Raw genomic sequence first — 56518 nt, forward strand, 5'->3', positions numbered from 1 at the left:
GAAGCTAAGCCTTTCAGCGCCGATGGTACTGCAGGGGGGACCCTGTGGGAGAGTAGGACACCGCCGAACAAATTGTGAACAGCCGTTCTCCCGGGCCCTGTTGAGGGCCCCGGGAGAACGGCTTTTTGCGTTGCGCGGCTACAGTGGTCAGATGCGATACGAACTGGTCATCTTCGATAACGACGGTGTCCTGGTGGACAGCGAGCCGATATCCAATCAGATCCTCGCTGGCTACCTCACCGAGCTCGGGCACCCGACCTCCTACGAGGAGTCGATCCGCGACTACATGGGTTCCGCCATGCACCGTGTCCACGAGCTCGTCATGGAGCGGTCAGACCAGAAGCTGCCCGCTGACTTCAACGAGACCTTTCACAGCAGGGTTTTCGATGCCTTTCGGCGGACCCTGCAGCCGGTGGCCGGGATCGGTTCCGTACTGGATGACATTGTGTCGCGCTCCATCCCGTACTGCCTCGCCTCGTCAGGAAGCCATGAACGCATCCGGGTCGCCCTGCGGACGACCGGGCTCTACTCGTACTTTGACGAGGAGCGGATCTTCAGCTCGCAGGACGTCGGCCGTGGCAAGCCCGAGCCGGATCTCTTCCTGTACGCGGCGAAGTCGATGGGTGTTCGCCCCGAGCGTTGCGCCGTGATCGAGGACAGTCCGGCGGGTGTCCAGGCCGCGGTGGCGGCCGGGATGGACGTGTACGGGTTTACGGCGATGACGCCGCCCGCCGAACTCGCTGGTGCCACCGCCCTGTTCGCCGACATGTCGGAGCTTTCGCGGCTGCTGGGCTGAGTGCCGCTGCCCAAGGGATACCAATCAGTAGTTCCGGGCCGTACGCTCCACCCCCATGGACGCACGTTTGCGGCACGGCCGGGCCTCGCTCGCCGTCAGCTTCTTCGTGCAGGGGGTGGTCTTCGCACTTCTGGTGACCAGGATCCCTGCTTTGCAGGATCGTTACGGCATCTCGGATGCCCTGTTGCCGGTCTTCCTCGCTGCGGTGCCGGTGCTGGCCGGGGTCGGAAGCGTGTGCACCGAGCAGGTGGTCAAACGCGTACGGCCGACGCTGGTGCTGCGCTGTGTGCAACCGTTGGTCTGCCTGGCGCTGGTCGGTGCGGGCTCGGGTAGCGCGCTGTGGCAGTGCGCGGTCGCCCTGGCGCTGTTCGGGATCACGGTCGGTGGGCTGGACGCGTCCATGAACATGCTCGGGGTCAGCCTCCAGCATGCGTATGGGCGGAGCATCATGCTCGGCTTCCATGCCGCGTACAGCCTGGGCGGGATCGCCGGGGCGTCGCTCGCCTGGGTGGGGGCGCACTGGCATTTGTCCCTTGCCGTGCTGTACGGGCCGACGGTTGTCGTATTGATCCCGGTCGCCGTCGTCGCCGGGCGGTGGTTCGTCGACCAGGAGGCGGTCAGCGGTGCGGAGGCCGCCGGCGGGGGTGCGGGCGGCTCGGTCGGGTTCCGGTCCCTGCTGCCGTTCTGTCTGGTGATGGCGTTCGCGTATATAGGGGACTCGACGGTCTCCAACTGGAGTGCCAAGTATCTGCAGGACACCCTGCACGGCTCCGAGCAGCTGGCCACCCTTCCTTACAACGTATATATGGTGACGACCCTGCTCGGTAGGGCCGTTGGTGACCTGGGGGTGCGTAGGTTCGGGGCGGTCGCGGTCGTGCGGTTCGGGTCGGTGGTCGCGGCGAGTGGGTTCGTGGTGGTGGCCACTGCGCCCGGGGCCTGGGTCGGGATGGTGGGCTTCACGGTTCTCGGCCTGGGGCTCTGTGTGATCGTGCCGCAGACCTTCGCGGCTGCCGGACGGCATGCCTATGACGAGCGCGGTGCGAATGTTTCCGATGCGGCCATCGCGCGCCTCAATGTCTTCAACTACGTGGGTTTCCTTGTCGGTTCACCCTTGGTGGGGGCGATCGGGGACGCGTGGAACTACCGCGCGGCGATGCTGGTGCCGATGGCGCTGGTTCTGGCGACACTGCTGTATGCCCGTTCGTTCGGGGCCAAACCCGACCGATACGGTGTTGGCCATGAGCGGCCGCGGGCAGTTGATGTGGGATGACGCAGTAACCGGCTATGACTTCGGTCCTGGACATCCGATGGACCCGGTGCGGCTCTCGCTGACCAGATCGCTGGTCGAGGCCTTCGGGCTGACCAAGCGCATGCCGGTGGTCGCGGCCCCCGCGGCCGGTGAGTCGACGCTGCGGTTGGTGCACCGGCCGGACTACATCGAGGCGGTCCGCCGTGCCTCGGCCGACCCGGCAAGCGCGAACGGCGACTTCGGGCTCGGCACTCCGGACGATCCCGCCTTCGCCGGGATGCACGAGGTGTCCGCGCTGATCGCGGGCCAGTCGGTGGGCGCGGCGGAGGCCGTCTGGCACGGCGGTGTCGATCACGCGGTGAACTTCGCGGGCGGCCTGCACCACGCGATGCCCGGCTCGGCCTCGGGGTTCTGCATCTACAACGACGCGGCACTGGCCGTGGCCCGGTTGCTGGAGTTGGGCGCGGAGCGGATCGCTTACGTGGATGTGGACGTGCACCACGGGGACGGGGTGCAGACGGCGTTCTGGGACGACCCCAGGGTGTTGACGATCTCGCTCCACGAGCATCCGCGCACCCTCTTCCCGCAGACCGGCTTTCCCGAGGAGACCGGCGGTGAAGGCGCCGAGGGCAGCGCGGTCAATGTCGCGCTGCCGGCCGGGACGGGGGACGAGGGATGGCTGCGGGCGTTCCACGCGGTGGTGCCGGATCTGATCGCGGCGTTCCGGCCGCAGGTGCTGGTCACCCAGCATGGCGCCGACACGCACTTCGAGGATCCGCTGGCGCACTTGGCGGTGAGCCTGGACGCGCAGCGGGCGGTGGCCGAGGCCTGTCACGAGCTGGCGCACGAGCACGCCGACGGGCGGTGGGTGGCCCTGGGCGGCGGAGGCTATGCGGTGGTCGACGTCGTACCGCGGTCGTGGACGCACCTGGTCGCGCTGGTGGCGGGTGCACCTATCCCGCCGGAGACGCAGACGCCCGAGGACTGGCGGCACGAGGTCTATCGCCGGACCCGGCAGGGCGGGCCGATGCGGATGACGGACGGGCGCCGGCCGAGCTGGCGCGGGTTCGACGACATGGGGTACGACCCGGCCGATCGGCTGGACCAGGCGGTGCTGGCGACCCGGCGGGCGGTGTTCCCGCTGCACGGGCTGCTGCCGTAGGAGCCTTCCCAGGCGGGGGGATCCGTACCCCCAAGACCCCCCGTACGAGGGGGATTTGGGGTATGTCGCAGTGGTGAGCGGCGCCGCGGGCCACCATCGACAGCGTGTTGAGTGCCGACGAGCTGCGCGCGCATCTGGTGGCCGCTGGACTGGCCGGTACGGTGGCGACGCCGCGGGAGAAGAGCCTGCGCAGCTACCTGATGTTCGCGCAGCGCGATCCGCGGTTTCTCATCGGGCTTGACCCGGAGGGGCGTTGGACGCCGGACGCACTGCTGCGGCTGATGGCGGACCGGTGCGGGGTGTCGCCGGATCCTGGCCGCACGTCAGGTTGGGACATGATCGATCCGGACCGTACGCTTGAGGGGCTGGACGCCTTCGCGGGGCGGCTCGCGGCAGCGGCCAGGGCGCGGGTGCCGGTGTTGCTGGGGACCGGTCATCCGCGTCAACTCCTCGACTTCTACGCCGTGTTGGCGTCAGCGCTTTCGGCGGTGGGGTGCCCTGTGCTCACTCCCGCGTATGGTCGATGTATCGACATCTCGACCCAGTTTGGACTACGTACCCACACCCTCGACTACGTACACGGGGTCGCGGTGGTGCGTCCGGTGGATGGGGATCACAGCGGGGGCGCGTCGGCCGCGCACTGCCACTCCCCGCTGCCGGTTCGGGCCGCGTTGGCGGCCGCGGCGGCGGGGGGCGGTCCGCTGCCGGCGCTCGTGGTCGGGGACCACGGATGGGTCTGCGGGGCAGGTCAGCTGGGTATCGAGGCAATAGGTCTGGCGGATGTGAATGATCCGGCGCTGTTCGTCGGGGAGCGCGAAGGGCGGGTGTCGGTGGTGGTTCCGGTTGATGACGCTGCGCGGTCTGACTACTACTGGCCGCTTACTCGCTATGTACTCAATCGAGCCTGTCTGTCACAGTAGGCAACCGAACGGTACTCCTCTTCCCCACTTGCCTCACCCGCACCTAATCTGGTGGTGAGTGCACGTGCGTGCAGGAGTCGTCGGAGGGGAAGCCGGCGGCCGTCATGTGCGGAAGGTCCAGGTGTTGTCATGGCGTCTGACATGAAGCAGCCTTTGAACGAGGTCGTGTTCTTGACCGTGGCCGAAGTGGCGACGGTGATGCGCGTCTCCAAGATGACCGTGTACCGACTGGTGCACAGCGGTCATCTGCCAGCGATCCGGGTGGGTAGGTCGTTCCGGGTCCCAGAACAGGCCGTCCACGACTACCTCAGGGAGTCCTACGTAGGGGTGGAGTCGGCCTAGCCGACGCCACGGATCAACTTCGGAGCAACCCGGATTACGCCCGCCGCATTTTGGCGGGTAGTCTTGGCCGACGTAGGTCGTGTGGGCTCGGACGCCCCGCACCGAGTGATTCCAATCATGAGCGAGGGTAGTCGTGGGCTCTGTCATCAAGAAGCGCCGCAAGCGCATGGCCAAGAAGAAGCACCGCAAGCTGCTCAAGCGCACGCGAGTGCAGCGCCGTAACAAGAAGTAGGCGGGCCTCGCGTTCGCTCTCCTGCCCTTCGGCCGCCGCCTGTGGCGGTGGCCGAAGGGCAGTGGCATATCCGGCGGCGGTGGCATATCCGGGTGGTACCTGTGCGGGTTTCCGGCGGGGCGCCCGGAGGATCGTGGACGGCCTTCACGTGATCGCCGAGGATGGCCGGAGTTCGACACCGACTGGTGTGGGGGCCGTCACTTCCCGCATTCCGTGGACATCACAGCGCAATATCGAACCGATACGGTGGCCAGAACAGCCGGGTGAGAAGGAAGGCTTCGATCTTGGGCAAGGTCGTGCTCGTCACGGGAGTGGCTCGTCGGCTCGGCGGTCGGTTCGTCCGGCGCGTTCAGCGTGAACCGGGGATCGACCGGGTGATCGGTGTGGACGCGGTGCCACCCGAACATCCACTGGGCGACGCGGACTTCGTACGGGCCGATATCCGCCACCCGATGATCGCCAAGGTTCTCGCCGAGCACGATGTGGACACCGTGGTCCATATGGACGTCAACGGCACGCCGCTCGGCCGTTCCCGTGGTCGAGGCAGTCGTTCGGCGGTCAAGGAGACCAATGTCATCGGCACGATGCAGCTGCTCGGCGCGTGCCAGAAGGCGCCTTCGGTACGACGGCTGGTCGTGAAGTCGACGACGAATGTCTACGGCTCCGCGCCGCGGGATCCCGCCGTTTTCACCGAGACGATGCCGCCCAAGTCATTGCCCAGCGGCGGCTTCGCGAAGGACGCGGTCGAGGTCGAGGGATATGTGCGGGGCTTTGCCCGGCGCCGTCCCGACGTGGCGGTCGCGGTGCTGCGGTTCGCCAATATCCTCGGGCCGAGCGCGGACTCGCCGCTCGCCGAGTATTTCTCGCTTCCGGTGCTGCCGACGGTTTTCGGCTACGACCCGCGGTTGCAGTTCGTACACGAGGACGATGTCATCGGGGTGCTGCTGGTCGCCTCCCAGGAGGCCGGTCGCGGCACGCTCAACTCCGGCACGTTCAACATCGCGGGTGATGGTGTGCTGCTGCTGTCGCAGACCGCCCGGCGACTGGGCAAGCCCACCGTGCCGGTACTGCTGCCGACCGTGACCTGGGTCGGTTCGGCGCTGCGCAGCCTGGGTGTCAGCGATTTCTCGCCCGAGCAGATCCGGCTGCTGACGCACGGTCGGGTGGTGGACACCACGCAGATGCGCGAGACGCTGGGATTCACGCCGAAATTCACCACCGCGGGCACCTTTCACGATTTCGCGGTCGGCCGCGGTCCCGGTCTGCTGCCACCGGAGCGGCTGGCCCAGGCGGTCGACCTGGTCGCCGCGGTGCTCCCCTCGGGTGCTTCGGACGGCATCCTGCGGTGAGCTCCACGAACGATGCGAGTCCTGGCAACGGGCCCAACGCCAACAGCCCTGAACCCCACGAGCCCACGAGGAGGATCGGACCCATGGCGGACGCCAAGGTCATCCCGTTCGACGAGGACACGCGTGCGCGTCGGGGGGCGCGGGCTGGTGATGCGGCGGGCGCGCGCAGCGGCTCCGGCGAGGGCGGTGGAGGGCGACGCGCGGGCAGGAGTTCCGGTGCGCGGCGGAAGGCCAAGCCCGCGGGCCAGCCGGGCCTGGCGGCGGTCACGCCGGAGGAGGACACGGTCCGGCGCGGCGGGGCCCGACAGGGGAAGCAGCCGGTGGGTGTCGAGGCGGCCGGGCCGGACGAGCGCGGGCAGGAAGACGTTTCGGTACCCGATGAGACGGATACCGACGCGCAGGCGGCGGGAGGCGACACCGCCCGCGGGCTGCCCGCGCCGCTCGGTGCGCTGACGGACGCGCTCGGCGGTGCCGCCGACCGGCTGCTGGGCGGTCGCTGGGACCGCAGGGTCGCCGGTGGTCTGGCGTTCCTACGGCGCAGGATCACCGGGGACTACGAGGTCGATGAGTTCGGGTACGACGAGGAACTCACCGACCAGGTGCTGATGTCGTTGCTGCGGCCGTTGTTCGACACGTACTTCCGTATCGAGGTCAAGGGCGTGGAGAACATCCCGTCGCAGGGCGGGGCGCTGGTGGTCGCCAACCACTCCGGCACATTGCCGCTGGACGCGTTGATGGCCCAGGTTGCGGTGCACGACCACCATCCGGCCGGGCGCCATCTGCGGCTGCTGGCCGCGGATCTGGTCTTCGTGCTGCCGGTGGTGAACGAGTTGGCGCGCAAGGCCGGACATACGCTGGCCTGCACCGAGGACGCTCAGCTGCTGTTGGAGCGGGGCGAGGTCGTCGGGGTGATGCCGGAGGGCTTCAAGGGGCTTGGGAAGCCGTTCTCCGACCGGTACAAGCTGCAGCGGTTCGGCCGCGGTGGCTTTGTGTCGACGGCGCTGCGGACCGGGGTGCCGATCGTGCCGTGCTCGATCGTCGGCGCCGAGGAGATCTATCCGATGGTCGGGAACGCGAAGATGCTCGCGCGGCTGCTGGGCTTCCCGTACTTCCCGCTGACGCCGACGTTCCCGTGGCTGGGGCCGCTGGGGATGGTGCCGCTGCCGACCAAGTGGACGATTCAGTTCGGGGAGCCGATCGCCACGGACGGGTTCGCGCCGGAGGCGGCCGATGACCCGATGCTGGTCTTCAACTTGACGGATCAGGTGCGGGAAACCATTCAGCACACCCTGTACAAGTTGCTGGTGCAGCGGCGTTCGGTGTTCTTCTGAGGCATGGCGTCCTTCTGAGACACGGTACTTCTGAGACACGGTGCCAACGGCTGGGGGGCCTTCGCTCCCAGACCCCCCGAGGGCCTGGGAGCGAAAGCCCCCCAGTTTCCTGCTACTTCGGCTTCGCGCTATTTCGGGCCGTGTTCCGCGTCGCCGTTGAGGCCCAGGCCGGGGAGCAGCCCGGGCAGCAGCGGGGGCACGCTGACGTCCGGCTGCGGCTTGTCCGCGGTGCCGCCGTTGACGGTCGAGGACGGCTGGCCGCCGCTCGCGGAGGGCGGGTTGAGCAGCCCGGTGCCGCCGAGCAGACCCTGACCGGGGCTAGCGGGCGCCGACGGAGTGGTGTTGCCCTTGGCACCGTCGTCGCCCTGTGGGACAGAGCCGGATGACGGCGTCGATTCCTGCCGGATGGAGTCGTGACGGGTGCCCCCGGCGGGCTTGCCGGTCTGCCGGTCCCTGGCGCCGCTGCCACCGGAAGCGGGCGGCAACAGGTGCTGCAGCGGCGCGACTTCCTGGTCTATGGCGTCGAAGACCGAACTGACCTGGGTACCGACCTGGTGGAGTTGTGGCGGGAGCTTGCCGCGTAGCTGGCTCCAGGTCGTCCGGTGCGCCTGGGAGAACGCGTTGAGTGCCTCGATGGGGGCGAGCGAACCGTCCCGCTGGTAGGCGCCGCTGAGCAGGTCGTGGCCCTGGGAGGCCTCGTTGTGCATACCGGCAAGTGCGTTGCCGACCTCACGCACCGAGTCGGCGTCGAGCGGGCCGGAACGGCCACGCTCCAGCAGGCGGCGGGCTTCCTGCATACGGGTCGAGGCCATGTCGAGCAGCACCTTGCCGCGTGCCGCGTCATCGCCGGTCATCCCGAGCCGCAGGTCTTCCATACCGCGTTTGAGCCCGTACAGCGTGTCGCCGGGCAGGGCGTCGGTGCTCGCGGCGGCGATTCCGCTGAAGGCGCCCGCCGCGACCCCCACGGTCAGCCCGCCCGCGGCGAGCCGCCGGGACCAGCGTGACCGGGGCCGTAGCCTGCGCAGGTCGACCGGGCCGGCGGGCGCGCGCTGCTCGGGCACCCGGCCCGAGGTATCCAGTGAGCCGTCGGCCAGGGCGGCCTCCATGGCCGCGATGAGCTGAGCCCGCTGGACCATCTTGACCTCTGGGTCCAGCTCCGGTCTTGGTACGTCGGCGAGCGCGTCCGCCATGGCAAGCAGTCGACCCTGGTGCGGATCGGCGTGCCGATCCGCGGCATGGGCCGCGCGTTCCGGGGTGGCTTCACGGGTGTCCGCCGACTCCAGGGCCTGGGCGAAGGCGTTCGCCCGCCGGTGCGCCGTTGCTTGTCCGATCACGGGCGGCACCTCCTCTCGTCATCACCTTCGACTCCCCGAAGTGGCCGAAGGGTTGCGCAGCTTGAGCACATCCACCCGATCGAGTGATCGGGGAACGGTCGTGCGCGACCGTGGGGGGTCTGCATCCCTTGCAACGAGCGCCGCGCCAGCCGGGTTACGCGGCGCGGTCCGAGCGCCCGGGGCGATGCCGCTCCCGGGGAATCGCGGTCATCGTGCGTCGTCCGGCAGCAGCCGGGCGAGCGTCCGTACCGCGCGGTACTGCAGGGTTTTGATCGCGCCTTCGTTCTTGCCCATGATGCGGGCGGTCTCGGCGACCGAAAGGCCCTGCAGGAAGCGGAGCGTCACGCACTCCTGCTGCTGCGGGTTGAGCTTGCGCACCGCCTGCAGCAGGGCCTCGTTGGAGAGCGATTCGAGGACGGAGTCCTCGGGGCTGCGCTCCACCTCGTTGGCGTCCAGCATCTCGCCGGTGGTCACTTCCAGTCGGAAACGGCTCGACTTGAAGTGGTCGGCGACCAGATTGCGTGCGATGGTGACCAGCCAGGCGCCGAAGTCGCGGCCCTGCCAGGTGAAGGTGCCGATCCGGCGCAGCGCCCGCAGAAAGGTCTCGCTGGTGAGGTCCTCGGCGGTGGCCTTACCGCCGACCCGGTAGTAGATGTACCGGTAGACGGTGTCCGAGTAGTGGTCGTACAGCCGCCCGAAGGCCTCGGTCTCACCGGCCTGGGCCCGCTCCACCAGCTCCATCATGCGCAGGCTGTCGCTGTCGGCCGGGGGGCGCCGGGACGACGTGCCGGTGCCCGCGGTGCGGGTGCCGCTGCGCTGGGCGGGGTTGCCGGTGTGGCGGGGGGTCCGTCTGCCGGCCAACGGGCTGCCCGTGCCGGAGGCTACGGGGGTTCCGCCGACCGCCGTGGCGTAGACGGGTGTGTGCGTGGGTACGGGGACGGCGTACGCGGGGACGGCGTACGCGGGGAGGACCAGGCGCAGGCGGTGGGCCACCTGTGCGCGCAGCGCGGCCAGGCCTGAGGCGTCAACCCCGACGAGTGGGTACACGGGACTCCCAGAGGCAGAACTTCCATCACGTGCAGTACGGGACCGTTCACCCGTCGTAGGGACGCGTGGGTACCGGTGTGCGTCTGAGGAGAATAACGCTTCGTGCAGACGACGCTACACCGAGTTGCTGAATTCGTCGGTTCCGCCCACTCTGTAACTAATTGACGATCGATCAATTATTGAATCTGGTATGGAAGTTGACCGATTTCTTTCGTCGTTTGCCCGGTTGGAGGGCGTGTTGTGGCGCGGAGTCAGTTGTGCGACTGGGTTGTGCGACTGGGTTGTGCGACTGGGGGGAGCCGGAAGGGGGTAGGAAGGGGGGAATGCCTACCCGTAGTTGGTTTACGGCCGCTGCTGACACAGAAGGCGACGGTCCGTGACGACCGTCGCCGGGAAACCGGGTACGGAGTTCAGCGACGGCGGCGGTGCAGGGCCACCGCGGCCGCCGCGCCGCCCGCCACCGCGCCGATGCCGGCCGCCGCGGGCAGCCCGATCCTGGCCGCCTTGCGGCCGGTGCGGTAGTCGCGCAGTCGCCACTCGTGCTTGCGGGCGTGCTTGCGCAGCGCGCTGTCCGGGTTGATCGCGTACGGGTGGCCGACCAGCGACAGCATCGGGATGTCGTTGGACGAGTCGCTGTACGCGGCGCAGCGCTGGAGGTCCAGGCCGCGCGCGGTGGCCAGTGCCTTGACGGCCTCGGCCTTCGCCGGGCCGTGCAGGGGTTCGCCGACCAGGCGGCCGGTGTAGACGCCGTTCACCGACTCGGCGACCGTGCCCAGGGCGCCGGTCAGTCCGAGCCTGCGGGCGATGATCGTGGCCGTCTCGACCGGCGCGGCGGTCACCAGCCAGACACGCTGGCCCGCGTCGAGGTGGGCCTGCGCCAGGGCGCGGGTGCCCGGCCAGATCTTCCCGGCCATGTACTCGTCGTAGATCTCCTCGCCGATGGCCATGAGTTCTTCGACACGATGGCCCTTGACGATGGACAGCGCGCTGTTGCGCGCGTCCTCCATGTGCGCGGGGTCCTCGGATCCGGCCATCCGGAACCAGGTCTGCTGCCAGGCGAACCGCAGCAGATCGCGCTTGTGGAAGAACTTGCGCTTGTACAGGCCGCGGCCGAAGTGGAACAGCGCCGCGCCCTGCATCACCGTGTTGTCGAGATCGAAGAAGGCCGCGGCCTTCGGGTCACCCACGACCGGGAAGGCGGCTTCCAGCTCGGCCTGTTGTTCCGTCGGTGGCAGTGTTCCGTCCTTCTCGGGGGCCGCGAGCGCGGCCTCGGCGGCGGCCTCGCCCGCCAGTACGCTGCGCGGGGTCGCCGAACGCCTACGCGATGGGAGCCATCCAAGCAGTGCCGCCATACGGCGAGCATAGCCACTGTGTTCGGAGTGAACTGGACCGGCCGGGTCCGGTCTTATGAACTCTTCGAGTCCGGCGCGTAACGGGGGCACAATGTCATGAATGAGCCCGCTTATCGGCCGTAGTGCCAGCAAGAAGCCACCGCATGAGCGCACCGTCACGCTGATCGGCAAGCCCGGCTGCCATCTGTGCGACGAGGCGCGTGCCGTGATCGAGAAGGTCGCCTCGGAGCTGGGTACCGCGGTGGAGGAACGTGACATCACCCAGGACGAGGAGCTGTACCGCAAGTACTGGGAGCAGATTCCTGTCGTCCTTGTCGACGGGGCGCAGCACGATTTCTGGCGGGTGGACGAGCAGCGGTTGCGCAAGGCCCTCGGCGCGTAGTGCCCTCCCGGCGGGTTCGGGGATCTTCGCGGTGCGGCCGGTTCGGCTGCGCCGGGCTGCGCGGGGCTGCGTCGGGCTCCGCCGGGCTGCGCGGGGCTCCGCCGGGGTGGCTTGTGGATGCTTCGGACCGCCGGTCTACGCCGTTGTGGTTGCTCGCCGTCGCGGCGGGATTCTGTTGCCGCCGCAGCGGCGGGGAGCTCTGCGGCGCGGCCGGTTCGGCCGCGCCGGGTTGCGCCGGTCCGTCCGGTGACGGTGGCACCCCACTTCTTCCTTCGCGACGGTGAGTGACCGCGACGATGCGGACCGGCGGTGGCGGATCCGCCGCACTCCGCCCGGGCCGCAAACGCCCCCGGGCGGGCGTGGTCGTCTGCCCGGTCCGTCTGGTTCCGTCGTGGTCGCGTATTCGATTACCATCTAGTGGTTTTTGGCCGTCGGGGGCATACGTAGGAAGGTGGGCGCGTGCTCCCGAGGGTTCAGGGGGCGACGGTTACCCCTGGCTCTGGACTCGGGGGGTACGCCGTGGTCGACATCGAGGCGACCGGGTCCAGTTCACGCCGCCACCGGATCGTCGAGCTCGCCGTGGTGCAGCTGGATCGCGGGCTGCGGGTGCAGGGCGAGTTCAGCACCCTTGTGGATCCCGAGGGGCCGGTGGGCCCCACCCACATCCACGGCATCGAGCCGGGTGATCTGACGAGCGCGCCGCGCTTCGCCGACATCGCGGCGCGGCTGCTGGGACTGCTGCGCGGCCGGGTGCTGGTGGGGCACAACGTCGGCTGCGACCGGGCGTTCCTGGTGGCGGAGTACGCGCGGCTGGGCGTCGAACTGCCGTCGGTGCCCGAGGCGTGCACGATGCGTCTGGCGGAGCGGTACTTTCGGTCACCGCGCGGCCTGTCGTTGCGGGCCTGCGCCGAGGCCGCCGGGCTGCCCGGCTGGTCCGAGCACACGGCGCTGGGTGATGCCCGCACCTGTGGGCGGCTGTTCGCGCGGTACGCCGCCGAGGACGAGGCGGAACTGGCGGAGGCGGCGGCGGTGGAGTGGCCACGGCTGTCGCATATGACAGAGGCGCAGGCCCCGTGGATCGGGCGCCAGGGCCGCTCCAGGGCCTTGGAAGAGAACGTTCCAGGCCGTCGAATGGTTTCGTTTGCCGGGAACGGGGGCGCGTGATGCCCGTCACTTCCCGCGGACAAAGCGGACACCATCTTTGTGCACGCGTTCACAAAGACATAGCCTGGCGTATACGGGGCGGCCCCACGGACGGCGGTCGTCCGCAGCCCAGCTCTACCCGCAGGAGCATCGTGGCAACTGGCCGAACTCACCGACCGGCGACCCGGAGCCGAGGGATTCCCGAGGCCACCGTCGCCAGGCTTCCGCTGTACCTGCGGGCGCTCACCGCTCTGTCCGAGCGGTCCGTCCCCACGGTGTCCTCGGAGGAACTCGCCACCGCGGCGGGTGTGAACTCCGCGAAGCTGCGCAAGGACTTCAGCTACCTCGGCTCGTACGGCACCCGCGGTGTCGGCTACGACGTCGAGTACCTCGTCTACCAGATCTCCCGCGAACTGGGCCTGACCCAGGACTGGCCGGTCGTCATCGTCGGTATCGGTAACCTCGGCGCCGCGCTCGCCAACTACGGCGGCTTCGCCTCCCGGGGCTTCCGGGTGGCCGCGTTGATAGACGCCGATCCCGCGCAGACCGGGAAGATGGTCGCCGGGCTGCCGGTGCGGCACACCGACGAGCTGGAAGACATCGTCGAGCACAACCAGGTGTCGATCGGTGTGATCGCCACCCCCGCCGGGGCCGCCCAGGAAGTCTGCGACCGGCTGGTCGCCGCGGGCGTCACCTCGATCCTCAACTTCGCGCCCACCGTGCTGTCGGTGCCGGACGGAGTCGACGTGCGCAAGGTCGACCTGTCCATAGAACTGCAGATCCTCGCCTTCCACGAGCAGCGCAAGGCCGGTGAGGACCTGGGCGAGGCAGTGGCCGCGGCGCGCGACACCCTGCCGAAGGCGGTGGCCGAGCCCGTCACCGAGCCGGCCAGACGACCAGGACCCGACGGGGACGTACCCGCCGTGATGCCGGCATGAGCCTTCTTGTCGTGGGCCTGAGTCACCGCAGCGCACCGGTCAGCGTGCTGGAGCGGGCGGCGCTGAGCGCGGACGCCAAGGCCAAGCTGCTGCAGGACACGCTCGCCGCGGAACCGGCCGCCGAGGCCGCGGTGCTGGGCACCTGCAACCGCATCGAGCTGTACGCGGACGTGGACAAGTTCCACGCGGGCGTCGCCGAACTGTCCACGCTGCTCGCGCTGCACAGCGGGCTCGGGCTGGACGAACTCACCCCGCACCTGTACGTGCACTACGAGGACCGGGCGGTCCACCACCTGTTCTCGGTCGCCTGCGGCCTGGACTCGATGGTCGTCGGCGAGGGCCAGATCCTCGGCCAGATCAAGGACGCGCTCGGCATCGGGCAGCAACTGCACACCGCGGGCCGCACCCTGAACGACCTGTTCCAGCAGGCGCTGCGGGTCGGCAAGCGGGCGCACAGCGAGACCGGCATCGACAAGGCGGGCCAGTCCCTGGTCACCTTCGGCCTCGGTCAGCTGACGCGTGACATCGGTGAACTGTCGGCGAAGCGGGCGCTGGTGGTCGGCGCCGGTTCGATGTCCTCGCTGGCCGCCGCCACGCTGGCGCGCGAGGGCGTGGCGGAACTGGTCATCGCCAACCGCACGGTGGACCGCGCCGAGCGGCTGGCCGCCTCGCTCGGCGGGCGCGCCGTACCGTTCGCCGATGTCTTCCGTGAGCTGGCCGCCGCCGACGTGGTCGTCTCGTGTACCGGGTCGACCGGTCTGGTACTGGACCGGGACGCGGTCAGTGCGGCGCTGCGGGCGCGCACCGCGAGCGGCCCCCTGGGGCTGCTCGACCTGGCCATGCCGCGCGACATCGACGGCGCGGTGCACGACCTCGACGGTGTCCACCTGGTCGACATCGAGGACCTCGCGGCGGCCGCCGCCGATGCCCCGATGGCCGCCGACGTGGACGCGGTGCGGCGGATCGTCTCCGCTGAGGTGGCCGCGTTCGGCGCGGCGCAGCGTGCCGAGCGGATCACGCCGACCGTGGTGGCGCTGCGCACCATGGCCGCCGACGTGGTCAGTTCCGAACTCGCCCGGCTGGACGGGCGACTCCCAGACCTGGACGACAAGCAGCGCGCGGAGATCACCCAGACCGTGCGCCGGGTCGTCGACAAGCTCCTGCACGCGCCGACCGTGCGGGTCAAGCAGCTCGCGGGCGAACCCGGCGGCGCCGGGTACGCGGACGCGCTGCGGGAACTGTTCGACCTCGACCCGCAGGCGGTCGCCGCCGTCAGCCGGGCCGACTCTGGCGACCCGAATCGAGACCGGGCATGAACGACAAGCACGTACCCCTGAGGCTGGGCACGCGACGCAGCAAGCTCGCGATGGCCCAGTCCGGCCAGGTCGCCGACCGGGTCAGGCAGTTGACCGGCCGCCCCGTCGAGCTGGTCGAGATCACCACCTACGGCGACACCTCGCGAGAGGCGCTGGCGCAGATCGGCGGCACCGGCGTGTTCGTCTCCGCGCTGCGGGACGCACTGCTGGCGGGCGAGGTGGACTTCGCCGTGCACTCGCTGAAGGACCTGCCCACCGCCGACCCCGAGGGCCTGGTGCTCGCCGCGGTCCCGGTCCGCGAGGACCCGCGCGATGTGCTGGTGGCCCGTGACGGGCGCACCTTCGAGCAGCTGCCCGACGGCGCCCGGGTGGGCACCGGCTCGCCGCGCCGGATGTGCCAACTGAACGCCTGGGCACGGGAGTCGGGCCGCCGTATCGAGACCGTAGCGATCCGCGGGAACATCGACACCCGGGTCGGGTACGTCACCTCCGGTGAGCTCGACGCCGTCGTGCTCGCCGCGGCCGGGCTGAACCGTATCGGCCGAATCGACGTCGTCACCCAGTTCCTGGACACCGACGTGGTACTTCCCGCTCCCGGACAGGGAGCGTTGGCCATCGAGTGTTCCGCCGTGAACACCGCGCTGGCCGAGGCGCTCGCCGAGCTCGACGACCCGGTCACCCGGGCCGCCGTGACGGCCGAGCGATCCCTGCTCGCCGCCCTTGAGGCCGGCTGTTCCGCCCCGGTGGGCGCGCTGGCCGATCCGGGCGAGCATGAGCATGTAACCGAGCTGCGCCTGCGCGGTGTCGTCGGCACGACCGACGGCGCCGAGTTGGTGCAGATGTCCGCCACCGGCACCCTGCCCGCATCCCGCGAGGAGGCCATGGCCCTCGGCCGCGGTCTCGCCGCCGAGATGCTGGCCAAGGGCGCGGCCGGTCTGATGGGGGAGCGAGCACTTTGAGCCCCACCGCCACGCACAAGCCTGCCGCAGGGCACGTCACCTTCCTCGGTGCCGGGCCCGGAGACCCCGGGCTGCTGACACTGCGCGCCGTAGAGGCGCTGTCCGAAGCGGATGTCCTTGTCGCAGACCCGCAGGTGCTCGACGTGGTGCGCCAGCACGCGCGGGCCGCTACGGAGGCACCCGAAATCACGGCGATCGACGGCGCGTTGGGCGCCGCCTCGCACGCGTCCAAGCTTGTCATGGCGTCCGCGAGCAACGGCAAGCGGGTGGTACGAGCCGTCGCGGGCGACCCCGGACTCGACGGCGAGGCGGCCGAGGAGATGCTCGCCTGCGCCCAGGCGGGCATCCCGTTCGAGGTGGTGCCCGGTGTCGCCACGGCGGTCGGCGTGCCCGCCTACGCCGGTGTGCCCATCGGCCATGACGTGCGGTTCATCGACGCGGTCACCGCGGACCAGCGGTGCTGGACCGAGGCCGGGGCGAGCGACTCCACGCTGGTGGTCAGCACCACGCTGGAGACCGTCGCGGGCAATGCCGCCGAGCTGATCGCGAGCGGCCGCAAGCCGGACACCACGCTCACCGTGACCGTCGCCGGAACCACCACCCGGCAGCGCACCTGGACCGCCACGCTCGGCACCATCGCCGCCGAGCTGAAGGCCAGCAAGGCGCTGCCGTCGCCGGAGCCGGGCCAGTCGGCGATAGCCGTGGTGGGCGAGCGCACGGCGGGCGAACGCGGCCAGCTGTCGTGGTTCGAGACCAAGCCGCTGTTCGGCTGGCGGGTCCTGGTGCCGCGCACCAAGGAGCAGGCCGCTTCGCTCTCGGAGCAACTGCGTTCCTACGGCGCCGTGCCGCACGAGGTGCCGACGATCGCCGTCGAACCGCCGCGTACCCCGCAGCAGATGGAACGTGCCGTCAAGGGCCTGGTCACCGGACGCTACGAGTGGATCGCCTTCACCTCGGTGAACGCGGTCAAGGCGGTACGGGAGAAGTTCGAGGAGTACGGGCTCGACGCGCGGGCCTTCGCCGGGATCAAGGTGGCCGCGGTCGGCGAGCAGACCGCCAGGTCGCTGATCGAGTTCGGCGTCAAGCCGGACCTCGTGCCGTCGGGCGAGCAGTCGGCCGCCGGACTGCTGGAGGACTGGCCGCCGTACGACCCGGTCTTCGACCCGATCGACCGGGTGTTCCTGCCGCGCGCCGACATCGCCACCGAGACCCTCGTCGCCGGGCTGATCGAGCTGGGCTGGGAGGTCGACGACGTGACCGCGTACCGCACGGTCCGCGCTTCGCCGCCGCCCGCCGAGACCCGTGAGGCCATCAAGGGCGGTGGATTCGACGCGGTGCTGTTCACCTCTTCGAGTACGGTCCGCAACCTCGTCGGCATCGCGGGCAAGCCGCACAACGTCACCGTGATCGCGTGCATCGGCCCGGCCACCGCCAAGACGGCCGAGGAGCACGGGCTGCGGGTTGACGTGATGGCACCGGAGCCCTCGGTGCACGCGCTCGCCGAGGCGCTGGCAGACTTCGGCCGGGCGCGCCGGGCGGCGGCCGTCGAGGCCGGGGACCCGGTCACCCGCCCGAGTGAGCGGCGCCCTGGATCGCGCAGGAGGGCTCGAGGATGACCACTGATGACTCTGCGGCGCGCAGCGCCTCGTTTGAGGGCGGTGGGCGACGGGCGGGAGAGTTCCCGTTGGTCAGGCCGCGTCGGCTGCGTACCACCGCCGCGATGCGGCGGATGGTCGCCGAGACCCGGCTGCATCCGGCCGACCTGATCCTCCCGGCGTTCGTACGGGAGGGCAGCAGCGAGCCGACGCCGATCAACGCGATGCCGGGCGTGGTCCAGCACACCCGTGACACCCTGCGGAAGGCGGCCGCCGAGGCCGTCGCCGCGGGGGTCGGCGGGATCATGCTGTTCGGCCTGCCGCTGGTCAAGGACGCGGTCGGCAGCCAGGGCACCGATCCGGAGGGCATCCTCCAGCGGGCGATCCGCGATGTGAAGGCCGAGGTCGGCGACGACCTGGTGGTCATGTCCGACCTGTGCCTGGACGAGTACACCGACCACGGCCACTGCGGGGTGCTGGACGCCCGGGGCCGGGTCGACAACGACGCGACGCTGGAGCGCTACGCCGAGATGGCGCGGGTGCAGGCGGACGCGGGCGTGGACGTGGTCGGCGCGAGCGGCATGATGGACGGCCAGGTCCGGGTGATCCGTGAGGCGCTGGACGCGGCGGGCCACCAGGAGGTGTCCGTACTGGCCTACACCGCCAAGTACGCCTCGGCGTTCTACGGTCCGTTCCGCGAGGCGGTCAACTCCTCGCTCAAGGGCGACCGCAAGACGTACCAGCAGGATCCGGCCAATGCGCGTGAGGCCATGCGGGAGTTGGCGCTGGACCTCGCCGAGGGCGCGGACATGGTCATGGTGAAGCCCGCCCTGCCGTATCTGGACATTCTGCGCCAGGTCGCGGACGCGGTGGATGTGCCGGTCGCGGCGTACCAGATCTCCGGCGAGTACGCGATGGTCGAGGCGGCCGCGGCCAACGGTTGGATCGACCGGGACGCCGCGATCATGGAGACACTGCTGGGCGTTCGGCGCGCTGGTGCCGGGATGGTGCTCACGTACTGGGCGACTGAGGTCGCCGTGCGGCTGCGCGGCGCCTGACGGATCGTGCTGGGTGCTCCTTGGCGGGCGGGTGCGGGAAGGCTCTGGCTGAGGCCGGATCTTTCCCCACCCGCCCGCCCTTTTTCGCCGCACCGACCGCTGTTCCGCCCGGACGCCCGGCCTTTTTCCGGGCCTGTCGCCCCGATATCTCAACCGGCCGTCCGGCCCGGGGAGGCCTATATCCGGCCACCCCGTTAACAGCTACCGCCAACTCACCCTTACAGTACGGAAGTTGTAAGGACGTTCGACGGGTGAAGCGCGTGACTGACGTCGAGCGGACCCCGGCTGGAGGTGCGCACCCCGATGACGACGACGGCGAAGCCGCCTGCCCTGGCCGCCGAGGCACCATCCGTCGGCCGCCGGTGCGCTCGGTGCGGATGTCTGCTCAGTTCGTACAACACCGATGAACTGTGCGGCGCTTGCACGCGGGCCGCCCTGCCGCCCGCCGACGACACCCCGCGGGTGCCTGTGCGGGTCTGGGCCGACCCTGAGGTCCGTGAGGCGCTCGCCGCGTGGAACTTCGGGCAGGTCAGCCGACTGGTGCGGCAGCGCGGCTCGATCCGGCAGGAGGACGTGGCCCAACTCACCGGCCTCAGCCAGGGATTCCTGTCCATGCTGGAGTCCGGTGCCCGCCGGCTGACCAGCATCGACCGCATCGTGGACTTCCTCGACGGGCTCGCCGTTCCGGCCGATCTCGTCCGGGTGCCGAGGCGGCGCCCGGTCCCGCGCAGTGCGCCCGCCGCGCCGCAGGGCTCCGCCATCTCGCTGCCCGCACAGGTGCGCAGGCAGGAGCCGGACGCGCCGTGGACCGCGGAGCACGCCGTCGCCGCGCTCGCCGAGGCGACGGCTGCGCTCACCGCGGGCGGTACCGGCAGCGGCCCGGCCGCCTCCCGGCTGCCGGACCTGTCGGCGGTGGCCCAGGCCTGGGCAACCGCCACGCCGTACGGGCTGGCCCGTCCGCACCGCACCGGCGCGGACGTCCCCGCGGATCTGCTCGACCAGCTCCAGGCCACCACCGACCTGCTGCGCGGGATGGACGCCGAGCACGGCGGCGGCAGTCTCGCCCAGGCCGGGGCCGCCCATCTCGGCGTGATCGTCGGCCTGTTGCGCGGTGCCCGCTACGACGAGGCGACCGGTCGGCGGCTTGCCGCGATCGCCGCCGACGCGGCCGGTCAGGCGGCCTGGTACCAACTGGACTCCGGGCGCCCGGCCGCCGCCGCGCAGCGCCTGATGCTCGCCGGGCTGCGCACCGCGCACGCCTCCGGTGACGCCCGGGTCGGCGCGACCCTGCTGGTGCATCTGGCGGTCAGCGCCTACCGGACCGACCGCCCGCAGGTGATGGTCGACGCGGTACGCGCCGGTCAGGAGCGCACCCGCACTCTCGACGCGCCCGCGCTGCACGCCGTGCTGCTGGGCTGGGAGGCGCGCGGGCACGCCAAACTGGGCCGCCGCCGGGAGACGCTGCGCGCGCTGGGGCTCGCCGCCGAACTGTGCATCCGCGGCCGTGGCGACGACGAGCCGCACTGGCTGCCCCGGATCGACGAGGGCGACATCCATGCCCAGGCGGGCAGTTGCCATCTCGACCTCGGTGACCACCACCAGGCGGTCACCTCGTTCGACCTGGCCGCCGAGACGCTGCGCCCCGCGCTGGTGCGCACCCGCGGGCTGGTGCTCGCCAGGACCGCCACCGCGCGGCTGCGGCTCGGTGACCCCAAGGGCGCGTACGAGGCCGGTGAGCGGGCGGTGGAACTGGCCGCGCGGATCCGTTCCGCCTTCCTCGACGAGCAGATCCGCGGCCTGGCCGATGCCCTCCCTGGCCTTTCCCGACGTACGTCCGTAAATCGTCCCGGCGCGTAGACTGGGCCGTCGGTTCGCACGTCGGTGGAGGGGAGGGCGACCGGTGGCCAGAGAAGGCGCGGGTTTCCACGATCCGCCGAGCCGTCTGCCCTCGCCGCCCGCACAGGACGTGCCGCACTCCGCCGATCCGCCGGCCGAGGTGCTCCAGGAGGCCGCCGCGGCGTTCGGACTGCTGGCCTCGCCCGCGCGGCTGCACATCGTCTGGGTGCTGGCGCAGGGCGAGTGTGATGTGAGCGGTCTGGCCGAGCGGGTGGGCGGTGCGCTGCCCGCGGTGAGCCAGCATCTGGCCAAGCTGAAGCTGGCCGGCCTCGTACGGTCCCGGCGCGAGGGGCGCCGCCAGGTGTATCTGGTGGACGACCCGGATGTGGTGACCATCGTGTGCCTGATGGTGGGGCAGTTGGCCGACCGCGGGCCGGGGCGTCGCTCCGGGCGCCCGGAGGGCCTTCGTGGCCTCGGCGCGTAGCGCTGTCCCGGCGGGGGCCAGGGAAGCACCGGACGTCACGCTGACCGGGGTGGCGGGGGCCGGTCTCACACCGTTGGAAGTGCTGCGGCGGCTGGACGCCGGGCCGCGCGGCCTGGTCGAGAGCGAGGCACAGCGGCGGCTGGAGCGGTACGGGGAGAACGCCGTGCTGCCGCAGCGGCCGGCCGCCTGGGCGTGGCGGCTGCTGGGCACGCTGCGCGATCCGTTCACCGCCGTGCTGCTCGGACTCGGGGTGATCTCGGCCGTCGCCACCTCGTGGAACACCGCCTGTGTGATAGCGGTGCTCGTCGCGGTGAGCTGTGTGCTGCGGTCGGCGGGGGAGTACCGCGCCGACCGGTCGGTCGCCACCCTGCGGGAACTCATCGCGACCACCGCGACCGTGCAGCGGCGGGCGGCCGAGGAGTCGGCGCCGCTGGTGCGGGAGATCCCGGTGGAGGAACTCGTCCCCGGTGACGTGGTGCGGCTCGGTCCCGGCGACATGGTCCCAGCCGACGTCCGGCTGCTGCGGGCCGACGGACTCGCCGTCCACCAGGCGGCGCTCACCGGCGAGTCGGCGCCGGTGCCCAAGCGGGTGCCGGACACCCCGGCCGACCTGGCGCGGCCGCTGTTCGACCAGCCGCATCTGTGCTTCGCGGGCAGCAGCGTGACCGCCGGGACGGCCACCGCCGTGGTGACCGCCACCGGACCCGGCACCCACTTCGCCGGCGCCCACCGGGGAGTGGCGCGGCGCCGCACCAGCGCGTTCGACCGGTCGGTGAACGGGATCTCCTGGACGCTGATCCGCTTCATGCTGCTGGCCGCGCCGCTGGTGCTGGTGGTCAACGCGGTGGTGCGCGGCCGCGGCCTGGAGACGCTGCCGTTCGCGGTCGCGGTCGCGGTCGGGCTCACGCCCGAGATGCTGCCGGTCATAGTGACCACCGCACTGGCGCGCGGCGCGGCCGACCTCGCGCGGCGGGTCGGCGTCATCGTCAAGCGGCTGCCCGCGCTGCACGACATGGGCGCGATCGACGTGCTGTGTGTGGACAAGACCGGCACCCTCACCCAGGACCAGTTGGCCGTCGACTGCTACCTGGACGCCGACGGCCGCACCGACCCGGCCGTACTGCACTGGGCGGCCGTCAACAGCCTGTGGACGATCCAGCTGGCCGACGTCCCGGCGCCCGACGCCCTGGACGAGGCGATCCTGCTGGCCGCCGAATCGCTGGGCGACACCGCGGCCGACAGCGCTGATTGGGTCGCTTCTCCGCCCGCGCGGCGAGAGCGCACGGTGTCGGCTGTCCGCGACCCGGCGGCCGCGCGTGCGACGCTCACGGATGTGACCGGTATCGACGTGATCCCGTTCGATCCGGCGCGCCGACTGGTCACCGCGGTCGTCGCCTGTCCGGGGCGGCACGGTGTGCACACCCTGGTGGTCAAGGGCGCGGTCGAGGACGTGGTGGACCGGTGCGCGCTCGACGACGAGACCCGCGCCCGGGTGCTGCGGCTGGCCGAGCGGCGGGCCGCGGACGGCCTGCGGCTGCTTGCGGTCGCGACGGCCGACCGCCCGGCGCGGGCCCGCCCGTACACCCCGGCGGATGAGCGCGGTCTGACGCTGCTGGGCCTCGTCGGGCTACGGGACGAGCTGGCGGTCACCGCCGACGACGCCCTGGCGGCGCTGGCCCGGCGCGGCGTCGACGTCAAGGTGCTCACCGGCGACCATCCGGGCACCGCCGCCCGGGTCTGCGCCGAACTGGGCCTGGAGCCGGGCGAGATCGTCACCGGCGAGCAGATCGACCAGCTGGACGATGCCCGGCTGGCCCAACTCGCCGCCGACCGGGTGGTGTTCGCCCGCTGCACGCCAGCGCACAAGGCGCGCATCGTGCGTGCGCTGCGGCGCGGCGGCCACACCGTGGGGTTCCTCGGCGACGGCGTCAACGACGTACCCGCGATGCACGCCGCCGATGTCGCGCTCTGCCCGCGGGACGCCGTCGACATCACCCGCGAGGCCGCCGATGTGGTGCTGGCCGACAAGGATCTGACCGCGATCGACTCCGCGGTGGCCAGCGGCAGGCGCGGCACCGGCAACATCGCCACCTATCTGCGGATCGCCGTCTCCTCCAACGTCGGCAACGTCATCTCCATGATGGTGGCCGGAGTGCTGCTGCCGTTCCTGCCGATGCTGCCGGCCCAGGTGCTGGTGCAGAACCTCTGCTTCGACGTCTCCCAGCTGGCGTTCGCCTACGACCGGCCCGGTGCGGCCGACGGCGGCCGCCCCTCGGTGCTGCGCCCGTACGCCTTCAGCCGCTACATCACCGTCTTCGGGCTGATCAACGCCGCCGCGGACCTGGCGACCTTCGCCATCCTCGGCCTGGTCAGCGGCGGCCAGACCGCCTTCCACTCGGGCTGGTTCACCGAGAACCTCATCACCCAGGCGCTGGTGATGCTGCTGCTGCGTACCGCCCCCGGCCGGGTGCCCGGCGCGCTGCGCTGGTCAACCGGCGCGCTCGCCGCTGTGGGCCTGCTGCTGCCGCTCTCGCCGCTGGGCGCGGCGTTGGGCCTGCACGCCCTGCCTTATCCGTACTACCCGCTGCTCGCGGTGGTGCTGGTGGCGTACGGGGCGGCGCTGGCGGTCGCCCGCCGGTCCCCGTTGGCCGCGGCCAACGGGGCGTGATCACCGGATGTTCGTGGGTGGCGGTCGGCTCGGCACCGGCGGGCTGTGTCGTCGTGGTTGCTCGCCGTGGCGGCGGCAGGAGATGTCCGCCGCCACGGCGACCAACCCGGTTCACCCGTAGGAGAGGTTGGAGCAGGGGTTGTCGTCGGCCGACCGGGCCTGGCTGGCGTCCTGCGACGGCAGTGCGCTCGGGGCCGGGGAGGAACCCGAGGACGAGCCCGCCGAGGAGCCCGAGGCGTTGGCCGCGTAGTCCTGGCCCAGCACCAGGTTGATGCCGGAGGTCGCGGTCTGCTCCAACTGGGCGCCCGGGAACAGCTTGGCGAGGGTCTGGGCGCCCTGCAGATGCGCGGCGCCGTACTCGATGACGGTGGTCGCGTGGTGCTGCGAGGCGGCGGTGGCGGTACCCGTCACGGTGAAGTTGTCGGAGCGCAGCTTCTGCGCTGCCTTGCTCGCCAGACCCGGATCGGTGGTGCCGTTGTAGACGGCGACGACGATGCCGGTACCGGTGACGTCGGAGGCGGCGGTCGCGGAGGCCGAGGCGGCCGGTGCGGGCTTCTTGCCGCCGCTGGCGTCCTGCCCGTCGAGCGTGCGGTCCGCCTTCAACGAGGCCCACAGGCTGTCGACGTCGGGGTGGACCAGCGCGACCCGGTTGCCCGCGTAGCGCCACGGCGCGGTGATGAACTTGATGTTGTGCAGGTCGATGCCCTTGAGCCCCATGGCGAACGACATCAGCTTGCTGGCGGAGCCGAGGCCGGGGTCGACGGTGAGCGACTTGGTCGCCGCGTCCGCCAGTGGCAGCAGCGTCGTCGGGTTGAACCCCTGTCCCTGGATCTTCTTGATCAGGGCGGACAGGAACGCCTGTTGCCGCTTCATCCGGCCTATGTCCGAGTTGTCACCGATGCCGTGCCGGATGCGTACGTAGTCCAGCGCCTTGTCACCCGAGACGGTCTGCAGGCCCTTCGGCAGGACCATGTTGCCCTTGTGGCCCAGATTGGGGTTCATGTCGCCCTGGTAGACGGCGTTGGGCAGGCAGACCGGGACACCGCCCACGGCGGAGGTCATCGCGGCGAAGCCCTTGAAGTCCACGACCATGGTGTGGTCGACGCGCAGGCCGGTGAGCTTCTCCACGGTGTTCTGCGTGCACGCCGGGTTGCCGACGCTTGAATTGCCCTGGGTGAACGCCGTGTTGAACTGGCCGGTGGGCTGGTCGGCGGTCCACTTGCCGTCGGGCATCAGACAGGGCGGGATGTCGACCATCGAGTCCCGCGGTATGGAGACCCCGACCGCGTGCTTGTTGTCGGAGTAGACGTGCAGCAGGATCGTGGTGTCGGAGTGGGCCACGTCCCCCGCGGCGCCGCCGAGGGCGTCATTGCCGTTGGCCCGCGAGTCCGACCCGATCAGCAGCACGTTCTGGCCCGCGGTGTCCGCCGGGCGGTCCTTGCTCAGGCCGTTGGCGTCGAACGTGGTGATGTTGCCGTTGAGCTTCAGGTACAGCGCGCCGATGCCCGCCACCAGCAGGACCGCGACGGCGATGCTGACCATCGCGAACATCCGCTTGGGGTCGCGCTTGCCCTTGCGGGCTCGGGCCGCCGCGCGGCCCTGGCCCTTGGCCGGTATCTGACCGCGCGCAGCGCGCCGTCCTCCGGTGCCTGCCCCACGGCTGCCAGTCATACTCACACCCTCGTCTGCGCCCCGACGAAAAGAAGACGTTTGATCGGGGGTTTTGGTTGTCCTGTTGCGGAACCCACGCAACTGTGCGGGCGAACCCGGACCCTCGAAGCTACCCGACGATGCACCGCGGGCCTGAGAAAGTCCTGAGAGCCCCCGGTGCGCGGTACGCAGAACCATAGGGCACGTGCGGGAGGTGCGGGCGACGAGGTGGTTGTGCCGTGTTTCCGCCGTGTTCGCCTGCCGATCCGCCGAACATAACGGGTCGAGCGGGCAGTCGGACAGGCCACCTGACGCGAATTCGGCGCGGCTCTTTCACGTTTTTCCAAAAGATCTTCACTCGGCCCGGCGGCCGACGCTCAGGTCGCGGACCGGCGGTCACTCGTCTAGCCTCATACCCCGGGGGAACAAACCGGTCGTAATCGGTAAGGAGCTATGTCATGGCTCAGGACCTGCAACTCTTCACCGACCCCGACATGAACGGCAACGAACGCGACCTCAAGGCCCGCCCGGGCGACCAGCAGCTGAAACCGGCCTTCCACGTCGAGAGCGTACGGAACACCAGCGACCTCGCCGCTGAGCTGTATCCGAGCCCCGCCGCCTCCGGCCCGCCCATCGAGGTGATCCAGCCCCACGACGACATACCGGCGACACAGCCCATGGACATCAGGTCGGTACGGTTCGTCGAGCCGTAACCCCTCGACACCAGGAGCCCGCGCCTTCAGGCGCGGGCTCGCCCCTCACCAGGCGCCTGCGCGGCGGCGAAGGCGGCGAAGGCCGCCCAGGCGGCGGGGGTGAAGGTGAGGGTGGGACCCTGCGGGTCCTTGGAGTCGCGGATGTGGACGGCGGTGGGGTGGCTGGCGATCTCGATGCAGTTGCCGCCCTCGCTTCCGCTGTAGCTGGACTTGCGCCAGGCGTAGGCGACTTCGACGCAGTCGCCGCCTTGCTCGCTGCTGTAGCTGGACTTGAACCACTCCAATGCGTCGTTCATTGCTCTCCTAGCAGCCGGTCCAACAGACCCTTGTTTTCCTCGGGGTTGAGGGCTTGCGTCCGCAGCATCGCATACTTCCGGGCGAGGATGCTGACCTCGTCCGGGTCGGAAATGAGCAGGCTTCCGCGCTGGGTTTCGGCGTAGGCGAGCAGGTTGTGGTCTGGGGTCTCCAGCAGGATGAACGGGCCGGACAGCCCAGCGTGTGTCATGCGGCCTAGCGGCATGACCTGAAGGGACAGGCCTGGCAGGTCGGCGCATTCGCGTAGGTGCCGCAGTTGTTCCACGTACACCTCGTCGCCGCCTAGGCGATCCGTTAGTACGGCCTCGGAGATGATGAAGCTGGCGCTGGGCGGGATCTTGCGGCGCAGGATGGCCTGACGCTCGATGCGCGCCGCGACGCGCTGCTCAAGGTCCACCTCGCTCAGGAGCGGAATCTCATTGCGGAAGACCGCGCGGGCGTAACTCTCGGTCTGGAGCAATCCGGGAACGACCTGGTTCTGGTACGAGGAGAGGGCGATCGCTTTCCGCTCGTAGTCGATGAACTCCGCTGCCCACACAGGAAACTTGGCCCGCTCCGGCAGATTCTCCACCGCCACCACCAGCGCGCCCTTGGTCTCCAGTAGTTCGTCCAGCACCTCGGCGTGGTCAAGCTTCAGTGGTCGTCGCCCCTGCTCAATGGAGGCGATGGTCTCCTCGTGGACGCCCAGCCGTTGCGCCAGCTCCCGCTGCGTCAAGCGGGCCGCCCTGCGGAACAGTGCCACCTGGGCGCCGACAAGTCGTTCAGCGGACGCGTTCTTCTTCGGCTTCGGTGATGAGGCGCGCATGCCTGACCAACTCCCCACCCCCGCCCGTACGTCACCTCGAACAAGCCCGTACGGAGAATCCGTACGGGCTGACGCACTGGTTCCACTTCGATACGCACCGCAACCATCTGTCGCATGAGCGACAGCTTTCAACCGTCGTGCTTCAGCAAGCACTTCTACCCACGCACGCGCCGATCCGTGCCCGCCGCACGGGAGTTCGCGCGGCGGGCGCTGCGGCACTGGAACATCGTGTCCCGCGCGGACGACATCCTGCTCTGCGTAAGCGAGTTGGCCACCAACGCGCTGCTGCACGGCGTCCCGCCGGGGCGTGGTTACCAGGTCTCGCTGGGGCTGTCCGGGGACGGCGTACTGCGCGTGGAGGTGGACGACAGCGGCGACGGCGATCCACGCATCCCCGACACGGCAGCCGAGGACGAATCCGGCCGTGGCCTACGGCTGGTGGCCGCCCTCGCCGACAAGTGGGGTGTGGGGGAGCGAGTGCCCGGAAAGTTCGTGTGGTGTGAGTTCGACCTCTCGCGACGTTCCACATACGGGTACGGGTACGTACCCGTATGATCTCAACGTCGGGAAGGAGCCGCACAGTGGCTGACGCCAACATCCGTATCCCTGAAGCAGCTCGTGATCGCCTCGCCGAGGTCGCCGCAGCCGAAGGCATGTCGCTGCGGGCATATCTCGCCCGCCTCGCCGACACGCTGCTCACGCCGTCCGAACGTGCGGAACGCGCTGCCAGGGCCCGTGAGGTGCTGCGGGAGTGGAACGGATACAACCCCACCGAAGCCGAGGAGCGCCGAATCGACGCGGAGATCGACAGGCGCCTCGCTGAGGCGACGGCCCGATGAGCGATGAGGCGCACGTCGTGTTCGACGACACGGCCATGGTGGCAGCGGGTCGCGGGAATGTGATTGCTTCCAGGCTGATTTACCAGGCACACGCCCAATCGGGGTGGTATCTCTACGCTCCAGCGTGCGCCGTGGTGGAAGCCGACCGCACCCGCCCGGGCACCGCTGAGCACATCGCCGCCCTGCCCGGCATCACCGTGCTTGAGTTGGACCTGCCCGCCGCCCTTGCGGTCGCACGGGAGACCACGTGGGCGGCTGCACATGTTCAGTACGCGGCTGCCCCGACAGCTGAGCGACCTGACGGCGCGATCATCGCCACGGCCGCTCCCAACCGGTGGACGGGACTATCTGTGCGCGTACTCGACGTCAATCCCTGACCATGAAAACGAGCCTCGATCAGACGGCCAGGCTGACAGGTAGCACACCAGGCCCGCGAAGAAGACCAGGCGAAGCGCGAAACGCTGCACGAGGGATATAGCGTTCTGCCGCCCGACTCGGCCGACCGCATCGACCTCTACCGGCTCTATCACGCGCTGGAGCTGTGGGACTGGTTCGCGACCATCGGCCAGACCGCGCCCCTGCCCGGCATCGCCGAGGACATCAGGCGGATGACCGCCTGACTGGGGGTGAGGTCAGGCCAAGAGGAGCGAGTCCACGTCCAACTCGACCTTGGCACCGATGGATTCGGGCAGGACGAAGGTCTGCCCCTTCCCGTACACCGAGCGGGAGCGGTACTCACCGTTGAGGGGATCGCTGAGCACGACGACCTCCTCGTGCTTGCGGTCGCCGATGACGTACACAGGAATTCCGGCCACCGCGTACAGCTCGGGCTTGGTGTAGAGATCCGTGCGCCAGTTGGACGAGGTGACCTCCAGGACGAGGCGGCAGGCCGCGGGTTCCACGCAGTTGTACTGGACCACATGGTCCTGGTGGTCCGCGTCCACGATCGCCAGGTCCGGGATCGCGTAGTCCTCCTCACCCGTCGGCAGCCAGATGCCGATCGCCTGGACGACGCGGGTTTCGCCGCGGTGCAGGTTCGCGGCCAGGAGCGGCATCATCACGTCGGTGAGCGACTCCGCGTGCGGAGTGTCGGCGCGCGGCGTCACGATCAGCTGTCCTCCGAGGATCTCGGGGCGGTAGCCCGGAAGGTTCTGGAACGCCAACTCGGCCACGTCGATGAGGCGTTCCGGGGTAGCCGTCATGTCGCTTCTCCTGCTTGCCTCGTCCTTCTTGGCCACGGGACCTCACCTTTAGGACCTAACGACGAAACGGCTGCCCCGGCAGTAGTAGCCGGGGCAGCCGCAAGGGGGCGCGTGGAAGCATTCAGAGGCGCTCGGGCGTCCGGATCCCCAGCAGGGCCATGCCCTGGCGCAGGGTGCGGGCGGTCAGGTCGCAGAGGAAGAGGCGGTTCTCCACCATCACCTGGCCGCCCTCGGCCTTGAGGACCGGGCAGTGCTCGTAGAACGCGGTGTACGCGGACGACAGGCCGTACAGGTACGAGGCCAGCTTGTGCGGCTCGTAGGTCTCCCGTACCGAGGCCAGCGTGTCGCCGAACTCGTCGAGCGCCAGGCCGAGCTGGCGCTCGGCCGGGGCCAGCGGCAGCTCCGGGTGGGCCACCGGGCCGATGTCGCCCGCCTTGCGGATGATGGAGCGGATCCGCGCGTACGCGTACTGCAGGTACACACTGGTGTCGCCGCTGAGCGAGACCATCCGGTCCAGATCGAAGGTGTAGTCCCGGGTGAGCGAGGTCGACAGGTCCGCGTACTTCACGGCGCCGATGCCGACCTGCTCGGCCCGCTCGTCGATCTCCTGCGGCGTGAGGTCCTTGCTCTTCTCGGCGATCACCGTGCGGGCCCGGTCCACCGCCTCGTCGAGCAGGTCGATCAGCCGGAACGTCTCGCCCTCACGGGTCTTGAACGGCTTGCCGTCCTTGCCCAGCACCGTGCCGAACGGCAGGTGCCTCACGGTGACCTCGTCGGTCAGCCAGCCCGCCCGGCGGGCGGTCTCGAAGACCATCTTGAAGTGCAGCGCCTGGCGAGCGTCGACCACGTACAGCAGCGCGTCCGCGTGCAGGTTGCCGGTACGGTCCCGGATCGCGGACAGGTCGGTGGCCGCGTAGCCGTAACCGCCGTCGGCCTTGCGGACGATCAGCGGGACCGGGGTGCCGTCCTTGGCCTTGATGTCGTCGAAGAAGACGCACAGCGCACCGTTGGACTCGACGGCGACGCCGGACTCCTCCAGCAGCTTGCAGGTCTCCGCCAGCATGTCGTTGTACGCGCTCTCGCCGACGATGTCGGCGTCGTGCATCTCGACGTCCAGCTTGTCGTAGACCGAGTAGAAGTAGATCTTCGACTCGTCGACGATCTTGTGCCAGAGGGCGAGCGTCTGCTCGTCGCCCGCCTGCAGGTCGACCACCCGGCGGCGGGCCCGGTCCTTGAACTCCGGGTCGGAGTCGAACAGCGCCCGCGACGCCTTGTAGAGGCGGTTGAGCCGCGACATCGCGCCTTCGCCGCTGTCCCCGTCGGAAGGGTGGTCCAGCTCGTGCGGGTGCTCGATCAGGTACTGGATGAGCATGCCGAACTGGGTGCCCCAGTCGCCGATGTGGTGGCGCCGGATCACCGTCTCGCCCGCGAACTCCAGGATCTTCACGATCGCGTCGCCGATCACCGTGGAGCGCAGATGGCCGACGTGCATCTCCTTGGCCACGTTCGGCTGCGAGTAGTCGATCACGGTGCGGCCCGGGTCGTCCGCGAGCGGGACACCGAGGCGGTCGTCTTCGGCGCGTGCGGCCAGGGTGCGCACGATGGCGGCGTCCGAGACCGTGATGTTGAGGAAGCCGGGACCCGAGACCTCGACCTCGGCGATCAGCTCGTCGGACGGCAGTGACTCCACGACCTGCGCTGCCAGCTCCCGCGGATTGGCCTTGTTCCGCTTGGCCAGCCCCAGCACCCCGTTGGCCTGGAAGTCCGCCCGGTCGCTACGTCGCAGCAGCGGATCGGCGTCGGCGGCCGACGGCACTGCGGCCGCGAGGGCGGCCGAGACACGCTGCTGGATCGAGGCGGAGAGGGAAGGGACCGAAGCCATGGGATGGATGCCGTTCCTTAGAAGGATGGAGGATTCGAATCCATCCGAGTATCCCATGGCGAAGGGCGGCTCCCCGGGGATGGGACAATCGACTGGGGACGTGTAGCCGTCCAGGCCGCATCCCCCAGCAGGATGGCAGCCGACCAACTGGAAGGAAGCAGAGACAGTGGCTCAGAGCACCGAAGCCGACTGGGTCGCCCGCGCTGCGGACGACATCATCGCGGAAGCCGAGCGGCGGGCTCCGGGCAAAAAGATTGTCTGCGCCTCCGGCATCAGCCCTTCCGGACCGATCCACCTGGGCAACCTGCGCGAGATCATGGTCCCGCACCTGGTCGCCGACGAGATCAAGCGGCGCGGGGTCGACTGTGAGCACATCCTGTCCTGGGACGACTACGACCGGCTGCGCAAGGTACCGGCCGGGCAGCCGGCGTCCTTCGCCGAGCACATCGGCCGTCCGCTGACCGCCGTCCCCGACCCGACCGGCGAGCACGCCAGCTGGTCCGACCACTTCAAGGCGCCGTTCCGGGCCGCGCTGAAGGAACTCGGGGTCGAGGTCCGGGAGATCAGCCAGACCGAGATGTACACCTCCGGTGCCTACCGCCAGCAGATCCTGCACGCCATGCGCGAGCGGCGGCAGATCGACGCCGTGCTCGGCCGGTACCGCACCAAGAAGGCCAAGACCGACGAGGGCTCGGAAGGCGCCGCCGAGGACGACGAGGGCGGCGCGGGCACCGCGTACTACCCGTACAAGCCGTACTGCGGCGCGTGCAACCGCGACCTGACCGCGGTCACCTCGTACGACGACGAGACCACCGAGATCGCCTACACCTGCACCGCCTGCGGGCACTCCGAGTCGTTCCGGCTGGACAGCCACGACCAGGGCAAGCTGGTGTGGAAGGTCGACTGGCCGATGCGCTGGGCGTATGAGGGCGTGACCTTCGAGTCCGGTGGCGTCGACCACTCCTCGCCCGGTTCCTCCTTCACCGTCGGCGGGCAGCTGGTCCGCGAGATCTTCGACGGGCTGCCGCCGGTCTACCTGCCGTACTCCTTCGTCGGGATCAGCGGCATGGCGAAGATGAGCAGTTCCAAGGGCGGTGTGCCGACCGCGGGTGACGCGCTGCGCATCATGGAGCCGCAGTTGCTGCGCTGGCTGTACGCCCGCCGTCAGCCCAAGCAGGCCTTCAACATCTCCTTCGACCAGGAGATCAGCCGCACCTACGACGAGTGGGACGCGCTGGAGCGCAAGATCGAGGCGGGCACCGCCGCGCCGGTCGACATCGCGATCCACTCCCGCGCCGCCCGCACCGCGGCCGGTGAACTGCCCACCACTGAGCGGAAGTTGCCATTCCGTACGCTGGCCTCGGTGGTCGACATCACCACCGGCCACGAGGAGCAGACCCTGCGGATCCTGCGTGACTTCACCATCGAGAACCCGATCTCCTCGCTGGACGAGACGCGTCCGCGGCTGGACAAGGCGGAGAACTGGGTCTCCACGCACGTGGACGAGGACGAGCGCACCCGGGTGCGCACCGAACCGGACCGCGAGACCCTCGCCACCCTCGGCGACGCCGACCGCGAGGCGCTCAAGCTGCTGGTCGACGGCCTGGACGAGCACTGGTCGCTGGACGGGCTGACCACGCTGGTCTACGCGGTGCCGAAGCTGCAGGCCGGCTTGGCTCCGGACGCCAAGCCGACCCCGGAGCTGAAGGTCGCCCAGCGGCAGTTCTTCGCGCTGCTCTACCAGCTGCTCGTCGGCCGCGACACGGGTCCGCGGCTGCCCACCCTGCTGCTCGCCGTGGGCGCCGACCGAGTCCGCGAGCTGCTCGCGGCCAGCTAGCGGCTTTGTTCCGGCGGCGGGTTGGCACGATGGCCGGCCCGCCGCCGGTTCGCCGGGTCCGCTGCGCGGGCTCCGTCGGCGTTTCCCGGCGGGTTGCGGTGGTTCGGCACCGCCGGGCTCCGGCACTGTGCTTGCTCGCCGTCGCGGCGGAGATTTTGTTGTTGCCCGGCAACGGCGGGTGGCCGACGGCACCGTTCGGCGGGGATGTTGTCGCCTCGGTGGCGGCGGGTGGCCGCGATGACGTGGGCTGGTGGTTGCGGACATGGTGCCGTCGCGGCGGATAGCCCTTTCCGCCGCAGTGGTGCGCAACCACGACGTTGTGGACCGGCGGTTTTCGAGCTCACCGCAACCGGCACCAGCGGCGGCCCCTGGGAGCGGCTCACCGCGACCGGGCGAAGAACCGTTACGCCAGGCGCGCTAGCCGATAGGCGCTAGCCGACCTGTTCCACCTCAAGGTGGTAGCGCTCGCGCAGTTCGCGCAGGTACAGGCGGAGGTACTGCTCGCTGAGCGGGCCGCCGTTCTCGGCGGTGATGCCGTAGCCGTCCGTCAAGTACAGCCCGAACTGGCGGGCGTTGGGCGGTTCCCCGTGGTTCGTGACGTATGAGCTGAAGGCAGTGAAGAACGCCTCCTCCACCGTGACGCCATCGGGCAGTACCGGCTGCTCCGGTTCCGGCTGCGGAGGAATGAGCGTCCGGCGCCGACCGGGCCCGACCGGCACGGTCACCGGCGGAGCAGCGGGCTCCGCCGGTGCGGGCTGTGGTGCAGCGGTGTACTCCGCCGGTACGGGTTCGGGTTCGGGCTGCGGTTGCGGGGCCGCCTCGACGGGGGCTGCGGTGACGGGAGTCGCCGCGACCGGGGCGGGCAGCGCCTCGGTGGCCGCCTCTGGAACCGTGATGCCCGCCGCGGCGAGACCGGCCGCCGCGGTCTCGGCGATCGGCACGCCGTACCGTGCCAGCCGCAGCGGCATCAGCGACTCGACCGGTGCTTTGCGCCGCCAGGCGCGCCCGTACTTGGCGCGCAGCCGTGCCCGGTACACCAGCCGGTGCTGCTCCAGCCGGATCACCTCGTCGTAGGAGCGCAGCTCCCACAGCTTCATGCGCCGCCACAGCCGGAACGTGGACGGAAAGGCGAGCAACCAGCGCGCCACCCGCACCGACTCCATATGGCGGTCGGCGGTGATGTCCGCCACCCGCCCGATCGCATGCCGGGCCGCCTCGACGGAGACCACGAACAGCACCGGAATCACCGCGTGCATCCCGACGCCGAGCAGATCGGGCCAGGCCGCCGCGCCGTTGAACGCGATGGTGGCGGCCGTCAGCAGCCAGGCGGTCTGCCGCAGCAGCGGGAACGGGATCCGGAACCAGGTCAGCAGCAGATCGAGCGCCAGCAGTACGACGATCCCGGCATCGACGCCTATCGGAAAGACGTTGGCGAACCAGCCGAACCCCTTGCGCAGCGCCAAGTCCCGTACCGCCGCATAGGAACCGGCGAAGCCGATCGCGGCGATGACCACCGCTCCGGCGACGACGACACCGACCAACAGCCGGTGCGTGCGGCCCATACGTATCGCGGACATCCCGCGGCCCTCCCGCGCTCGGCAACTGGCGCGGCACAGCCTGCCATACGAGCCGGGCGCCGAGGGCGGGAGGATCCGCAGCGGGCCGGGACGTTGGCCCAGTCGTTACTTCAGGGACGCCAGGGCTTCCTTGGCGGCCTGCTGGGTGTCCTTGTCCATTTCGTCGGCCTTGGGCTTGTCATCACCCTGCATACCCGCGCCGTTGAAGTCGACCACCACCACGACGTTGGCGGAGCGGGCCACCACGGTCGCGTTGTGGTAGGCGTCGTCGCCCTTCTTGTCGTCCCAGGTGACGAGGGTGGCGCCGTCGCCGAGGCCGCTCAGCTGGGTGGCCTTGGGGCTGGACGCCTTGCCGGTGGTGCTCGTTACGGCCTGCTGGTACGAGGTCTTGGCCTGGTCCTCCGCGGAAGCGGTGGGTATCGAGTCGAACCGCTGGAAGGAGTCGTCCAGGTAGCGGAACTGGTACCCGTCCAGACCGTTCCAGGAGCAGCCGCCGCGGGTCTTGGAATCGGTCGACTTCGCCGCCGATCCGTTCGGGTCCTTCGCGCTCTGCACCAGGTGGTTGACGGTGTCCGGGGACATGGCCTTGCACGGGTCCGGAATCGCCTTGTACTTGGCCGCGGCGAGGGACGAAGAGGTGGCGGACGCGGTGGACGGCGATCCGCTCTGCCCCTGCTGGCCGTTCGGCGAGGAACCGGATCCCGAGGAGCAGCCGGTGATCAGCATCACCGGCACGGCGGCGCATGCGAGCAGGCGGGCGAGGCGCGGAGCAGCTGGTCTGTGCATGGGTCCTTCTGTCGTTGTGGGGCGGTTGTTGCGTGACGCGCGACCGTCCCGGCCGCAGACGTAAATGGACACAATACGTGCTCTGCGTGGCGCGCTGTCCTTGTGCGCACCGGATGTGCTATTCGTCTCGCCGGTGCCTGGTGGGCACTCTATTCTTCGATTTTCTTGGCCAGTTCCTGTGCGAGGCCGTGCGCGCCCAGCTGCAGATCGAGGCTCTGCGGCATCACCGACGCATTGCTGGACCACTGCGAGAACTCGATGGTGACCAGCACGTTGGCGGTACGGAACACCACCGTCACGTCCCGGTGCACGCCGGAATCGCGGGTCATCAGGGCGTCGTTGAGGAATGCCTCGTCGCCGATGCCGCCGACCCGCCGGGGGGCGGTGTCGGGGGCGGCGCTCGCGGAGGCGCTCCCGGAGGGCGGGGGTGTCGACGGTGACTGCGAGGGCGACGCGTTGGCGCTGGCGCCGGGGGTCGGGCTCTGGCTCGGCCCCGGGCTCTGGCCGGGGGTCCCGCTGGGGGCGGGTGTCTCGACCGGGATGTGCGCGGCCGCCGCCAGCTGCTGGTACTCCTGTGCCGCCTTGTCCTCGTCGCTGACGGCCGGGTCGTAGCTGACCACTCGCTCGAAGTCGACGTGCAGATAGCGGTTGCCCCCCGAGACCGAGCCGCTCCACTTGCAGCCGACCCGGCGGTCGGTGTCGAAGGTGACCGCGGCCTCGCCGCCGTAGTCCTGCGAGTTGGGCAGCAGCTGGTGCAGCGTGCCGGAGCTCACGGCGCCGCAGGGCTCGGGGAGGGTGCGGTACTTGCCGGGCGGGGCGGCGCTCGCGGAGTCGGTGCGACTGCTGATGCCCGAGTTGTCGGTGGCGCTACCGGTGCTGCCGGGGCCTGAGCAGCCGGTGAGGGCGGCCAGCGCGGTGAGCGAGAGGACGCCCGCTATGGCGCCACCGGTGCGGCGCATCCTGGGCGTGGGTGTGTTGCCGGTCAGTCCTTCCCCGGGCACTCCCCTTGGCGTCACTGGCCTGGCCCCTTTCGAAAACGCGTTGCCGCTGCGGGGCGGCCCGTGAACACAATGTCTATCGCAGACATCGGCGGTGCCGCCGGTCGCGTGTGTTGATTGGGTTGTTTCGCCCCCGAATCTTGTTTTGACTAAGAAGCGCTAAATTTTGCCCGTTTTGTCGTTAGTTTCAGCCGGTAAGTCCAACACTGAAAGCAGTGAGTCCGACCCAGGGGGAGAGATGACGTACACCGAGGTGCCCGGCGTCCGGGTACCGATCCGCATGTGGACCGATCCGGCCACCGTCGAGGACGTGGCGATGCAGCAGCTGCGCAACGTCTCGTCGCTGCCGTGGATCGAGGGACTGGCCGTGATGCCGGACGTGCACTACGGCAAGGGCGCGACCGTCGGTTCGGTCATCGCCATGAGGGGTGCCGTCTGCCCGGCGGCGGTCGGCGTGGACATCGGCTGCGGGATGAGCGCGGTGCGGACCTCGCTGACCGAGAACGACCTGCCCGGTGACCTCTCCCGCCTCCGATCCAAGATCGAACAGGCCATTCCGGTCGGCCGCGGCATGCACGACGACCCGGTTGACCCGCGCCGCCTGTACGGGGTCCCGGCCGCGGACTGGGACGGGTTCTGGTCCGGGTTCGACGGCCTGGCGGAAGCGGTGAAGTTCCGGGAGGAGCGGGCGACCAAGCAGATGGGAACGCTTGGGTCCGGAAACCACTTCATCGAAGTGTGTACGGACGCCACCGGTTCCGTCTGGCTGATGCTGCACTCCGGGTCCCGCAACATCGGCAAGGAGCTGGCCGAGTACCACATCGGCGAGGCCCGGAAGCTGCCGCACAACCAGGGCCTGATCGATCGCGACCTGGCGGTGTTCATCGCGGACACCCCGCAGATGGCCGCCTACCGCCGTGACCTCTTCTGGGCGCAGGAGTACGCCAGGCGGAACCGTTCCATCATGATGGCGCTGCTGCAGGACGTGGTGCGCAGGGAGTTCAGGAAGGCGAAGGTGACCTTCGACGAGGTGATCTCCTGCCACCACAACTACGTCAGCGAGGAGCGCTACGAGGGCATGGACCTGCTCGTCACGCGCAAGGGCGCGATCAAGGCGGGCGGCGGGGACTACGGCATCATCCCGGGTTCCATGGGCACCGGTTCGTACATCGTGCGCGGCCTGGGCAACGAGGCGTCGTTCAACTCGGCCTCGCACGGCGCCGGTCGGAAGATGAGCCGCAACGCCGCGAAGAAGCGGTTCTCCACACGCGATCTGGAAGAGCAGACGCGCGGCGTGGAGTGCCGCAAGGACTCCGGCGTGGTCGACGAGATCCCAGGCGCCTACAAGCCGATCGAGCGCGTCATCGACCAGCAGCGCGACCTCGTGGAGGTCGTGGCAAGGCTCAAGCAGGTCGTCTGCGTCAAGGGCTGATTCCCTGCACCACGAGGCGCGACCCGGCGGAGGAGCGCCGGGAAGGGCCGGCGATCGGACGATCCGTAGGTAACGGAGCTGCCCGGTGGGGCGGTTGACGTCAGCCGCGCCTGCGCGAGACCAGGAACACCGCGGCGCAGACGGCGACCAGGGTGGCGGCAGCGGCGGCGCTCCAGAGCCAGACCGTGGGGCCGGATGACGAGTGGGTGGCGATGGCCGCCTTCGGGGCGGCGCCGTCCGGCACGGTCATGGTCGCCTCGCCACGGCCCAGCGCGGGAAAGCCGGACTCCACGCTGACCTTCCACCGCCCGGCGGGCAGTGCCTCGGCGGTGGTGAACGTCGCGGTGCCGCCCGGCACCTCCACCAGGCGCCACGGCCCTGCGGTCCGCCGGCCGTCGGCGGAGACCGCGCTGAGCGTCGCGGACAGGGTCTCGGTGACCGGATCGCCGTCGTTGTCCCAGCTGGCGACGGTCCGTACGTGTCCGCCGTCCTGGCCGCTGATCCGGAAGTCGATGGTGTCGCCGTGGGCGGCGGCGGACCCGGCGGTGCCGAGGACGACCGCCCCGCAGAGCGCGATCACGGCGGGCAGGGCGGCGAAGTGCTTACGCATGGGGCTCCTCAGGGGGTGCGGGGGAAGGCGGTACGGGCCTGCCGGGCGAGGCAGGCCCGTACCGCGAGGGGGTCAGGCGACCGGCTGAACGGTCCAGTTCTGGTAGCCCTGGTCATCGGGCTGCTGGAGCTCCAGCAACTGACCGCCGTAGTACTCGCGGCCGCTGATGCCGAGGGCGAGGGAGGAACCCTCGGGCGTGAGCGTGTAGCCGCCGCCGCTGGGAGTGAGCTTCCAGTGCTGTACGGCGGAGTCGGTGCACGGCTCCTGCATCACGAACTGGCCCTCGACGAGATCACCGCCAGGCTGCAGGCACTTGCCGGACAGCGCCGACTTGATCCGTACCAGACCGCTGCCCGCGTCGTCGAAGATCCACTGCTGGTTCGCGTACCCGGTGCGCTGGTAGCCGATCAGGACCGTACCGTCGTTGGTGGAGCCGCCCCACATGTCCGCGGACTGCCCGGTGAGGCTGTTGAACATCAGGTACGGCTTCCCGGGCTGGGTCGTGCCGTCGCCGGAACCGCCCTGCTTCAGCGTGTGGAAGGCCGCCTGGTGGCCGGGCGTGGAGACGTTGCCGTTCTGGTCCCGTACGGCGATGGCGAGGGTGTAGGCGGTGTCCGGCCGCAGGTAGACCACGCGCGCCACGGTCGACCGCACGGTGCCGAGCGAGTGGCCGTTCAGCACGATCTCGTAGCCCGCCGCCGAGGAGACGGCCTGCCAGCTGACCGTGGCCGAGTTCTGCGTCACCTGGCTGACCGCCGCGTCCGGTCCGCTGGACGTCGAGGTGGACGTCGGGGACGGCGTGGGGCCCGGGTTGGGGTTGGGGCCGGTCCCGTTGGCGCCGATCAGGAACTGGTTGTTGGCCACGTTCCAGTGCGAGGACAGATAACTACCCGTCTTGGGGTTGGTGTTGAAGTAGTCGTCGTGCCGGCAGTCGAGTCGCTCGGCGTAGACCGGATCCGCACATACGACGTGCATCTGCGGATAGTACGGGTAGTCCGAGTAGCACATCAGGTCGTTGGTGTCGGTGCAGTGGCCGCCCTTGCTGGAGTCGGGGGCGCTGTTGTTCACCGCCCCGAGGTTGTGGCCGAGTTCATGGGCCGCGGTGGCACCGCTCCAGCAGCCGCTGTCCGTCCGTCCGTACGACGGGCCGAAGTTGCTGGTGTTGTCCTGCCCGGGACGCTCGTCCCCGTTGAACGTACCGATGCCGCAGTACACCTGCGCGTCGGCGAAGACCATGTACTTGCGGTCGCGGCGGTTGAAGCCCTGCGCGGCCAACGCGTCGTTGGTGGCGCCGAACTCCTTGAGGGTCGAGGCCGACAGTTCGACGTCCAGCACCGATACCGTGCAGTCCGACTCGGTGACGAACCGGACGTGGCGGGTGCCACCGGTCTCCTGCGCGCTGGCGTTGTAGATGACGTCGGTGTCCGCCGCCCACTTCTTGAACGACGGCAGGTACTGCGCGTACCGGTCCTGCCCGGGGGCGTGGGCGTACAGCACCTGTACGCGGTTACCGGTGATGCCGTCGCCGTCGCACGCCACCTTGGAGCCGGACGGCGTGTCGGCCCGCGAGGACGGTTTGGTGGAGGCCGCCACGGTGGAGCCGTTGCGGGCGTCCAGCACCGGCGGCGCGCCCTTCAACAGGTCGGCGGTGGACGGGTTCTGCGCCGTGGTCTGGCCGCCGTGCAGCACCGGAGCCTTGGCGGACGCCTGCACGGCGGGCGCGGTCAGCTTGTGGATGTCCACACCCTTGGGTGCCGCGTCCGGCCCGTGCGTACACAGCCGGGCCTTGGCCACCTGGTACTCGCCGGTGCACCGGTCGTCCTTGGGGGCGGCGACCAGACCGGCGTAGACCATGCCGCGACGCGGGTCGCTCTTGGGCACGGTGCGCAGCGGGGTGGGCGGTTCGTCGTGCTGCGGGGTGGCGGCGGGGGCGGCGGGTACGGCCACGGCCGGTGCCGCCGTCGTCGGCCGCCCGCCGGTTCCGGCGCCGACGGCGACGGCGCCCGCGACGAGCCCGGCGGCGGTCGCCATCGCGGCGGCGAGGAGGACGCCGCGGCGCTTGCGGGTACGCCGGTGGGTGGCTCTCGGTATCTGCCTTCTGTGCGCGTTTCCGCGCGTCTCTCTGTGTGACAACGCCGTCACCAATCTGGTCAATTTTGGATCAACAGGGCGGATATCGGGTGTGCTTGGCGGCGGGGCTGGCAACGCCCGCGCGCGGCGACACCCGTGTGGGGGTAAGGGGTATGGGGTGGGCGGAGCGGTCCGCGGACCTACCGAACGGTCACAGCCGCGTTCCGAAGTCCTGGGTCCACCAGGGGCCGCCGGAGCCGTAGTCGACCCCGATGCCGACCTCCTGCAAAGAGCAGTTGAGGATGTTCGCCCGGTGCCCCGGGCTGTGCATCCACTCGTCCATCACCTGGGCCGGGCCCTGCTGCCCGTAGGCGATGTTCTCCGCGTAGGCGCTCCACTGGTATCCGGCGGCGGTGATGCGGTCGCCTGGACCGGCGCCGTCCGGGTTGGTGTGGTCGAAGAAGTGGCGGGCGGACATGTCGTCGGACTGCCGCTGGGCCGCGGTCTGCAGCGCGTTGTTCATGCGCAGCGGCGCGCAACCGTGTTGCCCGCGTGCGGCGTTGAGCAGGTACAGCACCTGCTGCTGGACGGTCGGCGGCGGCGCCGTGGTGGGGCGCGGGCGGGGGCGGGGTGCGACGGGCCGGTGGGTCGGCGGCTTCGCCGTCCTGGTGGGCCGCGGGGTCGGGGTGGGGCTGGGGGAGAGGGAGACGGCGGGCGGCGGTGTGGTCCGCGCGGCGGCCACGGGAGCGGCCGGGGCCGGATCATCCGGCGCCACTGTGAAGTACAGGGCCCCCGCGAGAACGGCCGCCGCGGCCGCGCCCGCGACCCGCGGCCGGTTGCCGAACCGCCGCCGCCCGTGCCGGCCGGACGGCCGCCGGGGCGCGTCCGCCGAGTGCCGTCCGGCGCTGTGATGACCCGCGGCCGGACCCGGGTTGGCGGCGGCGCCGCCGTGGCCGCCCGTGCTCTGGGCGGGGATGCTGTGCGGCTGGCCGGTAGCGGCTGGGCCGTGGCCGGTGGCGTGCGGGGTGCCGGTGGGGTGCTGCCAGGGCGGGGTGGCGTGGCTGGGTGCCTGGGTGTTGCCGAATGCGTGGGTGGCGGCTGCGTGGCCGCCGGCCATGTGCCCGCTCGCGCCGTGGGCGCCCGCGCCGTGCCCCGCAGTTCCGCTGTGTCCCGCGGTCCCGCTGTGTCCCGCGGTCCCGCTGTGTCCGGTGGCCGCGTGGAGGGCCGAGGGTATCGCCCCGCCGCCCGCGGCCAGGCCGGCCGGTAGCGGGAGGAGCGCACAGCCGACCAGGAGGCCCTCGGCGGGGACCAGATCGGTCCACTGGCCGCAGCAGGCCGCGCACTCGCGGGTGTGGCGGGCTATTCGCTTGCGCCACAGGGCGCTGGGCGCGCCGTCCCAAGCCGCCGTGACCAGATCCAACTCCGTGCAGCGCGGTACCGCCCACAGAGCGCGGACCACCACACGGGCGGTCTCCAACTGGGCCTTCATCCGCTGGATCCGTACCGCGGCATGCTGCGGGGAGAGCTCCAGCGCGATGGCCACCTCCGCGCGGGTCAGCTCCCCGGCGGCCTCCAGCCACCACAGCGACAGCAGCGCGCGGTCGTCGGCGTCCAGCCAGCGGGTCGCCTCGGCGACCTGGCGCCGCTGGCCGGACAGTCCCAGCCGCACGATGGTCAGATCCACGAAGTCCGCGCCGGGGTCGGCCACATCAAGGGCGTCGTCCAAGCCGCCACCGGTGGAGCCGAGTTGCCGGAACCGCCAGTTCCGGCGCACCTGGTTCATCGCGATGGCCACCAGCCACGACCTGAAGCACGCCGGATCACGCAGCCCGGCGAGCCCGTCGATCATGTGGAGCATGGTCTCCTGCACCACATCGTCGACGTCCGGGTGACCGTTGAGCGCCCGGCCGACGACGTTGTACACCAACGGCAGGTACTCGGCGACGAGTTCGTCCTGCGCCCGAGGGTCCCCGCTCTGCGCCGCCACCACGGTGGTGGCCCCCCGTGTGTTCTCCACGCCCGTCCACCTTCTTCCCCGGCCTCGCGGCCAACATCTCTCCGACACATGGGAGATCTGGTCAGCGGACCGGGATAACGGAAAACCGCCGAAGATTTTCTGGCGGGTGCGTCAGCCCTCGCGGTGCACCTTGTAGTTGGACGCCTGGGCGCGTGGCCGGACGACCAGCAGGTCGATGTTGACGTGCGAGGGACGGGTGACCGCCCAGTCCACCGTGTCGGCGATGTCCTCGGCGGTGAGCGGCTCGGCGACGCCCGCGTAGACGGCGGCGGCCTTGTCCTCGTCGCCCGCGTAGCGGTTCTTGGCGAACTCCTCCGTCTTGACCATGCCCGGCGCGATCTCGATGACCCGTACCGGCTCGCCGCACAGTTCCAGGCGCAGCGTCTCGGCGATGACATGGGCGCCGTGCTTGGCGGCCACGTAGCCGCCGCCGCCTTCGTAGGTGGCCAGGCCCGCGGTGGAGGACAGCACGACGATCGTGCCGTCGCCGCTGGCCCGCAGGGCGGGCAGCAGGGCCTGGGTGAGGTGCAGCACGCCGAGGACGTTGACCTCGTACATGGCACGCCAGTCGGCGGGTTCCGCCGCGTCGATCCGGTCGGCGCCGAGCGCGCCGCCCGCGTTGTTGACCAGTACGTCGCAGCGGTCCAGGCTCGCGGCGAAGGCGTTCACGGCCGCGCGGTCGGTCACATCGAGGGCGTGGGCGACCGCCTCCTGGCCCGCCTCCGCCAGCTCGGCGGCGAGCGCCTCGACGCGATCGGTGCGGCGGGCGGCGAGCACGACGCGGTATCCGGACGCGGCGAGCCGACGGGCCGTGGCGGCACCGATCCCGCTGCTCGCTCCGGTGACTACTGCGGTGCGGCGGCTCATTCTGCGCGTCTCCCTCGGTGCGTCCGGATCTTTGTGCGGTCAGCGTAACGCCGTACCGGAACCACCTGTGGCTGACTGATCCGGCGGGCCGCCCGCCGCGCCCGGCGTGGGCGTATGAACCGCGGCGCAGTCGACCGCCCCCGCGGCATCGGCCGCACGCCGAGGCGCGGACCGTGCCGCACGGCCCGGCGGAGGGGGAGCGGTGACCGTACCCGTCGGGGTTCTGCCGCCCGCCCGGGAAGCGGCGATGACCGGCCGCTGGGATCCGGCCCCGCTGCTCGCCCTGGCCGGGCTCGTGGAGCGGTCCGGGTACGACTCGCTCTGGGACGGCGACTCGCTCGCCGCACGTCCCCCACGCCCCTGCCCGGTCCTGCTGGTCTGTCCGGATCCGGCGCCCGGCATCGCCACCATCCCGCCGCCGCCCCCGCATCCGCCGCACCACCACTAGTCGCCCGACTCGCCTCCGAGCCCCGACGGGCGCCCGTACAAGGGCAGTTGACCGTCAACGGGTACGAATCGGTCGGCGCCCGCGGGCCACGGCTGGGTGCCCGTCATTCCGCGGTCAACACCAGGCAGACCAACTCCCCGTTCTCGTCCCGCCCTTCGTAGCAGCTGGCGTTCTCGGCCTGCACCGGGAACGCCAGGACGTTGGAGCCGGTGTCCGGGTTGACGGTGATGTCCACCCACGGTGCCCGCCCGGCGGCCTGTGCGGCGGCCAGTTCGGACGCGGCGTGGGTCAGGAAGGCGTCGAGGTCGGGATAGTCGGCGGGCCGGGGGCCGGAGAACCGCAGGGAGTCCATGGCGGCGTCGTCCCACAGCAGCCCGATCTCATGGGTGAGAGGCTGGGCGTCCTCGTAGGCGTCCTCGAACGTCGCCCTCGCGATGACCTCGGGGTCCGCCAGCGGGATCACCGCCATGCTGACGTAGGCCGCTCCCGCCGCGGCGGTCTCCTCGCTCAGCCGCGCCACGCCTATGTACACCGGGTGCTTGCCGTGCGGCACTCCACCGCACGTGGACCACTCCGCCGGGTCGGGTTCGCTGAACACCACGGCTCCGGCGACCACCAGGTCACCGGCGCGTTGGAACTCCTGGGGGCGGTCCCCCACGAACGTCACGTACTCGTCTGCGAGCTGCCACAGCAGCGCGTCCAATGCCGCGGATACTGTCAGACGACGCTGACAACGCCCGCCCCGGCCAACCGGCCTTCGTAGGACCAGCGTCGCTGGCCCTACCCCGCGAACCCCCGCCTCACGGCCATACCAGGCAGTACATCTGATGCCCCGTCTCATGACATCGCTGGGCGAAGTCCTGCCATTCGTGGAGCATTTGGTAGATCACGAAGGCGTCGCGGGGGCCCCGGCGGTCGGGGACGGTGGACCAGATGAAGGCCGCGGCGCCCAGTTGTTCCTCGCCGGCCTTGCGGAGGGGCTCGACGACATTGACGGGAAGTTTCACCACGGCGTAATCGGGGTGAAGGACGACGAGTTCCAGCGGTGGAACCTTGGCCAGGGGTATGCCCTCGATGCCGGTGAGCACCATCGCTGACATCGTTTCCGGTTTGACCTTGGTAAACATGCCGTTGCCGAGTTCATCGCCACCGAGTTCCTCGGGGCGCATGGAGATCGGCACCCGAGCCGCTGTGGCGCCGTCGGGCGCGCCGAAATACTTGTAGGTCACCCCCACTCGGCCACCCCTGTTTCCACCCTCCGTGGCTCGCTGGCGCCCCGTTCCAGTGGTTCGGCGCCGTTTGCCGGTGGGGCGGGCGTGCTGGGGTTCACGGTCGCCCGTCCCCTCGCCCAGTTCGCCACCTGGCTGCATTTCACTACCCGACCATTCGCAAGCCCAACCGCGCAACCCGATCATCGTCTCAGATACGAGGTCGAGACCTGATGATGAAACGCCCGGCCCGGCGAAACGGTTCAAGCCTCTGAGACCATGTGTATGTGAGCATTCCCTACGCGTACGAAGCACCAGTCTCGCAGACCCTCTTCGACCGGGCTGCCGCTGTGACGCCTGGTGGCGTGAACTCTCCGGTCCGCGCCTTCCGGGCGGTGGGTGGTACGCCCCGTTTCATGGTGTCCGGTACCGGTCCCTACCTCACCGATGCCGATGGCCGGGAATATGTTGACCTGGTGTGCTCGTGGGGACCGATGATCCTCGGGCACGCGCACCCGGCCGTGCTCGAAGCGGTACAGGCCGCCGTAGCGCGCGGTACGTCCTTCGGCACGCCCGGTCAGGGCGAGGTCGAGCTGGCGGAGGAGATCGTGGCCCGGGTGGCGCCGGTCGAGCAGGTGCGCCTGGTCTCGTCGGGCACCGAGGCGACGATGTCGGCGATCCGGCTGGCCCGCGGGTTCACCGGCCGGGCGAAGGTGATCAAGTTCGCGGGCTGCTACCACGGGCATGTGGACGCGCTGCTGGCGGCGGCGGGCTCGGGGGTGGCGACCTTCGGCCTGCCGGACACCCCGGGCGTGACCGGCGCCCAGGCGGGCGAGACCATCGTGCTGCCGTACAACGACCTCGACGCGGTACGGACGGCCTTCGCGGCGCACCCGGGCGAGATCGCCTGTGTGATCACCGAGGCCTCGCCGGGGAACATGGGCGTGGTGCCGCCGCTGCCCGGCTTCAACCAGGGCTTGGCCGACCTGTGTCGCGACAACGGCGCGTTGTACATCTCCGACGAGGTGATGACCGGCTTCCGCGTCTCGAAGGCGGGCTGGTTCGGGATCGACGGGGTCACCGCGGACCTGATGACCTTCGGCAAGGTGATGGGCGGCGGCTTCCCGGCGGCGGCGTTCGGCGGGCGCGCCGATGTGATGGCGCACCTCGCCCCGGCCGGGCCGGTCTACCAGGCGGGCACGCTGTCCGGTAACCCGGTGGCGACGGCGGCGGGCCTGGCGCAGCTCCGGCTGCTGGACGACGCGGTGTACGGGCGGGTGGACGCGGTGGCGGCCCAGGTGGCGTCGTTGGTCGGCGACGCGCTGGCCAAGGCGGGCGTACCGCACCGGGTGCAGACCGCGGGCAATATGTTCTCGGTCTTCTTCACCGAGGAGCCGGTCACCAACTTCGACGAGGCCAGGGCCCAGCAGTCGTACCGTTTCATCCCCTTCTTCCACTCGATGCTGGCGCAGGGCGTCTATCTGCCGCCGTCGGCGTTCGAGTCGTGGTTCGTCTCCTCGTCGCACGACGACGCGGCGATCGAGCGGATCGCGGCGGCGCTTCCGGCCGCCGCCACAGCAGCGGCGGAGGCCACCCAGTGACCGACAATCAGGACATCACGGTTGTCCATCTGATGCGCCACGGCGAGGTGCACAATCCGGAAGGCGTGCTCTATGGCCGCCTGCCCGGCTATCACCTCTCCGAACTGGGCCGGAAGATGGCAGACCGGGTCGCCGAGCATCTGGCGGACCGCGACATCCGGTATGTCGTCGCCTCGCCGCTGGAGCGGGCGCAGGAGACCGCGGCGCCGATCGCCGCCGCCCACGAGCTGGCCGTGGCCACCGACGAACGGCTGATCGAGGCGGACAACGTCTTCCAGGGCAAGACCTTCGGCGTCGGCGACGGCGCCCTGAAGAAACCGGCAAACTGGAAATATCTGACAAACCCCTTCAAGCCAAGCTGGGGTGAGCCGTACATCGAGCAGGTCGTACGGATGATGGCGGCGCTCGGCGCGGCACGGGACGCGGCGCGCGGCCACGAAGCGGTGTGCGTCAGCCACCAGTTGCCGATCTGGGTGGTGCGCAGCTTCGCGGAGCGGCGGCGGCTGTGGCACGACCCGCGCAAGCGGCAGTGCACGCTGGCCAGCCTGACCAGCTTCACGTACCGCGGCGACAAGATCGTTTCGGTGGGGTACAGCGAGCCCGCCCGCGATCTGGTGCCCGCGCATCTGCTGGCGGGTGCAAAGGCCAAGGGGGGCGCGAAGGGCTTCGGGGCCTAGCGGGCCCGCGGGGCTTCGAAGCCCCGCGGTATTGATTCCATGAAGAACATGTAGCGGCCGGATGGCGATTTCCCGCCACTCGGCCGCAGTGTGATTTTCCGCCAACTGGCCAGGAACCATGGGACGGAGCGTGCCGTCTTATCCCGCGTGAGTGCGCATTGCGCACTCACAGTGATGTGACGACGGCAGTAGAAACACGACCGCGGACGGCGGGAAACAGCATGCGTTCGATGACCCGGAGGGGCTTGCTCACTTTGACCGCGGGGGCCGCCGTGGGAGCGGCCGCCGGATGCTCCAGCAGCAACTCGTCCAAACCCGACACGGCCGCGCCGGCGGGCGGCGGCTCCGCGGGCCCGAGTCAACCCGCGGGCACGCCGATAGGCGACGGCTCGACCTCCGACACCGGACCGCAGCCCTTCCAGCCGGCCGCGGAGCGGCTGGAACCCGGGCAGACGCCCCCGCAGTTCGTGATCTTCTCCTGGGACGGCGCGGGCGAACTCGACAACGGCCTGTTCCAGCGGTTCCGTAAGCTCGCCCAGGACCACAACGCGAAGATGACCTTCTTCCTCTCCGGCCTGTACTGCCTGCCGGAGTCGAAGAAGCACCTGTACCGGCCGCCGAACAACCCGGTGGGCGCCTCCGCGATCGGGTACTTCAGCGACCAGCACATCAAGATGACCCTTGAGCAGGTGCGCAACGCGTGGCTGGAGGGCCACGAGATAGGCACCCACTTCAACGGCCACTTCTGTGACGGCCACGGCTCGGTCGGCAAGTGGACCCCAACCCAGTGGGAGAGCGAGACCCAGCAGGCCGTCGACTTCGTCACCAAGTGGAGGACGAACACCGGCTTCACCGATGTGCAGTCGCTGCCGTTCGACTACCGCAAGGAAATGGTCGGCGGCCGCACCCCGTGCCTGCTCGGTCAGGACAACTGGCTGCCGACCGCGAAGAAGCTCGGCTTCCGCTATGACGCCAGTTCGCCCGGCGGCCTGCAGATCTGGCCGACGAAGAAGCACGGCATATGGGACCTCCCGCTGCAGCAAATACCCTTCCCGGGGCGGAAGTTCGAAGTCCTGTCGATGGACTTCAACATGTTGTACAACCAGTCGCAGAACGCCACAAAGAGTGACCCGCGCAACTATCCCGGCTGGCGCGAGCAGGCGACCGGGTCTTATGTCGGCGGTTTCCAGCGCGCATACGAAACCAACCGCGCGCCCTTCTACATCGGCAACCACTTCGAGCAGTGGAACGGCGGCATATACATGGACGCCGTCGAGGAAGCCTTCAAGCAGATCGCGGACGAGAAACGGCAGGACGTCCGACTGGTCTCGTTCAAGCAGTACGTGAACTGGCTGGATGCCCAGGACCCCCGGCTGCTGGCCAAGCTGCGCACCCTGAACGTCGGCGAGAAGCCCAAGGAAGGCTGGCAGGCCTTCACCCAGAACGTCTGACCCGCGCGACTGCCCCGCCCCCGCCACGCCTCGCGGGTGGCGGGGCGTTTTAGCTGGTGGGCAGGGACTTGTAGGGCAATGTCGGGGGGTGCTAAAGGGCGCCGGAACTCCCATGCGAAACTTTTCACATGAGTCTGACGCGCCTCCCGCAATCGGGCCCCCGCCGCCGCGCCGCCGCGCTGGTCACGGGAGCCGCCCTGGTGCTGGCCCTTGCCGGGTGCGGATCGATGTCCGGCGGGTCGTCGTCGGGCTCGTCGGACACCAAGTTCGTCCAGGGCACCGGCCAGATCACCACGGTGTCCAAGGCCGACCGGCCCACCGCGCCTGACATCTCCGGCAAATCGGTCGACGGTCAGCAGTTGTCGCTGTCCCAGTACAAGGGCAAGGTCATCGTCCTCAACGTCTGGGGCTCGTGGTGCGACCCGTGCCGCGCCGAGGCTCCCAACCTCGCCCAGGTCGCCAAGGACACCGCGGCCAAGGGCGTGCAGTTCGTCGGCATCAACATCCGCGACTACGACACCGCGCAGTCCAAGAGCTTCGAGCGCAGCTTCGGGATCACCTATCCGAGCTTCTTCGACCCGGACGGCAAGCTGCTGGTGAAGTTCCCGCGCGGCAGCCTGCCCCCGCAGTCCATCCCCACCACCTTGATCATCGACCGTGACCAGAAGATCGCGGTACGCGCGCTCAAGGCGCTCACCACCGACGACCTGCGCAAGGCGCTCGACCCGATCGTCGCGGAGAAGTGACGTGACCTTCCTGGCCGCCGCCGGCACCGCGCCCAACCAGACCGTGATGTCCGGGGCGCTGCTGCTGGCCATCCCCGTCGCGCTCATCGGCGGTCTGGTCTCCTTCTTCTCGCCCTGTGTGCTGCCGCTGGTGCCCGGTTACCTCTCCTATGTGACGGGGGTCTCCGGCGCCGATCTGGGCGACGCCAAGCGGGGTCGGATGGCGGCCGGGGCCGCGCTGTTCGTGCTGGGCTTCACCGCCGTGTTCGTCTCCGGCGGCGCGTTCTTCGGCTTCTTCGGCACCACCCTCCAGGCGCACAAGGACGTCATCACCAAGGTGCTGGGCGTCCTCACCATCCTGCTCGGGGTGGCCTTCATGGGGCTGGTACCGGGCTTGTTCCAGCGCGAGTTCCGGCTGCACAAGCGCCCGGCCGTCGGGCTGGCCGGGGCGCCGGTGCTCGGTGTGCTGTTCGGGCTCGGCTGGACGCCGTGCCTGGGGCCGACGCTCTCCGCGGTCAACGCGCTGTCGATCAACCAGGCGAGCGCGGGCCGCGGTGCGCTGCTCACCGCCGTCTACTGCGTCGGCCTGGGGCTGCCGTTCATCCTGGCCGCGATAGCGTTCCGGCGGGCGCTCGGCGCCTTCGCGGTCGTCAAACGGCACTACGCCTGGGTGATGCGGATCGGCGGCGGCATGCTCGTCGCGGTCGGTGTGCTGCTGGTGACGGGGGCCTGGGACCGGATCGTCTACCAGATGCAGATCTGGGCCACCGGCTTCAATGTGGGGATCTGATCAATGAGCACGACGGACACCGGCACCGGTACGGGTGTGGACGACGCCGCCGAGGCGCTGAGCACCGCGCCGCGTGAGGACGGCGACACCGCCGGCGGCAGCCCGAACCTGCCCAGGCTCGGCGTCCTCGGCTGGCTCCGCTGGTTCTGGCGGCAGCTGACCTCGATGCGGGTCGCGCTGATCCTGCTGTTCCTGCTCTCACTGGCGGCGATCCCCGGCTCGCTCGTCCCGCAGGAAGGCGTCGACCCGGTCAAGGTCGCGGACTTCCTCAAGGCCCACACCACGCTCGGCCCGATCTACACGAAGCTCGGACTGTTCCACGTCTACAGCTCGGTGTGGTTCTCGGCGATCTACATCCTGCTGTTCGTCTCGCTGGCGGGCTGCATCATCCCGCGCAGCTGGCAGTTCGTCGGCCAGCTGCGCTCGCAGCCGCCGCGCGCCCCGCGCAAGCTGGACCGGATGCCCGCCTACTCGACCTGGCGTACCCAGGCCGAGCCGGAGGCGGTCCTGGCATCGGCCCGGGACACCCTGCGCGCACGGCGCTACCGGGTCGCGCCCGGCGAGGAATCGGTCGCCGCCGAGAAGGGCTATCTGCGCGAGGCCGGCAACCTGCTGTTCCACATCGCGCTGTTCGGCATGCTGATCGCCTTCGCCGTCGGCACGCTCTACAAGTCGGACGGCAACAAGCTGGTCGTCACCGGTGGCGGCTTCACCAACAACCAGACGCAGTACGACGACCTCAAGCACGGCGCCTTCTTCGAGCCGGACAACATGGCCCCGTTCGGCTTCACGCTCAACGCGTTCCACGCCACGTACGAGAGGTCAGGACCGCAGAAGGGCACCCCGCGCAGCTACGCCGCCGACGTCACGTACTTCGGTGCCGACGGCAAGGACCACCAGCGGACCATCCATGTCAACGAGCCGCTGGAAGTGGCGGGCAACAAGGTCTATCTGACCTCCCACGGCTACTCGACGGTGGTGACGGTCAAGGACGGCCAGGGCAACGTCGCCTACCACGGCCCGGTGCCGTTCCTGCCGCTGGACGGCAACGTCACCTCGCAGGGCGTCATCAAGGTGCCGGATGCCGTGGGCAAGGACGGCAAGCGCGACCAGCTGGGCTTCGCCGGACTGTTCACCCCGACGATGGCGATCGACCCGGTGAACGGCCCGCACTCGACCTTCCCGGCGCTGGACCGCCCCGCGCTGTTCCTCTCCGCGTACCACGGTGACCTCGGCATGGACAGCGGGCTGGCGCAGAACGTCTACCAGCTCGACACCAGCAACAAGAACCTCCAGCAGTTCAAGGACGCCAAGGGCACCCCGATCAAGGCCCTGATGGTGCCCGGCGACACCTGGACGCTGCCGAACGGTGCCGGATCGATCACCCTCAACCGCATCGACCAGTGGGCCAACTTCGAGATCGTCTACCAGCCGGGCAACTCGCTGGCCCTCACCAGCGCCGTGTGCATGCTGATCGGGCTCGCCGGTTCGCTGTTCATCCAGCGCCGCCGGGTCTGGGTACGGGCGCGGCGTACGGAGGACGGGCACACCCTGGTCGAGTTGGCCGGGCTCGGCCGCAGCGAGTCGCGGAAGGTCGCCGAGGAGCTGGCCGTGCTGGTGACGGCCGTGCACGCCGAGGCACCCACCGCGGCCGAAGAACCGCAAGAAGCCCAGCCGGATTCCGTGCCATCAGATTCCCTGCCACATGAGGACCACTCGGACAAGGAGCAGGCGTGAACATCGCTGCCGGGGTCAACGAGCACATGGCCCAAATCAGCAACTACCTGGTCTATTCGGCCATGGCCGTCTACACCCTGGCCTTCCTCGCACACATCACCGAGTGGATCTTCGGCAGCCGCAGCCGGGTGGGCCGCACCGCGCGAGCGGTGGCCGCTCCGGCCGCCACCGCGTCGGCTCCGGCGGTGCGGGTCAAGCAGCGCGGCGGCGGTACGGCGGTGCTCGACCGTCCGAAGGTCGTCACCCGTGACGCGTCCGAGGACCGCGGCGCCACCGACGGTCCCGGAGCCGCGGGCGGCAGCGAGAAGGGCGACCTCTACGGCCGGATCGCGATCTCGCTGACCACGCTGGCGTTCCTGCTGCACGTAGGCGGGGTGCTCGCCCGCGCGCTGTCCGTGGGCAGGGCGCCGTGGGGCAACATGTACGAGTTCTCCGTCGCCCTGGGCATGGTCGCGGTGGGCGTGTACCTCGCGCTGCTGGCGCTCGGCAAGAACGTCCGCTGGGTCGGCCTGTTCCTGATCACCTCCGTCCTGCTCGACCTGGGGCTGGCGGTCACGGTGCTCTACGCCGACTCCGACCAGCTCGTGCCCGCGCTGCACTCGTACTGGCTGTGGATCCACGTCAGTTGCGCCATCATCTGCGGCGCGGTACTCCACCTGGGGGCGCTGGCGACGCTGCTCTACCTGTTCCGTGACGGCTACGAGGTGCGGCAGGCACAGGGGCGTCTCGGCAAGCTGGACTCCATGATGGAGCGGCTGCCCGCGGCGGCGTCGCTCGACAAGTTCGCGTACCGGATCAACGCGGCGATCTTCCCGCTGTGGACGTTCACCATCATCGCCGGATCCATCTGGGCCGAGTCGGCGTGGGGCCGCTACTGGGGCTGGGACCCCACCGAGACCTGGTCGTTCATCACCTGGGTCGCCTACGCCTGCTACCTGCACGCTCGCGCGACCGCGGGCTGGAAGGGCCGCAAGGCGGCGTACCTGTGCCTGATCGCCTTCGGCTGCTACCTCTTCAACTTCTACTGCGTCAACATCTTCATCGTCGGCAAGCACAGCTACGCCGGGCTGTAAGCCCGGCTGTAAGGGGACCTTTCCCGGCGCGGGGCGGTGTGGGGTCCGGGGCTTCGCCCCAGACCCCTTCCGGGGGCTCCGCCCCCGTCCCCGGCAAGCCCTTGGGGGCTGGGGCGCAGCCCCCGAACCAAGAAGCCCCCTACCGCCGGTGCCGCTGCCCGGGTTCCTGGTGGGGCGGGGTCTGCCGGGCCCCGGGCAGAGTGGGCTTGGGCAGATGGGCCACCTCCCACTGCGCCTCGGCGAGCTGCTCCGCCGTGTTCGTGGGCAGGCCCGGCGGCCGCTTCGCGGTGTGGTCGAAGCCGAAGGCGGAGGTCAGATCGCCGAACGTACGGCGCCGCCACCGGCTGATGTTGGGCTCCCGCACGCCGGTGAAGCGCTCAAGGAACTGCAGTACGGAGGTGTGGTCGAACGCCTCACCCGCAGCCCAACCGCCCACCGTCCAGGGCGAGATGATCATGCACGGCACGCGGAAGCCGCCGCCGATCGGCAGGCCGTGGATGAACTCGTCCGGCGTCCCCGGGTTCGGGGTGGGCGGCGGCACGTGGTCGAACAGGCCGTCGTTCTCGTCGTAGTTGAGGATGAAGGCGGTCTTCGCCCACACCTTGGGGTTCGAGGCGATCGCCTCGATCTTGGCGGCGACGAAGTCGGCGCCCGCGGCGGGCAGATAGTCCGGGTGCTCCGACTGGTAGCTGGTCGGAATGATCCAGGAGACCGCGGGCAGCCGGTCGCGCCGGGCGTCCTCCTCGAAGGCGCCCGCGGCCCGGAACCGCAGGCCCCGCTCGTAGAGCGGGTTGCCGGGCTTGGCGTTCTGGAAGGTCTGGAAGTTCTCCAGCATGTTGCAGCCGTAGTTGTCCAGCTCCTGGTACACCTGCCAGCTGATCCCGGCGGTCTCCAGCCGCTCGGCGTAGGTGGTCCAGCGGTACGGCGTCGGTGCGTCGTTGGAGATGATCGGGCCGCCGTGGGTGCCGTTCGGGTCGTTGGTGCCCGTCATCCAGAACAGCCGGTTGGGCCAGGTGGGTCCGAAGACCGAGCAGAAGTAGTTGTCGCAGACGGTGAAGGTCTCGGCCAGCGCGAACTGGAACGGGATGTCCTCGCGCGTGTGGTAGCCCATGACGTACGGGCCGTTGACGCCGTCGGCCGCCCGGTGCGCGGGCAGCCATCTGTCCATCCGGCCGTTGTTCCACGCCTGGTGCTGCACCTCCCAGGCGTGACTGGTGGACGGGATGGCCTGGGCGCTGCTCTTGTGGGTGTCCAGGTGGAAGGGGAGCAGATAGCCGTCGGGGTTCTTCGCGTCCGGCTGGTAGAAGACCGAACGGCCGGTGCTCAGCCGCAGCGCGTCGGGGTCGGCGAACCCCCGTACGCCCTTGAGGGTGCCGAAGTAGTGGTCGAAGGACCGGTTTTCCTGCATCAGCAGGACGACATGTTCGATGTCCGCCAGCGATCCGTGCCGGGCCGGTCCGGCCGCGACCGCCTGCTGAACGCTCGGCGGTAGTAGTGACAGCGCCGCGGCGCCGCCGAGCGCGCCCGCCGCCGAGCCGAGGAGTCTGCGTCGGGTGATGTCGGGCATGGATATCCCTCTCCCTCGAATCGCGTACGCCCTCTCCGGGCCTTCGCCGACTCTCCTGCGCCGATCGGATCGGAGGGAGGAGTATTTGCGTTAACTATGCAGCAATTGACCGTGTACGGATGAGGCTTTGGGGATAGCTCGGCGTGTCGTGGACGTGCGTCATCGGCGGGCGGCGCGGCGGTTGGTGAGCCGACGTCAGAACGGAAGAGCGGCGGCCGTCCGTCAGGAGGCGGGTGCGGCGTCGTCAGGACCGGAACCGCCGCCGTGCTGCTTGCGGCGCAGCTCCTCCTCGCGGCGGCGCAGATCCGCCTCCCACTCCTTGAGCGTGGCCTCGTCCCGCTGGTTCGCCACGCTCAACGAGCGCAGGAACTCGGGGTTGTCGTCCGGTGCGACCCAGTGCGTCTGCTCCGCGGGCGCGGTCATCCCGTAGCCCCCGGCGCTCGTCGCCGGACCGGCGTGCCGCAAGCCCGCGCGCGGGCGCCCCGCGGCGAGCCAGGCGATCGGTCCGATCAGCACCTCGCCGAACAGCAGGATGATGAGCACCCACACCACCTTGGGCAGGTTGCGGACCTGCTGCTCGGGTGTGTTCAGGCAGTCGATGAACGCGTAGATCCACAGCGCGAGCACCAGCAGGAAGGGCAGATACCTGGTCATGCCGACGCGGTCCCCCTGAGTACGGCGACGGGCCCCGGACGGCCCAGTGACGGACCAAGGGTAGACCGCGCGGCCACGGGTCGCTCCGCCGCCGGCGCACACACCGGTGGGCGCGCTGAACGGCAAGGCGTGCGCCCGGCGACAAGCGGTGGCGACCGATGTCGGATACTGGAACGCATGGCTTACGACGATCTTCGCTCGTTCCTGAGGGCGCTGGAGCGGGAAGGCGACCTCAAGCGCATCAAGGTCGAGGTCGACCCCCATCTGGAGGTCGGCGAGATCGTCGATCGGGTGAACAAGGCGGGAGGTCCCGCGCTGCTCTTCGAGAACGTGCGCGGCTCGGCCATGCCGCTGGCCATGAACGTCTTCGGCACCGACCGGCGGCTGCTCAAGGCGCTCGGACTCAGGTCGTACGACGACATCAGCGACAAGATCGCGGGCCTGCTCAAGCCCGAGCTGCCGCACGGTTTCACCGGTGTGCGCGAGGCCTTCGGAAAGCTCGCCGGGATGACCCACGTACCGCCGAAGAAGGTCAAGCCGGGCGACGCGCCGGTGCAGGAGGTCGTCCTCACCGGCGATGACGTCGACCTGGAGCGGCTGCCCGCGCTGTTCACCTGGCCGCAGGACGGCGGCTCCTTCTTCAACCTCGGCCTGACGCACACCAAGGACCCGGAGACGGGCGTACGGAACCTCGGCCTCTACCGGTTGCAGCGGCATGACGCGCGGACGATCGGCATGCACTGGCAGATCCACAAGGACAGCCGCAACCACTACCAGGTCGCGCAGCGGCGCGGCGAGCGGCTGCCGGTCGCCATCGCGTTCGGCTGTCCGCCCGCCGTGACGTACGCGGCCACGGCGCCGCTGCCCGGTGACATCGACGAGTACCTCTTCGCGGGCTTCGTCCAGGGCAAGCGGGTGGAGATGGTCGACTGCAAGACGGTCCCGCTGCAGGTTCCGGCCGCCGCCGAAGTGGTCCTGGAAGGCTGGCTGGAGCCCGGAAAGACGCTGCCCGAGGGGCCGTTCGGCGACCACACCGGCTTCTACACCCCGCAGGAGCCGTTTCCGGCGCTGACCATCGACTGTGTGACGATGCGTCGGCGGCCGCTGCTCCAGTCGATCGTCGTGGGCCGCCCGCCGACCGAGGACGGTCCGCTGGGCAAGGCCACCGAACGCTTCTTCCTGCCCCTGCTCAAGGTCATCATCCCGGACATCGTCGACTACGACCTGCCCGAGGCGGGCGGCTTCCACAACTGCGCGATCGTCTCGATCGACAAGAAGTACCCCAAGCACGCGCAGAAGGTGATGCACGCCATCTGGGGGGCGCACATGATGTCGCTCACCAAGCTGATCATCGTGGTCGACGCGGACTGCGATGTGCACGACTACCACGAGGTCGCCTGGCGGGCGTTCGGCAACACCGACTACGCCCGCGACCTGACCGTGGTCGAGGGGCCGGTCGACCACCTCGACCACGCCTCCTACCAGCAGTTCTGG

The 56518-nt window shown here is 70.0% G+C and carries 52 protein-coding genes and 1 rRNA gene (1 of these 53 cut by a window edge); 34 read left to right on the top strand and 19 right to left on the bottom strand.

The window, feature by feature from the left end; all coding sequences use genetic code 11:
* The 9 genes from rrf to P2L57_RS29890 form a co-directional block, all read left to right on the top strand.
* Positions 1–69, top strand: a 5S ribosomal RNA gene (gene rrf, locus P2L57_RS41185); the annotation flags it as partial.
* Between the two features lie 82 nt (positions 70–151).
* Positions 152–796 carry an HAD family hydrolase gene (locus tag P2L57_RS29855; protein ID WP_275819724.1) on the top strand — a complete coding sequence of 215 codons (645 nt, stop codon included), beginning with the start codon at positions 152–154 and terminating at the stop codon, positions 794–796.
* A gap of 55 nt (positions 797–851) precedes the next feature.
* The gene (locus P2L57_RS29860) at positions 852–2066 is read left to right on the top strand and encodes an MFS transporter (RefSeq protein ID WP_275819726.1); all 1215 of its coding nucleotides are present in this window, start codon (positions 852–854) and stop codon (positions 2064–2066) included.
* Positions 2035–3207, top strand: a complete 1173-nt coding sequence (locus P2L57_RS29865) for an acetoin utilization protein AcuC (protein ID WP_275819728.1) — start codon at positions 2035–2037, stop codon at positions 3205–3207. Before P2L57_RS29860 ends, P2L57_RS29865 begins: the two co-directional genes overlap by 32 nt.
* Positions 3208–3311: 104 nt before the next feature.
* A complete protein-coding gene (locus P2L57_RS29870; protein WP_275819730.1) occupies positions 3312–4127 on the top strand; it encodes a phosphatase in 816 nt (271 codons plus the stop codon).
* Between the two features lie 129 nt (positions 4128–4256).
* Positions 4257–4469 (top strand): helix-turn-helix domain-containing protein, encoded by a 213-nt coding sequence (locus P2L57_RS29875; RefSeq protein WP_275819732.1) that lies wholly within the window; start codon positions 4257–4259, stop codon positions 4467–4469.
* Positions 4470–4602: 133 nt separating this feature from the next.
* Positions 4603–4701 carry a 30S ribosomal protein bS22 gene (locus tag P2L57_RS29880; RefSeq protein WP_003948845.1) on the top strand — a complete coding sequence of 33 codons (99 nt, stop codon included), beginning with the start codon at positions 4603–4605 and terminating at the stop codon, positions 4699–4701.
* Between the two features lie 284 nt (positions 4702–4985).
* Positions 4986–6050, top strand: coding sequence for an NAD-dependent epimerase/dehydratase family protein (locus P2L57_RS29885; protein WP_275819734.1), 1065 nt, complete (start codon positions 4986–4988; stop codon positions 6048–6050).
* Between the two features lie 83 nt (positions 6051–6133).
* The gene (locus P2L57_RS29890; protein ID WP_275819736.1) at positions 6134–7381 is read left to right on the top strand and encodes a lysophospholipid acyltransferase family protein; all 1248 of its coding nucleotides are present in this window, start codon (positions 6134–6136) and stop codon (positions 7379–7381) included.
* Between the two features lie 128 nt (positions 7382–7509).
* Here P2L57_RS29890 and P2L57_RS29895 read toward each other — a convergent pair whose 3' ends face one another.
* The 3 genes from P2L57_RS29895 to P2L57_RS29905 form a co-directional block, all read right to left on the bottom strand.
* On the bottom strand, positions 7510–8715 hold the full coding sequence (locus P2L57_RS29895) for a DUF5667 domain-containing protein (RefSeq protein WP_275819738.1): 1206 nt from the start codon (positions 8713–8715) through the stop codon (positions 7510–7512).
* 207 nt (positions 8716–8922) lie between these two features.
* A complete protein-coding gene (locus P2L57_RS29900; protein WP_275819740.1) occupies positions 8923–9762 on the bottom strand; it encodes an ECF subfamily RNA polymerase sigma factor, BldN family in 840 nt (279 codons plus the stop codon).
* A 410-nt stretch (positions 9763–10172) separates the two neighbouring features.
* Positions 10173–11114 carry an HAD family hydrolase gene (locus tag P2L57_RS29905; RefSeq protein WP_275819742.1) on the bottom strand — a complete coding sequence of 314 codons (942 nt, stop codon included), beginning with the start codon at positions 11112–11114 and terminating at the stop codon, positions 10173–10175.
* A 100-nt stretch (positions 11115–11214) separates the two neighbouring features.
* On the opposite strand from P2L57_RS29905, the gene P2L57_RS29910 reads away from it, so the two are divergent.
* The 10 genes from P2L57_RS29910 (at position 11215) to P2L57_RS29955 (ending at position 23493) form a co-directional block, all read left to right on the top strand.
* Entirely contained in the window at positions 11215–11496 is a 282-nt protein-coding gene (locus P2L57_RS29910) for a glutaredoxin family protein (protein ID WP_275819744.1), read from the top strand.
* A 519-nt stretch (positions 11497–12015) separates the two neighbouring features.
* Positions 12016–12660: a 3'-5' exonuclease gene (locus P2L57_RS29915; protein WP_275819746.1), complete on the top strand. Its 645-nt coding sequence runs from the start codon at positions 12016–12018 to the stop codon at positions 12658–12660.
* 131 nt (positions 12661–12791) lie between these two features.
* On the top strand, positions 12792–13577 hold the full coding sequence (locus P2L57_RS29920; protein WP_275819748.1) for a redox-sensing transcriptional repressor Rex: 786 nt from the start codon (positions 12792–12794) through the stop codon (positions 13575–13577).
* Positions 13574–14893 carry a glutamyl-tRNA reductase gene (locus P2L57_RS29925; protein ID WP_275819750.1) on the top strand — a complete coding sequence of 440 codons (1320 nt, stop codon included), beginning with the start codon at positions 13574–13576 and terminating at the stop codon, positions 14891–14893. Before P2L57_RS29920 ends, P2L57_RS29925 begins: the two co-directional genes overlap by 4 nt.
* The gene (gene hemC, locus P2L57_RS29930; protein WP_275819752.1) at positions 14890–15852 is read left to right on the top strand and encodes a hydroxymethylbilane synthase; all 963 of its coding nucleotides are present in this window, start codon (positions 14890–14892) and stop codon (positions 15850–15852) included. The genes P2L57_RS29925 and hemC overlap by 4 nt, the downstream gene beginning before the upstream one ends.
* Positions 15849–17468: a bifunctional uroporphyrinogen-III C-methyltransferase/uroporphyrinogen-III synthase gene (locus P2L57_RS29935; RefSeq protein WP_275819754.1), complete on the top strand. Its 1620-nt coding sequence runs from the start codon at positions 15849–15851 to the stop codon at positions 17466–17468. The genes hemC and P2L57_RS29935 overlap by 4 nt, the downstream gene beginning before the upstream one ends.
* A complete protein-coding gene (gene hemB / locus P2L57_RS29940; protein ID WP_275819756.1) occupies positions 17465–18505 on the top strand; it encodes a porphobilinogen synthase in 1041 nt (346 codons plus the stop codon). Before P2L57_RS29935 ends, hemB begins: the two co-directional genes overlap by 4 nt.
* Before the next feature lie 303 nt (positions 18506–18808).
* Positions 18809–20362, top strand: a complete 1554-nt coding sequence (locus P2L57_RS29945; RefSeq protein ID WP_275819758.1) for an NsdA family TPR-like regulatory protein — start codon at positions 18809–18811, stop codon at positions 20360–20362.
* Between the two features lie 109 nt (positions 20363–20471).
* Positions 20472–20825, top strand: coding sequence for an ArsR/SmtB family transcription factor (locus tag P2L57_RS29950; RefSeq protein WP_275819892.1), 354 nt, complete (start codon positions 20472–20474; stop codon positions 20823–20825).
* Positions 20809–23493, top strand: coding sequence for an HAD-IC family P-type ATPase (locus P2L57_RS29955; RefSeq protein ID WP_372515985.1), 2685 nt, complete (start codon positions 20809–20811; stop codon positions 23491–23493). Before P2L57_RS29950 ends, P2L57_RS29955 begins: the two co-directional genes overlap by 17 nt.
* A gap of 111 nt (positions 23494–23604) precedes the next feature.
* On the opposite strand, the gene P2L57_RS29960 is transcribed toward P2L57_RS29955, so the two are convergent.
* Positions 23605–25164 (bottom strand): LCP family protein, encoded by a 1560-nt coding sequence (locus tag P2L57_RS29960; RefSeq protein WP_275819760.1) that lies wholly within the window; start codon positions 25162–25164, stop codon positions 23605–23607.
* A gap of 437 nt (positions 25165–25601) precedes the next feature.
* Here P2L57_RS29960 and P2L57_RS29965 point away from each other — a divergent pair, with 437 nt between their 5' ends.
* Positions 25602–25856 carry a hypothetical protein gene (locus P2L57_RS29965; protein ID WP_275819762.1) on the top strand — a complete coding sequence of 85 codons (255 nt, stop codon included), beginning with the start codon at positions 25602–25604 and terminating at the stop codon, positions 25854–25856.
* Positions 25857–25882: 26 nt separating this feature from the next.
* On the opposite strand, the gene P2L57_RS29970 is transcribed toward P2L57_RS29965, so the two are convergent.
* Positions 25883–26152 carry a DUF397 domain-containing protein gene (locus P2L57_RS29970; protein WP_275819763.1) on the bottom strand — a complete coding sequence of 90 codons (270 nt, stop codon included), beginning with the start codon at positions 26150–26152 and terminating at the stop codon, positions 25883–25885.
* A complete protein-coding gene (locus P2L57_RS29975) occupies positions 26149–26976 on the bottom strand; it encodes a helix-turn-helix domain-containing protein (RefSeq protein WP_275819765.1) in 828 nt (275 codons plus the stop codon). Before P2L57_RS29975 ends, P2L57_RS29970 begins: the two co-directional genes overlap by 4 nt.
* A gap of 114 nt (positions 26977–27090) precedes the next feature.
* Between P2L57_RS29975 and P2L57_RS29980 the strand changes: the two genes are divergently transcribed.
* From P2L57_RS29980 to P2L57_RS29990, 3 genes are read left to right on the top strand one after another with little or no spacing between them, the layout of a single operon-like run.
* Complete coding sequence (locus tag P2L57_RS29980) at positions 27091–27531, top strand: ATP-binding protein (RefSeq protein ID WP_275819767.1); 441 nt, start codon at positions 27091–27093, stop codon at positions 27529–27531.
* 26 nt (positions 27532–27557) lie between these two features.
* Positions 27558–27815, top strand: coding sequence for a hypothetical protein (locus P2L57_RS29985; RefSeq protein ID WP_275819769.1), 258 nt, complete (start codon positions 27558–27560; stop codon positions 27813–27815).
* On the top strand, positions 27812–28192 hold the full coding sequence (locus P2L57_RS29990; RefSeq protein WP_275819771.1) for a PIN domain-containing protein: 381 nt from the start codon (positions 27812–27814) through the stop codon (positions 28190–28192). Before P2L57_RS29985 ends, P2L57_RS29990 begins: the two co-directional genes overlap by 4 nt.
* A gap of 255 nt (positions 28193–28447) precedes the next feature.
* Here P2L57_RS29990 and P2L57_RS29995 read toward each other — a convergent pair whose 3' ends face one another.
* Both P2L57_RS29995 and argS read right to left on the bottom strand, forming a co-directional pair.
* On the bottom strand, positions 28448–29017 hold the full coding sequence (locus P2L57_RS29995) for a Uma2 family endonuclease (RefSeq protein ID WP_275819773.1): 570 nt from the start codon (positions 29015–29017) through the stop codon (positions 28448–28450).
* Between the two features lie 121 nt (positions 29018–29138).
* Positions 29139–30899, bottom strand: a complete 1761-nt coding sequence (gene argS / locus P2L57_RS30000; protein WP_275819775.1) for an arginine--tRNA ligase — start codon at positions 30897–30899, stop codon at positions 29139–29141.
* A 166-nt stretch (positions 30900–31065) separates the two neighbouring features.
* Between argS and lysS the strand changes: the two genes are divergently transcribed.
* Positions 31066–32736 carry a lysine--tRNA ligase gene (lysS, locus tag P2L57_RS30005; protein WP_275819777.1) on the top strand — a complete coding sequence of 557 codons (1671 nt, stop codon included), beginning with the start codon at positions 31066–31068 and terminating at the stop codon, positions 32734–32736.
* A 431-nt stretch (positions 32737–33167) separates the two neighbouring features.
* On the opposite strand, the gene P2L57_RS30010 is transcribed toward lysS, so the two are convergent.
* The 3 genes from P2L57_RS30010 to P2L57_RS30020 all read right to left on the bottom strand — a co-directional run bounded on the left by P2L57_RS30010 (position 33168) and on the right by P2L57_RS30020 (position 36115).
* Positions 33168–34313 carry a DUF2637 domain-containing protein gene (locus P2L57_RS30010; protein WP_275819779.1) on the bottom strand — a complete coding sequence of 382 codons (1146 nt, stop codon included), beginning with the start codon at positions 34311–34313 and terminating at the stop codon, positions 33168–33170.
* 105 nt (positions 34314–34418) lie between these two features.
* Entirely contained in the window at positions 34419–35099 is a 681-nt protein-coding gene (locus tag P2L57_RS30015) for a DUF3558 domain-containing protein (RefSeq protein WP_275819781.1), read from the bottom strand.
* A 149-nt stretch (positions 35100–35248) separates the two neighbouring features.
* On the bottom strand, positions 35249–36115 hold the full coding sequence (locus tag P2L57_RS30020) for a hypothetical protein (protein WP_275819783.1): 867 nt from the start codon (positions 36113–36115) through the stop codon (positions 35249–35251).
* 220 nt (positions 36116–36335) lie between these two features.
* Here P2L57_RS30020 and P2L57_RS30025 point away from each other — a divergent pair, with 220 nt between their 5' ends.
* Complete coding sequence (locus P2L57_RS30025; RefSeq protein ID WP_275819785.1) at positions 36336–37529, top strand: RtcB family protein; 1194 nt, start codon at positions 36336–36338, stop codon at positions 37527–37529.
* Positions 37530–37629: 100 nt separating this feature from the next.
* Here the strand turns inward: P2L57_RS30025 and P2L57_RS30030 are convergent, their stop codons facing one another.
* From P2L57_RS30030 to P2L57_RS30045, 4 genes are all read right to left on the bottom strand, one after another.
* Positions 37630–38139: a hypothetical protein gene (locus P2L57_RS30030; protein WP_275819787.1), complete on the bottom strand. Its 510-nt coding sequence runs from the start codon at positions 38137–38139 to the stop codon at positions 37630–37632.
* A 72-nt stretch (positions 38140–38211) separates the two neighbouring features.
* Positions 38212–40170 carry an RICIN domain-containing protein gene (locus P2L57_RS30035; protein ID WP_275819789.1) on the bottom strand — a complete coding sequence of 653 codons (1959 nt, stop codon included), beginning with the start codon at positions 40168–40170 and terminating at the stop codon, positions 38212–38214.
* A gap of 250 nt (positions 40171–40420) precedes the next feature.
* Positions 40421–42226: a sigma-70 family RNA polymerase sigma factor gene (locus P2L57_RS30040; RefSeq protein WP_275819791.1), complete on the bottom strand. Its 1806-nt coding sequence runs from the start codon at positions 42224–42226 to the stop codon at positions 40421–40423.
* Positions 42227–42337: 111 nt separating this feature from the next.
* A complete protein-coding gene (locus P2L57_RS30045; RefSeq protein ID WP_275819793.1) occupies positions 42338–43093 on the bottom strand; it encodes an SDR family oxidoreductase in 756 nt (251 codons plus the stop codon).
* A gap of 202 nt (positions 43094–43295) precedes the next feature.
* Here P2L57_RS30045 and P2L57_RS30050 point away from each other — a divergent pair, with 202 nt between their 5' ends.
* Positions 43296–43541 carry a hypothetical protein gene (locus P2L57_RS30050; RefSeq protein WP_275819795.1) on the top strand — a complete coding sequence of 82 codons (246 nt, stop codon included), beginning with the start codon at positions 43296–43298 and terminating at the stop codon, positions 43539–43541.
* A gap of 103 nt (positions 43542–43644) precedes the next feature.
* On the opposite strand, the gene P2L57_RS30055 is transcribed toward P2L57_RS30050, so the two are convergent.
* Both P2L57_RS30055 and P2L57_RS30060 read right to left on the bottom strand, forming a co-directional pair.
* The gene (locus P2L57_RS30055; protein WP_275819796.1) at positions 43645–44244 is read right to left on the bottom strand and encodes a hypothetical protein; all 600 of its coding nucleotides are present in this window, start codon (positions 44242–44244) and stop codon (positions 43645–43647) included.
* A gap of 97 nt (positions 44245–44341) precedes the next feature.
* Entirely contained in the window at positions 44342–44911 is a 570-nt protein-coding gene (locus P2L57_RS30060; RefSeq protein ID WP_275819896.1) for a hypothetical protein, read from the bottom strand.
* A 131-nt stretch (positions 44912–45042) separates the two neighbouring features.
* On the opposite strand from P2L57_RS30060, the gene hemL reads away from it, so the two are divergent.
* From hemL to ccsB, 7 genes are all read left to right on the top strand, one after another.
* Positions 45043–46350: a glutamate-1-semialdehyde 2,1-aminomutase gene (gene hemL, locus P2L57_RS30065; protein ID WP_275819898.1), complete on the top strand. Its 1308-nt coding sequence runs from the start codon at positions 45043–45045 to the stop codon at positions 46348–46350.
* A 32-nt stretch (positions 46351–46382) separates the two neighbouring features.
* Complete coding sequence (locus P2L57_RS30070) at positions 46383–47027, top strand: histidine phosphatase family protein (RefSeq protein WP_275819798.1); 645 nt, start codon at positions 46383–46385, stop codon at positions 47025–47027.
* Between the two features lie 221 nt (positions 47028–47248).
* Entirely contained in the window at positions 47249–48478 is a 1230-nt protein-coding gene (locus tag P2L57_RS30075) for a polysaccharide deacetylase family protein (RefSeq protein WP_275819800.1), read from the top strand.
* A gap of 128 nt (positions 48479–48606) precedes the next feature.
* A complete protein-coding gene (locus tag P2L57_RS30080; protein ID WP_275819802.1) occupies positions 48607–49224 on the top strand; it encodes a TlpA family protein disulfide reductase in 618 nt (205 codons plus the stop codon).
* Positions 49225–49270: 46 nt separating this feature from the next.
* Positions 49271–49993, top strand: a complete 723-nt coding sequence (locus tag P2L57_RS30085; protein ID WP_275819900.1) for a cytochrome c biogenesis CcdA family protein — start codon at positions 49271–49273, stop codon at positions 49991–49993.
* A 3-nt stretch (positions 49994–49996) separates the two neighbouring features.
* Complete coding sequence (gene resB, locus P2L57_RS30090) at positions 49997–51730, top strand: cytochrome c biogenesis protein ResB (protein WP_275819804.1); 1734 nt, start codon at positions 49997–49999, stop codon at positions 51728–51730.
* On the top strand, positions 51727–52803 hold the full coding sequence (ccsB, locus tag P2L57_RS30095; RefSeq protein ID WP_275819806.1) for a c-type cytochrome biogenesis protein CcsB: 1077 nt from the start codon (positions 51727–51729) through the stop codon (positions 52801–52803). Before resB ends, ccsB begins: the two co-directional genes overlap by 4 nt.
* Before the next feature lie 139 nt (positions 52804–52942).
* On the opposite strand, the gene P2L57_RS30100 is transcribed toward ccsB, so the two are convergent.
* The gene (locus P2L57_RS30100; protein ID WP_275819808.1) at positions 52943–54370 is read right to left on the bottom strand and encodes an alkaline phosphatase family protein; all 1428 of its coding nucleotides are present in this window, start codon (positions 54368–54370) and stop codon (positions 52943–52945) included.
* A 222-nt stretch (positions 54371–54592) separates the two neighbouring features.
* Positions 54593–55024: a PLD nuclease N-terminal domain-containing protein gene (locus P2L57_RS30105; RefSeq protein ID WP_275819810.1), complete on the bottom strand. Its 432-nt coding sequence runs from the start codon at positions 55022–55024 to the stop codon at positions 54593–54595.
* 177 nt (positions 55025–55201) lie between these two features.
* Here P2L57_RS30105 and P2L57_RS30110 point away from each other — a divergent pair, with 177 nt between their 5' ends.
* Positions 55202–56518 carry the 5' portion of a menaquinone biosynthesis decarboxylase gene (locus P2L57_RS30110; protein WP_275819812.1) on the top strand. Its footprint extends 141 nt past the window's final position, so 1317 of the gene's 1458 nt are visible here — the first part of the coding sequence; it begins with the start codon at positions 55202–55204; its stop codon lies off the right edge, out of view.

It is taken from the genome of Streptantibioticus ferralitis (genome assembly GCF_029223525.1).
Taxonomy (GTDB): Bacteria; Actinomycetota; Actinomycetes; order Streptomycetales; family Streptomycetaceae; genus Streptantibioticus_A; species Streptantibioticus_A ferralitis.

What these genes read in the sequence shown, in the direction of transcription:
- P2L57_RS30105 (WP_275819810.1), bottom strand. Translation starts at nt 55,024, where the DNA reads ATGACCAGGTATCTGCCCTTCCTGCTGGTGCTCGCGCTGTGGATCTAC.
- P2L57_RS29860 (WP_275819726.1), top strand. Translation starts at nt 852, where the DNA reads ATGGACGCACGTTTGCGGCACGGCCGGGCCTCGCTCGCCGTCAGCTTC.
- P2L57_RS30100 (WP_275819808.1), bottom strand. Translation starts at nt 54,370, where the DNA reads ATGCCCGACATCACCCGACGCAGACTCCTCGGCTCGGCGGCGGGCGCG.
- P2L57_RS30025 (WP_275819785.1), top strand. Translation starts at nt 36,336, where the DNA reads ATGACGTACACCGAGGTGCCCGGCGTCCGGGTACCGATCCGCATGTGG.
- P2L57_RS29990 (WP_275819771.1), top strand. Translation starts at nt 27,812, where the DNA reads ATGAGCGATGAGGCGCACGTCGTGTTCGACGACACGGCCATGGTGGCA.
- hemC (WP_275819752.1), top strand. Translation starts at nt 14,890, where the DNA reads ATGAACGACAAGCACGTACCCCTGAGGCTGGGCACGCGACGCAGCAAG.
- P2L57_RS30070 (WP_275819798.1), top strand. Translation starts at nt 46,383, where the DNA reads ATGCGCCACGGCGAGGTGCACAATCCGGAAGGCGTGCTCTATGGCCGC.
- P2L57_RS30035 (WP_275819789.1), bottom strand. Translation starts at nt 40,170, where the DNA reads ATGGCGACCGCCGCCGGGCTCGTCGCGGGCGCCGTCGCCGTCGGCGCC.
- P2L57_RS30075 (WP_275819800.1), top strand. Translation starts at nt 47,249, where the DNA reads ATGCGTTCGATGACCCGGAGGGGCTTGCTCACTTTGACCGCGGGGGCC.
- P2L57_RS30045 (WP_275819793.1), bottom strand. Translation starts at nt 43,093, where the DNA reads ATGAGCCGCCGCACCGCAGTAGTCACCGGAGCGAGCAGCGGGATCGGT.
- resB (WP_275819804.1), top strand. Translation starts at nt 49,997, where the DNA reads ATGAGCACGACGGACACCGGCACCGGTACGGGTGTGGACGACGCCGCC.
- P2L57_RS30015 (WP_275819781.1), bottom strand. Translation starts at nt 35,099, where the DNA reads ATGCACAGACCAGCTGCTCCGCGCCTCGCCCGCCTGCTCGCATGCGCC.
- P2L57_RS29890 (WP_275819736.1), top strand. Translation starts at nt 6,134, where the DNA reads ATGGCGGACGCCAAGGTCATCCCGTTCGACGAGGACACGCGTGCGCGT.
- P2L57_RS29905 (WP_275819742.1), bottom strand. Translation starts at nt 11,114, where the DNA reads ATGGCGGCACTGCTTGGATGGCTCCCATCGCGTAGGCGTTCGGCGACC.
- P2L57_RS29865 (WP_275819728.1), top strand. Translation starts at nt 2,035, where the DNA reads ATGAGCGGCCGCGGGCAGTTGATGTGGGATGACGCAGTAACCGGCTAT.
- P2L57_RS29855 (WP_275819724.1), top strand. Translation starts at nt 152, where the DNA reads ATGCGATACGAACTGGTCATCTTCGATAACGACGGTGTCCTGGTGGAC.
- P2L57_RS29875 (WP_275819732.1), top strand. Translation starts at nt 4,257, where the DNA reads ATGGCGTCTGACATGAAGCAGCCTTTGAACGAGGTCGTGTTCTTGACC.
- P2L57_RS29995 (WP_275819773.1), bottom strand. Translation starts at nt 29,017, where the DNA reads ATGACGGCTACCCCGGAACGCCTCATCGACGTGGCCGAGTTGGCGTTC.
- P2L57_RS30080 (WP_275819802.1), top strand. Translation starts at nt 48,607, where the DNA reads ATGAGTCTGACGCGCCTCCCGCAATCGGGCCCCCGCCGCCGCGCCGCC.
- P2L57_RS30010 (WP_275819779.1), bottom strand. Translation starts at nt 34,313, where the DNA reads ATGTCCGCGATACGTATGGGCCGCACGCACCGGCTGTTGGTCGGTGTC.
- P2L57_RS29910 (WP_275819744.1), top strand. Translation starts at nt 11,215, where the DNA reads ATGAGCCCGCTTATCGGCCGTAGTGCCAGCAAGAAGCCACCGCATGAG.
- P2L57_RS29965 (WP_275819762.1), top strand. Translation starts at nt 25,602, where the DNA reads ATGGCTCAGGACCTGCAACTCTTCACCGACCCCGACATGAACGGCAAC.
- P2L57_RS30030 (WP_275819787.1), bottom strand. Translation starts at nt 38,139, where the DNA reads ATGCGTAAGCACTTCGCCGCCCTGCCCGCCGTGATCGCGCTCTGCGGG.
- P2L57_RS30060 (WP_275819896.1), bottom strand. Translation starts at nt 44,911, where the DNA reads ATGCAGCCAGGTGGCGAACTGGGCGAGGGGACGGGCGACCGTGAACCC.
- P2L57_RS29960 (WP_275819760.1), bottom strand. Translation starts at nt 25,164, where the DNA reads ATGACTGGCAGCCGTGGGGCAGGCACCGGAGGACGGCGCGCTGCGCGC.
- P2L57_RS29925 (WP_275819750.1), top strand. Translation starts at nt 13,574, where the DNA reads ATGAGCCTTCTTGTCGTGGGCCTGAGTCACCGCAGCGCACCGGTCAGC.
- argS (WP_275819775.1), bottom strand. Translation starts at nt 30,899, where the DNA reads ATGGCTTCGGTCCCTTCCCTCTCCGCCTCGATCCAGCAGCGTGTCTCG.
- P2L57_RS29945 (WP_275819758.1), top strand. Translation starts at nt 18,809, where the DNA reads ATGACGACGACGGCGAAGCCGCCTGCCCTGGCCGCCGAGGCACCATCC.
- hemB (WP_275819756.1), top strand. Translation starts at nt 17,465, where the DNA reads ATGACCACTGATGACTCTGCGGCGCGCAGCGCCTCGTTTGAGGGCGGT.
- P2L57_RS29970 (WP_275819763.1), bottom strand. Translation starts at nt 26,152, where the DNA reads ATGAACGACGCATTGGAGTGGTTCAAGTCCAGCTACAGCAGCGAGCAA.
- P2L57_RS29975 (WP_275819765.1), bottom strand. Translation starts at nt 26,976, where the DNA reads ATGCGCGCCTCATCACCGAAGCCGAAGAAGAACGCGTCCGCTGAACGA.
- P2L57_RS30085 (WP_275819900.1), top strand. Translation starts at nt 49,271, where the DNA reads ATGTCCGGGGCGCTGCTGCTGGCCATCCCCGTCGCGCTCATCGGCGGT.
- P2L57_RS29980 (WP_275819767.1), top strand. Translation starts at nt 27,091, where the DNA reads ATGAGCGACAGCTTTCAACCGTCGTGCTTCAGCAAGCACTTCTACCCA.